50 protein-coding genes and 2 pseudogenes (1 of these 52 running past the window's edge) are annotated in these 56,315 nt (G+C 72.7%); 27 read left to right on the plus strand and 25 right to left on the minus strand.

Features of this window, described 5'->3' with window-relative positions; all coding sequences use genetic code 11:
- Positions 1-2 precede the first annotated feature (2 nt).
- Positions 3-296, plus strand: a pseudogene (locus ACTWJ9_RS00005) (hemerythrin domain-containing protein); the annotation flags it as partial.
- 42 nt (positions 297-338) lie between these two features.
- Here the strand turns inward: ACTWJ9_RS00005 and ACTWJ9_RS00010 are convergent.
- Both ACTWJ9_RS00010 and ACTWJ9_RS00015 read right to left on the minus strand, forming a co-directional pair.
- Positions 339-1,214, minus strand: coding sequence for a universal stress protein (locus tag ACTWJ9_RS00010; protein WP_443295000.1), 876 nt, complete (start codon positions 1,212-1,214; stop codon positions 339-341).
- A 97-nt stretch (positions 1,215-1,311) separates the two neighbouring features.
- Positions 1,312-2,223, minus strand: a complete 912-nt coding sequence (locus tag ACTWJ9_RS00015) for a universal stress protein (protein ID WP_443294999.1) — start codon at positions 2,221-2,223, stop codon at positions 1,312-1,314.
- Between the two features lie 498 nt (positions 2,224-2,721).
- On the opposite strand from ACTWJ9_RS00015, the gene acsA reads away from it, so the two are divergent.
- The 5 genes from acsA to ACTWJ9_RS00040 are packed head-to-tail and all read left to right on the plus strand — an operon-like array spanning position 2,722 to position 8,231.
- Positions 2,722-4,512 (plus strand): acetate--CoA ligase, encoded by a 1,791-nt coding sequence (gene acsA, locus ACTWJ9_RS00020; protein ID WP_443294998.1) that lies wholly within the window; start codon positions 2,722-2,724, stop codon positions 4,510-4,512.
- Complete coding sequence (gene pdhA, locus ACTWJ9_RS00025; RefSeq protein WP_279337523.1) at positions 4,509-5,606, plus strand: pyruvate dehydrogenase (acetyl-transferring) E1 component subunit alpha; 1,098 nt, start codon at positions 4,509-4,511, stop codon at positions 5,604-5,606. The genes acsA and pdhA overlap by 4 nt, the downstream gene beginning before the upstream one ends.
- The gene (locus ACTWJ9_RS00030; protein WP_443294997.1) at positions 5,603-6,598 is read left to right on the plus strand and encodes an alpha-ketoacid dehydrogenase subunit beta; all 996 of its coding nucleotides are present in this window, start codon (positions 5,603-5,605) and stop codon (positions 6,596-6,598) included. The genes pdhA and ACTWJ9_RS00030 overlap by 4 nt, the downstream gene beginning before the upstream one ends.
- Positions 6,599-6,600: 2 nt before the next feature.
- Complete coding sequence (locus ACTWJ9_RS00035) at positions 6,601-7,989, plus strand: 2-oxo acid dehydrogenase subunit E2 (RefSeq protein ID WP_388708983.1); 1,389 nt, start codon at positions 6,601-6,603, stop codon at positions 7,987-7,989.
- Positions 7,986-8,231, plus strand: a complete 246-nt coding sequence (locus ACTWJ9_RS00040) for an acyl carrier protein (protein ID WP_279337519.1) — start codon at positions 7,986-7,988, stop codon at positions 8,229-8,231. Before ACTWJ9_RS00035 ends, ACTWJ9_RS00040 begins: the two co-directional genes overlap by 4 nt.
- Before the next feature lie 39 nt (positions 8,232-8,270).
- Here the strand turns inward: ACTWJ9_RS00040 and ACTWJ9_RS00045 are convergent, their stop codons facing one another.
- The 3 genes from ACTWJ9_RS00045 to ACTWJ9_RS00055 form a co-directional block, all read right to left on the minus strand.
- Positions 8,271-9,317, minus strand: coding sequence for an alcohol dehydrogenase catalytic domain-containing protein (locus ACTWJ9_RS00045; RefSeq protein WP_443294996.1), 1,047 nt, complete (start codon positions 9,315-9,317; stop codon positions 8,271-8,273).
- 94 nt (positions 9,318-9,411) lie between these two features.
- Positions 9,412-10,893, minus strand: a complete 1,482-nt coding sequence (locus ACTWJ9_RS00050) for a bifunctional aminoglycoside phosphotransferase/ATP-binding protein (RefSeq protein WP_388708894.1) — start codon at positions 10,891-10,893, stop codon at positions 9,412-9,414.
- Positions 10,894-10,996: 103 nt separating this feature from the next.
- The gene (locus ACTWJ9_RS00055; RefSeq protein WP_279337517.1) at positions 10,997-11,872 is read right to left on the minus strand and encodes a universal stress protein; all 876 of its coding nucleotides are present in this window, start codon (positions 11,870-11,872) and stop codon (positions 10,997-10,999) included.
- A gap of 186 nt (positions 11,873-12,058) precedes the next feature.
- Between ACTWJ9_RS00055 and ACTWJ9_RS00060 the strand changes: the two genes are divergently transcribed.
- The 8 genes and pseudogenes from ACTWJ9_RS00060 to ACTWJ9_RS00095 all read left to right on the plus strand — a co-directional run bounded on the left by ACTWJ9_RS00060 (position 12,059) and on the right by ACTWJ9_RS00095 (position 18,563).
- Positions 12,059-12,916 (plus strand): universal stress protein, encoded by an 858-nt coding sequence (locus ACTWJ9_RS00060; protein WP_443295933.1) that lies wholly within the window; start codon positions 12,059-12,061, stop codon positions 12,914-12,916.
- 97 nt (positions 12,917-13,013) lie between these two features.
- A pseudogene (locus ACTWJ9_RS00065) lies at positions 13,014-13,613 on the plus strand (Rv1733c family protein).
- Positions 13,614-13,652: 39 nt separating this feature from the next.
- Positions 13,653-15,050, plus strand: coding sequence for a nicotinate phosphoribosyltransferase (locus ACTWJ9_RS00070; protein WP_443294995.1), 1,398 nt, complete (start codon positions 13,653-13,655; stop codon positions 15,048-15,050).
- A gap of 5 nt (positions 15,051-15,055) precedes the next feature.
- The gene (locus tag ACTWJ9_RS00075; RefSeq protein ID WP_443295005.1) at positions 15,056-15,340 is read left to right on the plus strand and encodes a DUF1876 domain-containing protein; all 285 of its coding nucleotides are present in this window, start codon (positions 15,056-15,058) and stop codon (positions 15,338-15,340) included.
- Positions 15,341-15,467: 127 nt separating this feature from the next.
- Complete coding sequence (locus ACTWJ9_RS00080) at positions 15,468-15,935, plus strand: Hsp20/alpha crystallin family protein (protein ID WP_443294994.1); 468 nt, start codon at positions 15,468-15,470, stop codon at positions 15,933-15,935.
- 11 nt (positions 15,936-15,946) lie between these two features.
- Entirely contained in the window at positions 15,947-16,846 is a 900-nt protein-coding gene (locus tag ACTWJ9_RS00085; RefSeq protein ID WP_443294993.1) for a pyridoxamine 5'-phosphate oxidase family protein, read from the plus strand.
- Between the two features lie 52 nt (positions 16,847-16,898).
- The gene (locus tag ACTWJ9_RS00090; RefSeq protein ID WP_387041454.1) at positions 16,899-17,891 is read left to right on the plus strand and encodes an Acg family FMN-binding oxidoreductase; all 993 of its coding nucleotides are present in this window, start codon (positions 16,899-16,901) and stop codon (positions 17,889-17,891) included.
- Between the two features lie 474 nt (positions 17,892-18,365).
- Positions 18,366-18,563, plus strand: a complete 198-nt coding sequence (locus ACTWJ9_RS00095) for a hypothetical protein (RefSeq protein WP_423836062.1) — start codon at positions 18,366-18,368, stop codon at positions 18,561-18,563.
- A 78-nt stretch (positions 18,564-18,641) separates the two neighbouring features.
- Here ACTWJ9_RS00095 and ACTWJ9_RS00100 read toward each other — a convergent pair whose 3' ends face one another.
- The 4 genes from ACTWJ9_RS00100 to ACTWJ9_RS00115 all read right to left on the minus strand — a co-directional run bounded on the left by ACTWJ9_RS00100 (position 18,642) and on the right by ACTWJ9_RS00115 (position 21,999).
- Positions 18,642-19,262, minus strand: coding sequence for a DoxX family membrane protein (locus ACTWJ9_RS00100; RefSeq protein ID WP_279331920.1), 621 nt, complete (start codon positions 19,260-19,262; stop codon positions 18,642-18,644).
- Positions 19,263-19,416: 154 nt separating this feature from the next.
- Complete coding sequence (locus tag ACTWJ9_RS00105) at positions 19,417-19,866, minus strand: pyridoxamine 5'-phosphate oxidase family protein (protein ID WP_279331922.1); 450 nt, start codon at positions 19,864-19,866, stop codon at positions 19,417-19,419.
- 287 nt (positions 19,867-20,153) lie between these two features.
- On the minus strand, positions 20,154-21,224 hold the full coding sequence (locus tag ACTWJ9_RS00110; RefSeq protein WP_279331924.1) for a zinc-dependent alcohol dehydrogenase family protein: 1,071 nt from the start codon (positions 21,222-21,224) through the stop codon (positions 20,154-20,156).
- A gap of 184 nt (positions 21,225-21,408) precedes the next feature.
- Positions 21,409-21,999, minus strand: coding sequence for a rhodanese-like domain-containing protein (locus ACTWJ9_RS00115; protein WP_279331925.1), 591 nt, complete (start codon positions 21,997-21,999; stop codon positions 21,409-21,411).
- A gap of 84 nt (positions 22,000-22,083) precedes the next feature.
- On the opposite strand from ACTWJ9_RS00115, the gene ACTWJ9_RS00120 reads away from it, so the two are divergent.
- The gene (locus ACTWJ9_RS00120; protein ID WP_279331926.1) at positions 22,084-22,371 is read left to right on the plus strand and encodes a metal-sensitive transcriptional regulator; all 288 of its coding nucleotides are present in this window, start codon (positions 22,084-22,086) and stop codon (positions 22,369-22,371) included.
- Positions 22,372-22,421: 50 nt separating this feature from the next.
- On the opposite strand, the gene ACTWJ9_RS00125 is transcribed toward ACTWJ9_RS00120, so the two are convergent.
- The 3 genes from ACTWJ9_RS00125 to ACTWJ9_RS00135 all read right to left on the minus strand — a co-directional run bounded on the left by ACTWJ9_RS00125 (position 22,422) and on the right by ACTWJ9_RS00135 (position 24,824).
- Positions 22,422-23,171 (minus strand): sulfite exporter TauE/SafE family protein, encoded by a 750-nt coding sequence (locus tag ACTWJ9_RS00125; RefSeq protein WP_387041446.1) that lies wholly within the window; start codon positions 23,169-23,171, stop codon positions 22,422-22,424.
- Positions 23,168-23,365, minus strand: coding sequence for a hypothetical protein (locus tag ACTWJ9_RS00130; protein WP_387041443.1), 198 nt, complete (start codon positions 23,363-23,365; stop codon positions 23,168-23,170). Before ACTWJ9_RS00130 ends, ACTWJ9_RS00125 begins: the two co-directional genes overlap by 4 nt.
- A 91-nt stretch (positions 23,366-23,456) precedes the next feature.
- Positions 23,457-24,824, minus strand: a complete 1,368-nt coding sequence (locus ACTWJ9_RS00135) for a rhodanese-like domain-containing protein (RefSeq protein ID WP_387041440.1) — start codon at positions 24,822-24,824, stop codon at positions 23,457-23,459.
- Positions 24,825-25,115: 291 nt separating this feature from the next.
- On the opposite strand from ACTWJ9_RS00135, the gene ACTWJ9_RS00140 reads away from it, so the two are divergent.
- The 5 genes from ACTWJ9_RS00140 (at position 25,116) to ACTWJ9_RS00160 (ending at position 30,928) form a co-directional block, all read left to right on the plus strand.
- The gene (locus ACTWJ9_RS00140) at positions 25,116-25,559 is read left to right on the plus strand and encodes a hypothetical protein (RefSeq protein WP_279331931.1); all 444 of its coding nucleotides are present in this window, start codon (positions 25,116-25,118) and stop codon (positions 25,557-25,559) included.
- A 106-nt stretch (positions 25,560-25,665) separates the two neighbouring features.
- Complete coding sequence (locus tag ACTWJ9_RS00145) at positions 25,666-26,322, plus strand: DUF3105 domain-containing protein (RefSeq protein ID WP_279331932.1); 657 nt, start codon at positions 25,666-25,668, stop codon at positions 26,320-26,322.
- Positions 26,319-27,011: a DUF305 domain-containing protein gene (locus ACTWJ9_RS00150; RefSeq protein ID WP_387041437.1), complete on the plus strand. Its 693-nt coding sequence runs from the start codon at positions 26,319-26,321 to the stop codon at positions 27,009-27,011. Before ACTWJ9_RS00145 ends, ACTWJ9_RS00150 begins: the two co-directional genes overlap by 4 nt.
- A gap of 229 nt (positions 27,012-27,240) precedes the next feature.
- Positions 27,241-28,890 (plus strand): hypothetical protein, encoded by a 1,650-nt coding sequence (locus tag ACTWJ9_RS00155; protein WP_443295006.1) that lies wholly within the window; start codon positions 27,241-27,243, stop codon positions 28,888-28,890.
- Between the two features lie 292 nt (positions 28,891-29,182).
- Positions 29,183-30,928, plus strand: a complete 1,746-nt coding sequence (locus tag ACTWJ9_RS00160) for a VanW family protein (RefSeq protein WP_279331938.1) — start codon at positions 29,183-29,185, stop codon at positions 30,926-30,928.
- A 58-nt stretch (positions 30,929-30,986) separates the two neighbouring features.
- Here the strand turns inward: ACTWJ9_RS00160 and ACTWJ9_RS00165 are convergent, their stop codons facing one another.
- The 6 genes from ACTWJ9_RS00165 to ACTWJ9_RS00190 all read right to left on the minus strand — a co-directional run bounded on the left by ACTWJ9_RS00165 (position 30,987) and on the right by ACTWJ9_RS00190 (position 37,993).
- Entirely contained in the window at positions 30,987-31,235 is a 249-nt protein-coding gene (locus tag ACTWJ9_RS00165) for a hypothetical protein (protein WP_279331939.1), read from the minus strand.
- On the minus strand, positions 31,232-32,566 hold the full coding sequence (locus tag ACTWJ9_RS00170; RefSeq protein WP_279331940.1) for a S8 family peptidase: 1,335 nt from the start codon (positions 32,564-32,566) through the stop codon (positions 31,232-31,234). The genes ACTWJ9_RS00165 and ACTWJ9_RS00170 overlap by 4 nt, the downstream gene beginning before the upstream one ends.
- Before the next feature lie 702 nt (positions 32,567-33,268).
- On the minus strand, positions 33,269-33,553 hold the full coding sequence (locus tag ACTWJ9_RS00175; RefSeq protein WP_279331941.1) for a hypothetical protein: 285 nt from the start codon (positions 33,551-33,553) through the stop codon (positions 33,269-33,271).
- Between the two features lie 346 nt (positions 33,554-33,899).
- Positions 33,900-34,742, minus strand: a complete 843-nt coding sequence (locus tag ACTWJ9_RS00180) for a phosphotransferase (protein ID WP_279331942.1) — start codon at positions 34,740-34,742, stop codon at positions 33,900-33,902.
- A gap of 347 nt (positions 34,743-35,089) precedes the next feature.
- A complete protein-coding gene (gene exaC, locus ACTWJ9_RS00185) occupies positions 35,090-36,613 on the minus strand; it encodes an acetaldehyde dehydrogenase ExaC (protein ID WP_279331943.1) in 1,524 nt (507 codons plus the stop codon).
- A gap of 102 nt (positions 36,614-36,715) precedes the next feature.
- On the minus strand, positions 36,716-37,993 hold the full coding sequence (locus ACTWJ9_RS00190) for a GAF domain-containing protein (protein ID WP_443295008.1): 1,278 nt from the start codon (positions 37,991-37,993) through the stop codon (positions 36,716-36,718).
- Positions 37,994-38,817: 824 nt separating this feature from the next.
- Here ACTWJ9_RS00190 and ACTWJ9_RS00195 point away from each other — a divergent pair.
- The 5 genes from ACTWJ9_RS00195 (at position 38,818) to ACTWJ9_RS00215 (ending at position 47,146) form a co-directional block, all read left to right on the plus strand.
- Positions 38,818-40,494: an FAD-dependent oxidoreductase gene (locus tag ACTWJ9_RS00195; protein WP_279331945.1), complete on the plus strand. Its 1,677-nt coding sequence runs from the start codon at positions 38,818-38,820 to the stop codon at positions 40,492-40,494.
- On the plus strand, positions 40,491-42,008 hold the full coding sequence (locus tag ACTWJ9_RS00200; RefSeq protein ID WP_443295009.1) for an ATP-binding protein: 1,518 nt from the start codon (positions 40,491-40,493) through the stop codon (positions 42,006-42,008). Before ACTWJ9_RS00195 ends, ACTWJ9_RS00200 begins: the two co-directional genes overlap by 4 nt.
- Positions 42,005-42,355 (plus strand): UBP-type zinc finger domain-containing protein, encoded by a 351-nt coding sequence (locus ACTWJ9_RS00205; protein ID WP_384203324.1) that lies wholly within the window; start codon positions 42,005-42,007, stop codon positions 42,353-42,355. The genes ACTWJ9_RS00200 and ACTWJ9_RS00205 overlap by 4 nt, the downstream gene beginning before the upstream one ends.
- Positions 42,356-42,515: 160 nt before the next feature.
- Positions 42,516-44,255 carry an RNA ligase family protein gene (locus ACTWJ9_RS00210; protein WP_443295010.1) on the plus strand — a complete coding sequence of 580 codons (1,740 nt, stop codon included), beginning with the start codon at positions 42,516-42,518 and terminating at the stop codon, positions 44,253-44,255.
- On the plus strand, positions 44,255-47,146 hold the full coding sequence (locus ACTWJ9_RS00215) for a poly(A) polymerase (protein WP_279331949.1): 2,892 nt from the start codon (positions 44,255-44,257) through the stop codon (positions 47,144-47,146). Before ACTWJ9_RS00210 ends, ACTWJ9_RS00215 begins: the two co-directional genes overlap by 1 nt.
- Positions 47,147-47,348: 202 nt before the next feature.
- Here ACTWJ9_RS00215 and ACTWJ9_RS00220 read toward each other — a convergent pair whose 3' ends face one another.
- Positions 47,349-47,978: a hypothetical protein gene (locus ACTWJ9_RS00220; RefSeq protein ID WP_443295011.1), complete on the minus strand. Its 630-nt coding sequence runs from the start codon at positions 47,976-47,978 to the stop codon at positions 47,349-47,351.
- Positions 47,979-48,277: 299 nt separating this feature from the next.
- Between ACTWJ9_RS00220 and ACTWJ9_RS00225 the strand changes: the two genes are divergently transcribed.
- The gene (locus tag ACTWJ9_RS00225; RefSeq protein ID WP_279331952.1) at positions 48,278-49,303 is read left to right on the plus strand and encodes a glutathione S-transferase family protein; all 1,026 of its coding nucleotides are present in this window, start codon (positions 48,278-48,280) and stop codon (positions 49,301-49,303) included.
- Here the strand turns inward: ACTWJ9_RS00225 and ACTWJ9_RS00230 are convergent.
- The 4 genes from ACTWJ9_RS00230 to ACTWJ9_RS00245 form a co-directional block, all read right to left on the minus strand.
- On the minus strand, positions 49,207-50,076 hold the full coding sequence (locus tag ACTWJ9_RS00230; RefSeq protein ID WP_387039356.1) for a hypothetical protein: 870 nt from the start codon (positions 50,074-50,076) through the stop codon (positions 49,207-49,209). The two genes, ACTWJ9_RS00225 and ACTWJ9_RS00230, sit on opposite strands and share 97 nt — an antisense overlap.
- Before the next feature lie 195 nt (positions 50,077-50,271).
- Complete coding sequence (locus ACTWJ9_RS00235) at positions 50,272-50,649, minus strand: fic family toxin-antitoxin system, toxin component (RefSeq protein ID WP_279331954.1); 378 nt, start codon at positions 50,647-50,649, stop codon at positions 50,272-50,274.
- A complete protein-coding gene (locus ACTWJ9_RS00240) occupies positions 50,649-50,888 on the minus strand; it encodes a hypothetical protein (RefSeq protein WP_279331955.1) in 240 nt (79 codons plus the stop codon). The genes ACTWJ9_RS00235 and ACTWJ9_RS00240 overlap by 1 nt, the downstream gene beginning before the upstream one ends.
- A 124-nt stretch (positions 50,889-51,012) precedes the next feature.
- Complete coding sequence (locus ACTWJ9_RS00245; protein WP_443295012.1) at positions 51,013-53,175, minus strand: hypothetical protein; 2,163 nt, start codon at positions 53,173-53,175, stop codon at positions 51,013-51,015.
- A gap of 466 nt (positions 53,176-53,641) precedes the next feature.
- Between ACTWJ9_RS00245 and ACTWJ9_RS00250 the strand changes: the two genes are divergently transcribed.
- Positions 53,642-54,769 (plus strand): amidase family protein, encoded by a 1,128-nt coding sequence (locus ACTWJ9_RS00250; RefSeq protein ID WP_443295934.1) that lies wholly within the window; start codon positions 53,642-53,644, stop codon positions 54,767-54,769.
- Here the strand turns inward: ACTWJ9_RS00250 and ACTWJ9_RS00255 are convergent.
- Complete coding sequence (locus tag ACTWJ9_RS00255; protein WP_279331958.1) at positions 54,733-55,080, minus strand: hypothetical protein; 348 nt, start codon at positions 55,078-55,080, stop codon at positions 54,733-54,735. The genes ACTWJ9_RS00250 and ACTWJ9_RS00255 overlap by 37 nt on opposite strands.
- Positions 55,081-55,531: 451 nt before the next feature.
- Positions 55,532-56,315, minus strand: partial view of an LLM class flavin-dependent oxidoreductase gene (locus ACTWJ9_RS00260; protein WP_279331959.1) — the 3' portion only. The gene runs 209 nt beyond the window's last position; the window shows 784 of its 993 coding nt (coding positions 210-993); its start codon lies off the right edge, out of view; its stop codon occupies positions 55,532-55,534.

Here is a 56,315-nt window from a genome sequence, read left to right on the forward strand (position 1 = left end):
ACCGGCTGCTCATCGAGCGGCTGCTGCCGCACGAGTACGCCGAGGAGCACCAGCTCTATCCGGCTCTCGGACCCACACTCGGCGGCCCCGAGGCGACGGCGACCATGAGCCGCGCCCACGCCGAGATCGAACGGCTCTCCGGGCGGGTGGCCACCCACGTGGCACTCGCCGAAGCACAGGGCGCGCTGAAGTCCGAGCAGCTCGAGGACCTGCGCGCCTGCCTGTACGGTCTGCACACCGTGCTGCGGCTGCACTTCACGCAGGAGGAGGAGAACTACTTCTCCCTGGCTCCCTGACCGTGGGCATGCCCCCTCGGTCGACCCGTGGGCCGGCCCCCGTCAGTCGTGCGGCACGATCACCACCGGGCAGCCGACGTCGTGGATCACGGCGTGGGTGACCGGGCCGGTGCGCGAGACCTTCGGCCGGTCGGTGAGCCGGTGGCCGACGACCAGCAGTTCCGCTCCGGACGCCGCCTTCAGAAGGGCTCCGGACGGCTCGGCCTCCACCGTCGTCTCCACCACCTCGACCTCGGGGTACTTCTCGCGCCACACCTGGAGCACGGCGGACAGGAAGCCCAGCCACTCCTCGGCCCGCTGCGGACCGCCCACCAGGCCCACCTCGCCGGGGCCCAGGGTGAGCGGGCCGGGCACGCGCCAGGCGTGCAGGACCCTCAGCCGCGCGTGCCGCAGGCGGGCCGCCGCGAAGGCGAACGCGATCACCTCGTCGCACGGTTCCGTGACGTCGACGCCGAGGACCACGTCCCGCCGCCCGGTGCCGGCCGCCTGCTCTGCCCCGGCCGTACCGGCCCGTACCAGGACGACGGGCCGGGTGGCCTTCGCCACCACGCCGAGCGCGACCGACCCCAGGAGCAGACCGGTGACGCGCCCCAGCCCGCGCGAGCCCAGCACCAGCAGGTCGGCGCCGTCCGCCGCCTCCACCAGGGCGGCGGTCGCCGGTCCCGCGACCTGCTCGGCGTGCAACGGCACCTCGGGGCACACGGCGCGGACGCGGTCCTCCGCCTCCCGCAGGACCCGCCGCGCCAGGTGCCGCTCGCTCGCCTGCGCGCTCTCCGCCCGCTCCTGGTCCGGGTGCCAGCTGCGCGCGTGCAGCAGCCGCAGGGCCCGCCCGCGGCGCACGGCCTCGTGGGCCGCCCACTCGGCGGCTGCCAGGCTTTCGGCGGAACCGTCGACGCCGACGACAACGGGCGACAGCATGACATACACCTCCAGAACAAGGCCTTCCCCCTCGCCACCAGCGTCACGCGGGAAGCGACGTTCGGAACAGGGGCTACCGGGTGCGCCCGAGGGGCCATCAGACCCATGTCTCCTGCCCGCCCACGGGACGGCCACCCGGATCGTGCGGCACGACCGCCACCGGGCACTGCGCGTGGTGCAGCAGCGTGTGGCTCGCCCGGCCGAGCTGGAGGCCGAAGCGGCCCTGGTGGCGCCGCGCGCCGACGATCACCAGATCGGCGGCGGCCGACCGGAGCACGAGGACCTTCGAGGCCGGGCCTTCGACCGTCGCGCGGCGCACCCGGACGCCCGGGTGGGCGGCCATCGCGTCGCGCAGCAGCTCGTCGAGCAGGAGGGAAGCCTCCTCCTCGTGCTGACGCTCCGGTCCCCCGGCCGACGCCGGGTGGTCGGTGGTCTCGTACGCCGGGCAGCGCCAGGCGCGCACGACGTCCAGGACACACCCGCGGGCCTCCGCCTCGCGGAAGGCGAAATCCACCGCCTCACCGCTCGTGCCGGGGTCCCCCGCGCCGAGCAGAATCCGCTCGTGGGCGCCGGCCAGACCGGCCGTGTCGCCTCGCACGACGGCCACCGGGCAGTGCGCCCGCGCGGCCACGGCGAGCCCGACCGAGCCCAGGAGCAGTCCCTTCAACTCGCCGCGACCCCGCGATCCGGTCACCAGGAGCGAGGCGCTGTCGCCCTCGCGCAGTAGGACGTGGGCCGCCTCCTCAGGGAGGATCGCGGTGGAGACCTTGATCTGCGGATTGCGCCGGTGAGCACGTTCCGCGGCGGAGGCGACGATGTGCTCGGCCGACACACGCGCCGAGGGCCTTTCGCCCACCGGGGAAAAGGTGCCTTCGGAGCCCTCCCAGAGGGAGGCGTGCACCAGCCGCAGCGGCATTTTGTGCCGGGCCGCCTCGTCCACGGCCCAGTCGACCGCCAGGAGGCTGGGACCCGATCCGTCGACGCCCACGACCAAGGGCCATTGGGTCATGGTGTCCACCACCTTTCTTCACACTGCCGCAGGGCTGCCTCACGGGCGGCCCGATCGGCAGCGGTGAGGCTTTCGCACGAGCCGTCCGAACCGATGGTGACGGTGGGAAGCGTCATGGGCCTCCCGGTGAGGTGTGGCTCCCCTCTCGTGGCCCTCAACCCGTGACGGGAGGTGCCGTTGGTCCCTGAGCGGATCCGGCCGTTCCTGCTCTCCGCCGAGAGGGTCGGCCGGCCCTCTCGGCAGGGCCGTCCGGCCCTACAGCCGGCGGGCGGGCAGCGGTGTCATGGAAATGAGCCGAGGGCCACAAAAGACACGGAGGAGCGGAGCGAAACCGCGCACCGTGCAATGAGGGCCCGCAAGAAGCGGGCGGCCCTCGGCTCCATCGAGGCCGGCAGATGCCGCCCGTCCATTGGTCCGGGCGCTCCACGCGGGCCGACGTGCGACCGGCGCCATGCTCCGCGACCCTGGAGATCAAGGGCAGTGCCGCGAGGAGCACCCATGGACTGGGAAACGATCCACAAGGACACCGCACCGGTCGTTCCGCCTCGGCTCACCGACTACGAACGGGTCCGCTCGACGTTCACCTGGGCTCAGGCCCGCACTGCGCTGGCCGGGTTGCCCGGCGGCGGGCTGAACATCGCACACGAGGCAGTGGACCGGCATGCGGCCTCGGATCGGGCGGACAAGGTCGCGCTGCGGTGCATCGCCCGGGACAACGCCGTCGCCGATGTCACGTACGCCGAACTGGCCCGGCGTACGGCCCGCTTCGCGAACGTGCTGCGGACACTCGGCGTCGGCCACGGCGACCGGGTGTTCACGCTGCTCGGCCGCTGCCCCGAGCTCTACACCACGGTGCTGGGCGCGCTGAAGAACACCGGCGTGCTCTGCCCGCTGTTCTCCGCGTTCGGCCCCGACCCGGTGGAGCAGCGGCTGCGTCTCGGCGACGCCCGGGTGCTCGTGACCACGGCGGCCCTCTACCGGAAGAAGGTGGCCGACCGCCGGCACTCGCTGCCCGGCCTGGAACACGTCCTGATCGTCGGGCCGGGCGCCGAGGATCTGCCCGGCACCGTCTCCTTCGACGCGCTGCTGTCCGCCGCCGCGGACACCTTCACGATCCCGCCGACCTCGCCCGGAGACATGGCCCTGCTGCACTTCACCAGCGGCACCACGGGCACCCCCAAGGGCGCGGTCCATGTCCACGAGGCGGTGGTCGCCCACCATGCCACGGCCGCGTACGCGCTCGATCTGCACCCCGGGGACGTGTACTGGTGCACCGCCGACCCCGGCTGGGTCACGGGCATGTCGTACGGCATCGTCGCCCCGCTGGTGCACGGCGTGACGGTGGTCGTCGACGAGGGCGACTACGACGCCCGCCGCTGGTACCGGATCCTCGGCGAGCAGCGGGTCACCGTCTGGTACACGGCGCCCACCGCGCTGCGCATGCTCATGCGTGCGACACCACGTCAGGGCCCGTACGACCTGCCGCGCTCCTACGACCTGTCGGCCCTGCGCCTCATCGCCTCCGTCGGGGAACCCCTCAACCCCGAGGCCGTCGTGTGGGGCCGGGATGTGCTGGGCCTGCCGGTGCACGACAACTGGTGGCAGACGGAGACCGGCTGCATCATGATCGCGAACTACGCGGCCTGTGACATCCGGCCCGGCTCGATGGGCCGCCCGCTGCCCGGCGTCGAGGCGACCGTGCTGAGGACCGGCGAGGACGGCCGGACGCTGGTCAGCGACGGCCGGGTCACGGAAGTGCAGAGCCCCGACGAAAAGGGTGAGCTGGCGCTGCGCCCCGGCTGGCCGTCGATGTTCCGCGGCTATCTGCACGACAAGGAGCGCTACGACGCCGCCTTCACCGACGGCTGGTACCTGACCGGCGACCTGGTGCGACGGGACGCGGACGGCTGGTACTGGTTCGTGGGACGCGCCGACGACGTGATCAAGTCGGCGGGGCATCTGATCGGCCCGTTCGAGGTGGAGAGCGCTCTGATGGAGCACCCGGCGGTCGCGGAGGCCGGGGTGATCGGACGGCCGGACCCCGTGGCCGGGAACATCGTCAAGGCCTTCGTGTCGCTGCGCCCCGGCGTCGGCCCCTCCCCGGATCTGGAGCGCGAGTTGCTGGGCTTCGCCCGTCGGCGGCTGGGCCCGGCCGTCGCGCCCAGGGAGATCGCGTTCGACCAGAACCTGCCCAGGACCCGCAGCGGCAAGGTCATGCGCCGGCTGCTGCGTGCGCGTGAACTCGGTCTGCCTACCGGCGACTTGTCGACCTTGGAGGGATCCGCATGAGCGCGGCCCGACCCACCACCCGCACCGGCAAGGACTCGGCGCCCCCGAAGCCCGGCAGGAAGACCGCGACGGCCGAGCGGAAGGCGGACACCGGACCCCCACCGGTCGGCCGACCGGATGTCCGGCGCCGAACGGACCTGCTGACGGCCATGCTGCGCATCCGGCGCTTCGAGGAGCGATGCGTCGAGTTGTACAGCGCCGCGAAGATCCGCGGCTTCGTCCACCTCTACATCGGTGAGGAGGCCGTCGCCGTCGGCGTCAACGAGGCGCTGACCCCCGAGGACGCGGTCGTCTCCACCTACCGCGAACACGGCCACGCGCTGGCCCGTGGCCTCACGGCCGAGGCCGTCATGGCCGAGATGTACGGCAAGGCGACCGGCTGCAGCGGCGGCCGGGGCGGATCCATGCACCTGTTCGACGCGAGCCGCCGCTTCTACGGCGGCAGCGCGATCGTCGCCGGTGGTCTTCCCCTGGCCGCCGGTCTCGCCCTCGCCGACCGGATGCGCGGCATGCCCCGCGTCACCTGCTGTTTCTTCGGCGACGGCGCCTTCGCCGAGGGCGAGTTCCACGAGACGGCGAACCTCGCCGCCCTGTGGAACCTGCCCCTGCTACTGGTCTGCGAGAACAACCTGTACGCCATGGGAACGGCGCTCACGCGCGAACACGCCCAGACCGACCTGGCGATGCGCGCCGCCTCCTACGGCATGCCCGCCTGGGCCGTGGACGGCATGGACGTCGACGCCGTCGAACAGTCCGCCCGGCGGGCCGTCGAAGGCATCAGGGCAGGCACCGGACCACACTTCCTGGAGCTGCGCACCTACCGGTTCCGCGCCCATTCCATGTACGACCCGGACCGCTACCGCAAGAAGGCGGAGATCGAGGAGTGGAAGTCCCGGGACCCGATCGACCGGCTGACGCACCTCATGCGTGACAACGGCGAGCTCGACGACTCAGAACTCACCCGGATCGAGCAGCGGATCACCGACGAGATCGACCGCGCCGTGGATGCGGCCGAGCAAGCACCCGAGGAGCCGGTCGAGGACCTGCTCCGCCACGTCACCAGTACCTCGGCCGAGGAAGTGAGCCGACCGTGAACGCGGTCGCGACGGAGGGGACGAAGACGACGTACCGGGAGGCGATGCGCGAGGCCCTGCGGGAAGCCCTGCGCTCCGACGACCGGGTCTTCCTCATGGGCGAGGACGTCGGCAGGTACGGCGGCTGTTTCGGCGTCAGCCTCGGGCTGCTGGAGGAGTTCGGACCGGACCGCGTTCGCGACACCCCGCTCTCGGAGTCCGCGTTCGTGGGGGCCGGCATCGGCGCCGCTCTGGCCGGGATGCGGCCCGTCGTCGAGATCATGACCGTCAACTTCAGCCTGCTCGCCCTCGACCAGCTCCTCAACAACGCCGCCACCCTGCTGCACATGTCGGGTGGCCAGCTGCCCGTGCCGCTGGTCATCCGCATGACGACGGGCGCGGGGCGGCAGCTCGCGGCGCAGCACTCGCACAGCCTGGAAGGCTTCTACGCACACATTCCCGGCATCCGCGTGCTCGCCCCGGCCACGCTCGAGGACGCACGCCACATGCTCGCCCCCGCGCTCGCCGACCCCGACCCGGTGGTGGTCTTCGAGCACGGCAGCCTCTACAACGCCTCCGGCGAACTCCTCCCGCCGACGGCCCCCGTGGACCTGGACCATGCCGCGATCCGCAGACCCGGCACCGACATCTCCCTGATCACGTACGGCGGTTCGCTGCCCAAGGCACGCGCGGCGGCGGACGAGCTGGCCGCCGAGGGTATCGACGCCGAGGTGATCGACCTGCGCACGCTGCGGCCCCTCGACAGTGCGACCGTCACCGCGTCCGTGGCCCGTACCCACCGTGCGGTGATCGTCGACGAGGCATGGCGCACGGGGAGTCTCGCCGCCGAGGTGTCCGCCCGCATCGCCGAGGAGTCGTTCTACGACCTGGACGCCCCCGTCGAGCGGGTGTGCAGCGCCGAGGTGCCCATCCCGTACGCCCGGCAGTTGGAAGAGGCCGCCCTGCCACAGACCGCCGACATCGTCGCGGCCGCACACCGGGCGGTGGACTGATCATGGGCGAGTTCACCATGCCGTCACTCGGCGCCGACATGGACGAGGGCACGCTGGTGGAATGGCTGGTGGGACCCGGCGACCGCATCCGCAGAGGCGATCCGGTCGCGGTCATCGAAACCGCGAAGTCCACGATCGAGGTGGAGTGCTTCGAGAGCGGAGCGATGGGACGGCTGCTCGTCGAGCCGGGCACGACGGTACCGGTGGGCACGCCGCTCGCGCTGATCGAGTCGGCGGCAGAAGGGCGCGGGGAACCGGAGAGAGCCCGGAAGGCCCAGGGGAAACCACAGGCCCCGCCCGCCCCTGAGCACGCGAGGCCCGCCAGAACCTCCGAGCCCTCCCCTGCCCGCACGCCGGTGCCGTCCGGGGGCCGGGACCGCGGACACGTCGGGGCCGGCCCGTTGATCCGGCGCCTCGCGGAGCAGAGCGGCGTCGATCTCACGGCCCTCGACGGCTCCGGGCCGGCAGGGCGTGTCACCCGGGCCGACATCGAGCGGGCAGCGGCAGCCACGACCGCTGCCCGGCCCTCGCGCATACGGGCCACTCCCCTCGCCCGCCGACGCGCCGCCGAGCTGGGTGTCGACCTGTCCGCGGTGACCGGCACCGGCAAAGATTCCGCCATCCGCGCCGAAGACGTGAGCAAGGCGGCCTCCGGTCATGCTGCCGCGCCCCCACCGCCGCGCCGGACCACCGCTGCCGTGCGTGCTTCCCACCCTCCCGAGGACCAGGCGTCGGGCATGCGCCAGGTGATCGCACGCCTGATGACCCGCGCCAACCGGGACATCCCGCACTACTACCTGTCCACCACCGTCGACATGGCCACCGCGATGGACTGGCTGCACGACCACAACCGGCGCAGTCCGATGTCCGAACGACTGCTTCCGGCGGCCCTGTTGCTCAAGGCGGCCGCCCTCGCGGCACACGAGGTGCCCGAGCTCAACGGCTTCTGGACCGACGACCGCTTCGCCGCTGCTCAGGACATCCATCTCGGCGTGGCGGTGTCCCTTCGGGGCGGGGGACTCGTCGCACCCGCCCTGCACCGGGCAGACACCCTCGGACTGCCCGAGCTGATGACCGCCTTGAAAGACCTGGTGTCACGCGCCCGCACGGGCAGGCTGCGCGGTTCCGAAGTGTCCGACGCCACGATCACGGTCACCCACCTGGGCGACCAGGGCGTGGAAACCGTGTTCGGCGTGATTCATCCGCCGCAGGTGGCCCTGGTCGGCTTCGGGCGGGTGGTCGACCGGCCGTGCGCCGTCGACGGCCTGCTGGGCGTACGTCCCGTCGTCACGGCCACCCTCTCGGCGGACCACCGGGCGACGGACGGCGCCGTCGGGGCCCGCTATCTGACAACGCTCGACCGTCTCTTGCAGAATCCGGAGAAGCTGTGAACCGAACCGACGCGCTGAACGTGGTCAAGGAGTCGATCGCCCAGGTCATTCCTGACGCCGACCTGGCCACTCTGGGTCCCGACGAGGCGTTTCGGGACGCGCTCGAGATGGATTCGCTGGACTTCCTGACCTACATCGAGATCCTGGGCGAACGGACCGGCATGCGGATCGACGACGAGGACACACCGCAGCTCACCACGCTGTCCGGCAGCGCCGACTTCCTCGTCGCCCACGGGAGGTGAGAGCTGTCGTCGTCGGCCCAGTGCGGATCGGAGGACCGGTTACCGGGGTGGTTTTGGTGTCTCGCGGTGCAGCACGACCTTGAGGGCGCCGGTGTCCGGACCGTGCGCGAAGACCTCGTAGGCGTCCTCCATGCGCTCGAGGCGGAACCGGTGGGTGACCAGGGGGGCGGCCGCCAGCCGTTTGAAGAGCAGCAGGTCGCGCAGCCACGGGGTGGAGGAGGTGTCGACCTGGCCGGTGCTGATCGTCACGTTCTTGCGCCACAGGGCCTCCAGGTGCAGGGTGGCCGGCCTGCCGGGCATGCCGATGTTGGCGATGTGCCCTCCCGCGCGCACCACGCGGGTCGCCAGGACGAAGCCGTCCGGGGTGCCCGCGGCCTCGATGACCACGTCGGCGCCGGGCCCCTCGGACAGTTCGGCGACCATCCGGCCGGGCAGTTCGGCGGCGTCGGCCCCCAGCCGGGCGGCGGCCGCCAGCCGGGGGCGGGACAGGTCCACCGCGACGATCCGGCGCGGCGAGTAGAGCCGGGCGACCAGGACGGCGGCCAGCCCCACCGGTCCCGCGCCCACCACGACCACGGTGTCGCCCGGGCCCACGTGCCCGTTGCGCACCCCGACCTCGTAGGCGGTGGGCAGGAGCTCGGCGAGCAGGACCGCCTCGTCCAGGGGGAGGTCCAAGGGCCGCCGGTGTGTGGAGTGGTCGGCGAAGGGGACGCGGACGAACTCGGCCTGCGTGCCGTGGACGGTGTTGCCCAGGATCCACCCGCCGCCCCCGCGGCACTGCCCGTACAGGGTGTCGCGGCAGGACGGGCAGTGCCCGCAGGCCGAGACGGCCGACACGATCACCTGCTGTCCGGGGCGCCGGCTGTGCACCTTGCTGCCGGCCTCCACCACCTCGCCGACGGCCTCGTGGCCGAGGACCGTTCCCGGTTTCACCTCGGCGAGGTCGCCCTGCCGGATGTGCAGGTCGCTGCCGCAGACGGTGGTCGCGTCGACGCGCACGATCGCGTCGGTGTCGGCCTCGAGCACCGGGTCCGGCACCGTGTCCCAGGAGGTCCGGGCGGGACCGTGGTAGACGAGTCCTCGCATGCCCGCTGCCTCCCTCGTCCCCCTCGCCGGTTCCTCTCCACCGTCACCCCCCGAAGCCTCCCCGGCAACACGGGAACCACGTCGCCCATGTCCGTCAGTCCGGCCGCGGGTGGGGGCGGCGGAATACCGGGGCCTGGCCGGTGCCCCACGGGCGCAGGGCTGCCAGCGCCTGGACGACCGCCGCTTCCAGGGGGCCACGGGTGTCGACCGTGACGGCCTCGGGCCACGGTGGCTCCTTGTCGGCCATGGCGGTGGCCACGGCGATGCCCGCGTCGGATGCCGATGCTCCTGGGGCACGGGAGGTGAGGCGGGCCGCCGACACGTCGCCGGGGACCTGGCAGTGCAGGGCCACGAGGTCGGCGCCGGTGCGTTCGGCCGTGCGCAGGGCGGCTTCGCGTTGTCCCGCGTCGGACCATGTGGCGTCCAGGACGACGGATTCTCCCGAGGACAGCAGGGTGGAGGCACGGTCGAGCAGCGCGGCGTAGGTCCTGGCGGTCCACTCCGGTGTGTACAGGCCTTCGCCGTAGCCGGCCGCCGCGGGCTGCTCCGCGGGGAGGCCGGCCAGTTCCTTGCGGAGGCGGTCGCTGCTGAGCAGGCTCACCCCCAGGCGGTCGGCCAGTGCGCCGGCGAGCGTGGACTTCCCGCTGCCCGGAAGGCCGCCCACCAGCGTCAGACCGACGGCGGAGGTGCGCAGGTGGCGCAGCGTCGCCGTGACCAGTCGCCGGGACGCCGTCTCGGCACCGGGCGCGCCCTGGCCTGACTGGATCAGGGAGACCTTGGCGCGGACGAACGCGCGGTAGGCCACGTAGTGGTGCCACAGCGACGGGGGCGCGGGGTCTCCGGAGTACTCGCTGTACCGGGCGAGGAAGTGGGCCGCGGACTCCGGGGCGCCGAGCTGTTCCAGGTCCATGGCGAGGAAGGCGGCGTCGTCGAGGCCGTCGACGTGGCGAAGGCGGTCGTCGAACTCCAGGCAGTCCAGGATGCGGGGGCCGTCGTCGAGGCAGAAGACGTCCTCGGCCAGCAGGTCGCCGTGGCCGTCGACGATCCGTCCTTGCCGGATCCGCGTGTCGAACAGGTGCTCGCGGCCGGCCAGATAGCGGCGCGCCAGCCGCTCGACCTCGTCGATGCCGTCGGGCAAGGAGACGTCTTCGGCCAGGGCGTGGACCTGTGCGAAGCTCGCTTCCCACCTCGAGTACAGAGCGTCGCGGGTTCCCTGTACGTCCACTTCCGGGCTGCGGTGCGCGTCCGCGTGGCGTGCGGCGAGTTGCCGGGCCACGGCCCGCAGGACGTCGTCGACGGCGACTCCCTCTCGTACCAGCCGGGACAGTCGGCGGTCCGCCGGCATGCGGCGCATCACGACGAGCGGTTCGGCCACGTCCGTGTGCGGGGTGCGGATCTCGCCCAGGCCCAGGTAGACGTCCGCGGCGAAGCGGCGGTTGAGGGAGATCTCCTGTTCGCAGGCGGCCCGGCGGGCCGTCACCGTGGTGTAGTCCAGGAACTTCAGATCGACCGGTTTCTTGATCTTGTAGGCGTGATCGCCGAAGAGGAGCACGATCGCGGTGTGCGTCTCGTGCAGCTCCGCGCGCGGAAACGTCGCACCGTCGGGGCCGGAGCCCGACCGGAGTGCGGACGCGTCGATCCGGTGTGCGACCGGCCTCGCTCCCCTCGGGGCATCGGGCTCAGTCATGGGGGACGACGGCGACGGGGCAGCGTGCGTGATGGATGGCCGCCTGGGCGACGGGACCCAGGCGAGGTGCCAGAACGCGACGGTGCCGACGTCGGCCGACGACCAGCTGCCCGGCGCTCCCGGCGGACCGCAGGACCGCCCTGGCGGGGCTTTCCAGCCCGATGCTGTCGGCCACCTCCACCTGCGGGAACTTCTCACGCCAGGGGCGAAGGACCTGGTCCAGCTGCTTCCTCGCCTCCTGCGCGACGCCTTCGGCGACGTCGTGATCCACCCCCCAGGGAACATAGGCGTGCACGGGCAGGCTCCGGCCGTGCACGACCCGCAGCGGCACATTCCGCGCCGAGGCCGCGGCGAAGGCGAACCCGAGCAGGTCGTCGCAGGGGCCGTGCAGCTTCAACGCGACCACGACATCGCCTGTCCCGGCCGGTGCGGCCGGCGGGACTTCCGCGCGGGTTCCGGCACGGACCAGGACCACCGGCCGCTCGGCTTGTGCCGCGACGGACATGCCGGTGTCGCCGAGGAAGTAGCTCTCGACGAGTTCCAGCCCGCGCGAACCGAGCACGGTCATGGCGGACTCCGACGCCGCGTGCAACAGCGCGTCCTGGGCCTCGTCGGCAACCAGGTTGCCGACGATGGCGAGACCGGGATGGCGCCTTTGAAGTTCCGCCTGTGCGTTGTGCACCAGCCGCTTCGCCCAGTAGTTCTGGTCGATCTCGGAGGGCACCTTGGTGGGTTCCGGCGCGAGCATGGGCCACGCGTGCAACAGGCGCAGCGTCAGCTTGCGGTGCTCGGCCTCGTCCGCGGCCCAGCGGGCGGCGGAAAGACTCTCGGGTGAGCCGTCGAGACCAACGGTGATCACAGGCTCCATGGCGCCTGCCTCCGTCTCGTAGGAAGCTGGACATGACGATGACCGGGGTCGTCCTTCCGGGGCGTGGCGGGCCGCGCAGTGCCTGCCACTCATCCGAGAGTTACCGCAAACCCTTCTGCGGCGCACGCGGACCCGATGTGGGTCGGGGCTCGAAGGACGGAGTCCGGCGAGGGATGAGGTGTGGCTGTGGTGGTTCCCCTGGTGGTCGGGGTCGACGGGTCGGAGTCGAGCCTGGAGGCGGTGGACTGGGCGGTCGACGAGGCGGCCCGGCACGCGGTGCCGCTCCACCTGCTGCACGCGGCGGCGCCGGGCCAGGACTCGTCCGGTCTGATCACCGCCGCCTCAAAACGGGCCGGAGGGGGCGCCGCCGGCGTGCGGCTGTCGAGCGAGGTGCTGCGCGACGACGCGGCCTCCGCCCTGGTCGACGAGGGACACAAGGCCTTCGCGCTGGTGCTCGGGTCCAGAGGGCTCGGGGAACTCACCGGGCTGCTTTTGGGTTCGGTCAGCCTCGCCGTGGCGGCGCGGGCGGACTGCCCGGTCATCGTCGTGCGTGGCTCGCAGGAGCACCGGGCCGGCCGGTTCGGGAACGTCGTCGTGGGGGTCGAGGACGGTGAGGGAAGCGACACGGCCGTGGGGTTCGCCTTCCGCGAGGCTCATGTGCGGCGCTGCGAACTCGTAGCGGTCCACGCCTGGAGTGCGCCGCTTGGCGCACTCTCCGAACCTCTCCCCGGGCCGTGGTACGCCCTCGAGGCCCACCGTCGCCCACCGGCACAGGTGCTCGACGACGCTCTGCGCAACCCTGAGAAGCAGTACCCGGGGACCGACGTGACACGCCGGGTGGTCGAGGGATCAGCACGACAGGCGCTGTGGGAGGCCGCGACGGAAGCGGACCTGCTCGTTGTCGGTGCCGGTGAACGGCATGTCCGTCCCGGCCTGCAACTCGGCCTGATCAACCACGCCCTGCTCCATCACGCACCGTGTCCGGTCGCGATCGTGCCGATACGTCGGAGGAAACCGCTCCGGGGGCCGACCCCCAAGGCCTGAAAGGCCACCTGCCGGGGACCTTCGGCCCGGTGACCGAGGTCCGCCGCCGTCCGACGGTGGAAAGAGAAGCGACCGGCGATCCGCTGGAGGCTCGACGATGAGTACCCGACATTCACCGTACGCGTTCGGTCCGCTGCCACCGCGCGGGGATGAGGCCCTCCGAGGGCGGAACCCCCTGATCCGTACGTCGGACCGGATCGAGTTCTGGATGCGTCGCGTGCTGGTGATCGTCCTTGTCGTCGGACTGCCGTTGGCAGGATTCGTCGCGGGCAGGGCGACGTACAGGTCCTCGATGCTCACGGTGTAGGCCCGGTCAGCCGACCGGCAGCAGGTCGGTGCCCGGGTGATGTCGGTCTCCGGGAATGTCGGACAGATGGCGCAGGCACAGGTCCGCTGGACCGACGGCAGGGACACGGGGCGGACGGTAACCGTACTCGTGAAGCCGGATACGTCCGAAGGCTCCACCGTGCGGGTGTGGGCGGACCGGGGCGGAACCGCCGTCGGCCCGCCGCTGACCAGGACCCGGGCCGTGGCCGATGGCTGGTTCGTCGGAGGCATGGCGGTGACCAGTGTGGCGACGGGGGCCTTCGTGGCGCGGGCAGGAATGCGCCACGTGCTGGACCGGAGGAGGTTCGTGCAGTGGGACGCCGAGTGGGATCTGGTGGAGCCCCTGTGGACCGGTCGATTCCACCGGTGACGCTCGGGCGAACGCGACGGGATGGAGAAGGTGGCGCTGATGTCCGATGCCACGACCACCGACCTGTACGAAGTGACAATGGCCATGTCCTATCTACGGGAAGGGATGACCGGCCCGGCGACATTCAGCCTGTTCGTCCGCGATCTGCCCGCCGAGCGGGGCTTCCTGGTTGCCGCGGGGCTGGAGTCGGCCCTGGACCACCTGTCCAGCCTGCGGGTCGGCCCGGAGGACGTCCTCGCCTTCGCCGCCGCGCTGCACCGTCCGCCGCGGGATCTGGAACCCCTGCTCGGCCTGCGGTTCACCGGCAGCGTGCGGGGGGTGCCGGAGGGCAGGGTCGTGCTCGCCGGGGAGCCCCTGCTGGAGGTGACGGCTCCGCTGCCGCAGGCCCAGTTGGCCGAGACGTACGTGCTCAACCTGCTCAGCCATCAGACGATGATCGCCTCGAAGGCCGCGCGCTGTGTGATCGCGGCGGCCGGGCGCCCGGTCGTGGACTTCTCCCTGCGGCGGACCCACGGTCCGCAGGCCGGTTTCCAGGCCGCCCGGCTCGGCGCAATGGCCGGTTTCGCGGGGACCAGCAACGTGGCCGCGGCCACGGCCACGGGCATACCCGCCGTCGGCACGATGGCCCACTCCTTCGTGGAGGCTTTCTCGTCCGAGGAGGAGGCGTTCCGCGCCTTCGCCCGTGCCCACCCCGGCCCCGTGACCTTCCTGGTGGACACGTACGACACCGAGGCGGGCGTCCGCGTCGCGGCACGTGTGCTGAGGGATCTGGACCGCGGGCCGGGCTGCGCCATACGCCTGGACAGCGGTGATCTGGGAGCCCTGGCCGTGCGGGCCCGGTCCGTCCTCGACGAAGCGGGCCTGCCGGACGTGCAGATCACCGTCAGCGGCGGTCTCGACGAGTACGCGGTGGACGATCTGGTCCGCTCCGGGGCACCGATCGACGTGTACGCGGTCGGCACTCGCATCGGGGTCTCGGCCGACGCGCCGTATCTGGACTCGGCCTACAAAATGGTGGAGTACGAAGGGCGGCCGGTGATGAAGCTGTCGTCGGCGAAGGTGACGGCGCCCGGGCAGAAACAGGTGTTCCGTCGTCCCGGCTGTTCCGACGTGATCGCTCTCGCCGACGAGCGGCCACCGCACGACGGCACACCTCTGTTGGAGACGGTGATGCGACACGGACAGCGCACCGGTGGCAGGTCCGCGCTCGACGGGTGCCGGGAGAGGTTGGCTGCCGACCTGGCCGCGCTGCCGCCGTCCGCCCGCCGGATCCGGGCCCCCGTAGCGCCCCGGATGATGCCCTCCGAGCGGCTGCGCGCGCTCACCGACCGGGTCCGGCGCCGTATCGCGGAGCAGACGGGAGCCCCGCCACACGGCACGGGATGTCCGAACGAGCCGCGTCCGGGCCCTACAGGTCAGTCCCGAGCTGAGGAGTAGAGCGGATGTCGCACACCCTGGAATGGAAGGCTCGCCTCTACCTCTTCGAGGAGGGGGGAACCACAAAGGCCCGCGCGGTGGTCGACACCGGGATCACGGTGCTCACCGGGCACGGCACCGCACGCCGGAATCCGGCGGACCCGGACGTGCCGGAGATCGGTGACGAGCTGGCGGTCGGCCGGGCCCTGCAGGACCTGGGCCGGCAGTTGGTGGACATCGCCGAGCGCGACGTCGAGGGCACGGGCACGACGCGACCGGGCCCCCGCCCGGCAGTCGGGTGGTCCATGTGACCCGGTCCGCGCCCCGGCCGGGGACACCTTGTGGGTCGGACGCCCGTCCAGGTCCCCGGCTTCGTGAGGAGCGGATCCGTCTCTGCGGCCGGATGCGCTGTGGATCGAAAACCAAGGAGGATGACCGATGACGCTTCCAGCACACCGCGGCAGGGGCTCGCTCTCCGGATGGGACCCCCTCCAGGAACTCGAGGACCTGCGCATCCGCGTGGATCAGCTCATGCACGCCTCCTTCCCCGGCCGTGGTTTTCCCGAGGCCGAGGCCGGGGAAGGGGCGTGGGCGCCGTTGGCCGACGTCGAGGACACCGAGGACGCCTACCTGATGGAGCTGGAACTTCCCGGCGTGGAGAAGGACCAGATCAGCGTGGAGGTCGGCGACGGCGAGCTCAACGTCCACGGCGAGATCAAGGAGAGGGAACGCACGGGTGTGGTCCGCCGGCAGACCCGGCACGTCGGGCGGTTCGACTACCGCACGAGTCTGCCTCCGAACGTCGACACCGAGCACATCACCGCGGAACTGACCGGCGGGGTCCTCACGGTGCGCGTCCCCAAGGCCCGGAAGACCGAGCCGCACCGCATCGAGATCACCGGCTGAGGGCGGCGATCATGCGAGCTCACCTCGGCGATCAACTCGTCATCGAAGGCCCGGCGACCGGCGCCCCCCGGCGCGACGGCGAGATCGTCGGACTCCACCACGAGGACGGCACCCCTCCCTACGACGTGCGCTGGTCGGACACCCAGGCGGTGACACTCGTCTTCCCCGGCCCCGACGCCCACATCAAACACCTCGGACACCAACCCGAAACCGAAACCGAGACCGGGGCCGGGGCCGGGGCCGGGGCGCCCCCGCCCGCCGGCGCACCCGACCCCGGCGACCTCGGCCGGCGGGTGGCCACCGAACGCACCCGGCGGGGCCTGAGCCGGGAGGAGACGGCCCGCCGCGCCAGGATGGCACCGGACTACCTCGCCTACCTCGAGGAACACCCCGCCGATCCGAGCCCGGCGACCCTCCTCCGGCTGGCCGCGGCCCTGGGCACCAGCGTCCAGGCACTGCGCGGCAGCGGCGTCGGCCTGCCACCCGGCCGGGGCACCGCGCTGCTCCACCCCGAACTGCGCGACCTCGCACCACAGGAGTGCCGGGCCCTGCTGTCCACACACGGGGTGGGACGCATCGCGGTGACCACGCCCGAGGGGCCGGCGGTGGTCCCGGTGAACTACGAGGTCCTCGACGACACGATCGCCTTCCGGACCGCTCCCGACTCCGTGCCCGCGGCGGCCGTGGGATCGGAGATCGCGTTCGAGGTCGACCATGTGGACGACGCCATGAGCCGCGGCTGGAGCGTGCTCGCCGTCGGCCCCGCCCGGGTGGTCACCGAGCCCGACCAGGTGCGACGGCTCACCGAACGCGCCCACACCGCACCGTGGGCCGGGGACGGACGCGAGATGTGGGTGTCGATCCGGCCCACCCGCCTGACCGGACGCCGCATCACTCCGGCCGAACAGTGAGCGGCCACGGCACCTGCCCACCACGCTCCGCCACTTCACGAAAGGAGCCCCTGTGAACCAGCAGACCCTGCCGGACGAGCGGGTGGCGGCTCTTGCACACGACGCCGCCGCCGCTCCGTCCATGCACAACGCACAGCCGTGGCGCTTTCGCTACTTCCGGGGCAGCCGCACCTTCCAGGTGCGCGCGGACCTGGACCGCGTCCTGCCGCACGTCGACCCGGACAACCGCGCCCTGCACCTCGGCGCCGGCGCCGCTCTGCTGAATCTGCGGGTCGCGCTGGCCCACGAGGGGCGGCACCCTGCGGTCCGGCTGCTGCCCGACCCGGCCGACCCGGCGCTGCTCGCCGCCGTGCGGCTGCCCCCTCCCGGGAGCACCCGGAGCGCTCTTTCCGCGCTGTATCCGGCGATCCACCAGCGGCACAGCAGCCGTTTCCCGTTCGAGGAGACGGAGATCCCCCAGGAGCTGCGCACGGCCCTGGCCGACGCCGCCCGCGCTGAGGGAGCGACGCTGGCCTTCCCGTCCTCCTGGCACCTGCAGCAGGTGCTGGAACTGCTGGAGGAAGCCGAGGCACGCAATCTCACGGACCGCGGCAGCGGCCAGGACCTGGCGGAGTGGACCCGTATCGATGCTCCGTCGAAGGACACGGCCCCGGACGGAGTGCCCGGCTACGCCTTCGGGCCGCGCAAGCAGGGCGGCAAGGCGCCCATGCGCGACTTCGCCGGGAACAGGCCGGTGCCCGGCCGCGGCACCGCCGCGTTCGAGCGGACCCCCCAGCTGGCCCTCCTCAGCACCTCCCGCGACCGCCCGGAGGACTGGCTGCGCGCCGGCCAGGCCATGGAACGGGTCCTGCTGCTGGCCACCCTCGAGGGCCTGTCCAGTTCCTTCGCCACCCAGGCCCTGGAGTGGAGCGACCTGCGCTGGCCGCTGCGCGACCCCGTGTCCGGGGCCGGGCACATACAGATCGTGCTGCGCCTGGGATACGGCCCCAAGGGCCCCGACACCCCGCGACGTCCGGTGCCGGACGTACTCGACATCCAGCCCTGAGCCACCGCGGCCCCACCGGTACCGGTGGGGCGGTCCGCCTGCCGTGGCGGGCCCCGGGGAGCCGGACGGCCACTCCCAGCGAGCCACGACAAGGCGGAGAGCCATCAGCCGCACCCGGCCCTCCCGGGCCACCTGACAACTCACGGAACGCCATGAGGCCGCCCGTCCCTCCCTCGGGAACGACCGCCCCGCCGAAGAGATCACGGCGGAGCACATCACCGCGCCCGGCATCGCACGTGCCCGGCTTCGCGATGCCGAGGTGAAGGTGTCCGGGCGACGTGCGGCCCGACGATGCCGTGTCCCCGCTGCTGCGCGCGGGAAGCGAGGCGTACGCCGTGGTCACGGGCTCACTCGGCCGTGGCGGAACGGCCGGGCCGCTGCCGGGACCGGTCGGCCTCGCCGTGGCGGCCCGTGCCGTGTGTCCGGTGATCGTGGTCCGTGGTGCGGAACAGGACCGGCAGGACCGCTGCGGGCGTGGCGGTGGGGGTCGGCGACCCGGCCACGAGCACGGGCGTCGTGCGGTTCGCCTTCCGTGCGGCCGAGGTGCGCGGCTCTGCCCCCGACGCCGTACGCGCCTGGCGCAGCCCGGCTCACGAGCACGTGGACCATCCCCTCCTCGCCGACGACGCCGGTGCCGCCGCGGGGTGGGCGTTCCGGTCGCGCGGAGCCTGACCGTACGGCGTCGCGGCGGGGGCGGAAACGAGGGGCACCCCCGCCGACGGCGGGGGTGCCCCGGTTCGTTCCGCGTCGTCAGAGCAGCCAGCGGTTGCGGCTGACGAAGGGGAGTCGCGCCCAGACCTTGCCCAGTCCCCAGGTGGCGCCGGCGCCCGCGGCGGCGAGCGCGACGAGGACCACGGCGTAGATCAGGTGGTAGTCGACGAAGGGGTTCGTCGACATGCTCGGCGATCCGTCCGACAGGTGCTGGGCCGGCGGCCATTCCGCGACCCACATCAGCGCCATCATGACGGTGCCCGCGACCGCGGCGAGCCGCAGGCCGATGCCCGCGATCACCGCGAGGCCGACCCCGAGCAGACCGAGCATGAACAGCCAGTCGGCCCAGGCGGCCCCGGCCCAGGCGTGGAAGGTGGACTCCATCGGCCCGACGGCGACGCCGCTGAGGAACCCCCGGGTCGGCGACCCGCCGTCGACCCATCCCTTGCCGGAGGGAGTCGCGTAGCCGAGGCCGAACGTCTTGTCCAGGAACGCCCACAGGAAGACGAAACCCGTCAGCAGACGGAGCCCGGCGAGCACGTACGCGCGGGTCGCGGTCGCCGCCGCGACCGTCGGCTCGGCGGCGGGAGCCGTCCCGGCCCGGTGCGGGGACGGGAGGCGGAATCCCGGACGCCGGTGAGGGTGGTCGTGAACTGCCATGGTGCTCATCCCTTCCAGAGGGTGGCGCAGGATGCAGGATGCGGACGACTCTCGTTGCTCTTTCAATGTCCCGCGCCGCCGGCCTCCGCCGGAGGGGCTGAAGGACCCGGCCGTCGGGCCGAACGTCCCCCTGTGCGAGCCCGGTTGGCGGCGGTCAGCCGTCCTTTGCCGCCAGGTTCACCCCGTACAGGGTGCGTCCGCCGACGAGTTCGCGCCCGGTCACCAGCTCGGGCTCGATACGGACGAAGACCTCCCGCGGCGCGGGCACCCAGGCGACCGGGCCGGTGCGGGACAGACGCGCGTGCTCGGCCGGGTCGGTCACCACCGCGGCCGGGCCCGTGACGACCACGCTCCAGCCGGCCTGCCGGGCCGCGTCGACGTCGTCGGCCTCAAAGGCGACCACCGCGCCGTCGACCGCGCGGACCAGTTCCGAAGCCGCAGCGGTGCGCAGCAGGACCGCGCCGTCGGCGTCCAGACGGAAGTTGACCGGCAGCACGGCGGGCAGAGCCAGGCGCGTGAAGACGATGCGGCCGACGGGCACCTTGGCCATCAGCCGCAGGCACTCCTGCCGACCGAGTTCACGGAAACCGTCGTTGGGGTACATCGTCAGTCCGTCCTCCTCCTGGTACAGCCCGGCACAGCGGGCCTACGTCTTTCCACCCTGATCGGGACGAAGACGGAAAATGAGGGCCGATGGTCCCGTTCACACCGGAAAACGGCCTGCCGGCGGTACGGCGGCAGGTCCCCGGCCCAGAGAGCACGGCGACCCCGGTGCCGGGCACCGGGGTCCGGATCGGGCACGGTTCCTCCGGCCCGCTCTCACGGGTGCGTCAGATCGTCGGCGACCGGCCCGGTCCGGGCACGAGCGGACGGGTGTCGGCCCGCCGGCGGTCAGGTCGTCCGCGTGGCGACGACGTCATGCCGTGGCTCGCCCAGCACGACCTTGAGGGCGCCGGTCTCGGCGGCGTTGCCGAAGACCTCGTAGGCCTCCTCCATCTGGTCCAGGGAGAAGGTGTGGGTGACCAGTTGCGAGGTCGGGAGCCTGCCGGCGGACGCCATCCGCAGCAGCGTCGGTGTGGAACGGGTGTCGACCAGGCCCGTGGTGATGGTCACGTTCTTGATCCACAGGTCTTCCAGATGCAGGGTCACGGGCTTGCCGTGCACGCCGACGTTGGCCACGTGCCCGCCGGGCCGGACCATGCGCGTGCACATGTCGAAGGTCTCCGGCACACCGACCGCCTCGATGACGACGTCCGCGCCGAGTCCGTCCGTGAGGTCGGCGATCAGCTGCTCGGGGGCTTCCCCCGCGTCGGCCACGGCGTCGGCGCCGAGGCCCTTGGCGGCCTCGAGCCGGGAAGCGGCCAGGTCGATCGCGACGATCCGCTCGGGGGCGAAAAGCCGGGCGGTGGCGATGGCCGCCAGCCCGATGGGGCCGGCTCCGACGACCACGACGGTGTCCCCGGGCCGCACCCTTCCGTTGAGCACGCCCACCTCGTAGGCGGTGGGGAAGATGTCGGCCAGCAGCACGGCGTCCTGCCCGGCCAGGGCTCCGGGCAGCGGGTGCACGGACAGGTCGGCGTACGGCACCCGGACGTACTCCGCCTGGGTTCCGTCGATCAGGTGCCCGAGGATCCAGCCCCCGCCGCCCCGGCACTGGCTGTACATGCTCTCGCGGCAGTACCGGCACCGTCCGCAGGCGCTGATGCAGGAGACCAGCACCCGGTCCCCGGGGCGCACCGTGCGTACGTCGCTTCCCACCTCGACGATCTCACCGACCGCCTCGTGCCCCAGCACGGTGCCGGGCCGCACCTCGGGCACGTCGCCCTTGAGGATGTGCAGGTCCGTTCCGCAGACGGTCACGGCGTCGACCCGGACGATCGCGTCGGTGGGTTCCTTGACACCGGGGTCCGGGACCTCCTCCCAGGAAGCCTGCCCGGGACCGTGGAAGACGTAGCCCTTCATGACGACCCTCGCTCTCTTGCTCGCCGGTGGGGTGAGGAACCCGGCGGCGCGCCGTCAGCGAGGTGCGCGCCGCGCACCGGCGCGATGCCGGGGTCCCGCACCTCCAGTCTGTTCGACGACCGGGACATCCGCTTGGGCCGGTCGGCCCTCGGGGGGACGGCCGGCCCGGTGGACCCCTCAGGGATCAGCGGCCGCGCAGGGCGGCGAGCGCGGCGTCGAGGTCGGCCGCGCGGGGGCGGTTGTGGGGCAGCTTGGCCAGTACGACCGCCATACCGCAGGTGTCGGTGAGCGCGGAGAAGACCAGGCCGCCCGCGACACCGGCCGAGAGGAGCTGGAACGCCGGATGCACGAGCAGGCCGAGCACGAGGCCGAGGAGCACCAGGGTGCCGGCCGCCAAACGGACCTGGCGCTCCATGCTCCAGCCGGCCGGGGTGGTGGCGCAGACGGTGGGATGGTGCAGGTCGTGGCCCTCGGCGGCCCAGGCGTTGGTGCCTCCGGCGAGTGTGGCGACGGGGACGCCCTGTTCGGCCAGCAGGGTGCAGGCGCTGCCGGAGCGGGCCCCGGAGGCGCACACGAGAAGCACGTCTCCCCGCTCGGCGGCGTGCCGGATCTCGGGCAGGGCGCGCCGGACGTGGTCCAGGGGGATGTTCAGGGCGCCGGGCAGATGGCCGGAGGCGTACTCGGCGGGCGTGCGTACGTCGATGACGGTGAGTTCGTCGAGGCGGGTCCGGGCCTGGTCGGTGCCGAGAGTGACCGGGGTGAGGGGGCTGTTCATGTCAGGTGTGATCCTTGGTGGTCGACGTGGTCCCGAATCGGGACGTACAGTACCCCTAGGGGTATTTTTTTTCGAGGAGTGGTCGTGGAACTGGAGCTTGAGGGTGCGGATCTGAAGGCCGTGCTGAACCGGCTGCGCCGGGCGCAGGGCCAGATCTCCGGGGTGATCCGGATGATCGAGGAGGGGCGCGACTGCGAGGAGGTCGTCATGCAGCTCGCCGCGGCCTCCCGCGCGCTCGACCGGGCCGGCTTCGCGATCATCGCGACGGGCCTGCAGCAGTGCGTGGTGGACATGGAGTCCGGTCGTAAGAACGGGGAGGACACCGCGCAGATGCGCGCCCGGCTGGAGAAGCTGTTCCTGTCCCTGGCGTAGGGGCCCGCCTCTTCGGCGCGGGGCTCGCCGCGTGTGCGGGCCGCGGTGCGTCACGTCATCACCGCGTCGAGCAGCATGAGGGCGGCCACGGCCGACAGCATCACGGCGAAGATCCGCTGGAGTGTGCCTCCGGAGACCTTCGCGGCCAGCCGCTTCCCGTCCCACGCGCCGAGGACCGCCGCTCCGGCGAAGGGTCCGACGACCGCCCAGTCCAGCGTGTCGAGCGTACCGGCGCGCATCGCCAGCGCGGCCAGGGAGTTGACGGTGAGGACCAGCAGGCTGGTGCCCACCGCCTCACGCATGCGCAGGCCGAGCACGCCCACCAGCGCCGGTACGGCCAGGAAGCCGCCCCCGACACCGAGCACGCCGGTGACGGCGCCGAGTCCGGCGCCGGCCGCCGCCGCGCGGCCCGGCCGGACCGGCCGGACGGTGTCCGCGGGCGGCCGGGCCCGCAGCATGCGCAGCGCGGCCGCTGCCACCACCACGGCGAACGCCGCCGTCAGCGCCGCCTCCGGAAGGCGTCCGGCGAGCGCACCGCCCAGCATCGCCGGGCCGATCCCGGCCGCTGCGAACAGCAGCCCCGTCCGCCACCGCACCCGGCCGTCACGGGCGTGCGCGGGCAATGCGGCGACCGAGGTGAACGCGACGATGACCAGACTCGCGGTGGTGGCCTCGACCGGGGTGAAGCCGAGCAGGTAGATCAGGGCCGGGACGGCCAGCACGCTGCCGCCGCCGCCGAGCGCACCGAGTGCCAGGCCGATCACGGCCCCGGCCGCCAGGGCGAGGACGAGACCGCTCATGTGAGGGCACCGTTCGCGCCGTGCGGATCCGTCACCGGCGGCCCCGCCGCGGCCCGGGCGGCCGGGGTGGCCAGCGCGGACGGCGCGGACGGCGGCGGGTGGACGGCTCGGGGAGCGTGGGCCCGGGGGGCGCGCTCCGCCTGCCGCACGGTCACGCGGTCCGGGCCGCTGCTGCCGCGCCGGAAGATGCTCATGTCGATTTCCTGCTCCTGTGTCTTCCGAGCCGGTGTGAAGGGCCGGCTCGGCCCGCTGCGGCGTCCGTGCCGTCGCGGTCGTCGGCTGCCGTCAGCCCTCGCGGACGGTGAGTCCGGCCCGCCCGGCCTCGTCGAAGGGGTCGTCCACGGCGACGACGTCACGCCCCGCGGCATCCAGCAGGGAGGCGGCGACGGCGGCCCGCATACCGCCCGCGCAGTGCACCCACACCTCACCCTCGGGGACCTCGTCGAGGCGCCTGTGCAGGGTGTGGATCGGAATGTGCACCGAGCCCCGGACGTGTCCGCCCGCCCGCTCCGCATCACGCCGGACGTCCAGGACGACGAGGCCCTCCGCGGGGTGCCGGCCGGCGAGGTCGGCGAAGGTCGCCCGCGGGAAGGAGGCCGGCTCCTCGCCCTCGCGCACCCAGTCGGCCGGTCCCCCGGTGGCCGCGGCGGCCGGGCGGTCGATGCCCACGCGGGCCAGCTCGCGCTGGGCGGCGGCGAGCTGCTCGGACGACTCGGCGAGCAGGGTGACGGGCTTGCCCCAGGGGATCAGCCAGGCCAGATAGGTGGCAAGCTGCCCTTCGGCCTCGAAGTTGAACGAGCCGGAGACGTGCCCGTCGGCGAAGGCGACGCGGTTGCGCAGGTCCACCACCCACTCCCCCGCCGCCAGCCGGGCGGCGATCTCCTCGGCGCCGGCGAGGGCGGGCCGGGTCAGGTCGACGGGCGCGGGGCCCGTGGCGTTGACCGGCCCCATGTGCGCGTAGTAGGCGGGGATGTCGTCCAGACCGGCCAGCAGGTCGGCGACGAAGGTGTCCACGTCCCGGGTGAGGGCCGCGTTGGACGCCTTCTCCTTGCCGATCGTCGTGCTGTCGCCCTCGGCCTGGGTGGACGAGCAGAAGCTGCCGAAGCCGTGCGTGGGGAGCACCGCCGTCTCCTCGGGCAGCTCGGCGGCGAGCCGGCGCGCGGAGGCGTGCTGCGCCCGGGCCAGGTGCTCGGTCAGTCGCGGCTCCACCAGGTCCGGGCGCCCGACGGTACCGATCAGCAGCGAACCGCCGGTGAAAACCGCGCGTGCCGTGCCGTTCTCCTCCAGCACGTAGGAGGTGTGGTGCGGGGTGTGGCCGGGCGTGGCCAGGGCGCGCAGGGTCAGACCGGCGGCGGCGTCGATGTCCGCGCGGTCGCCGTCGTGCACCGGTACCCGCGCGAAGGCGACCCGGGCCCCGGCGGGCACGAGATAGGCGGCGCCCGTGATCCGGGCCAGCTCCTGGCCACCGGTGACGTAGTCGTTGTGCAGGTGCGTCTCGACGACGTGCGAGATCCGCACTCCGCGCCGCACGGCCGCCGCGATCACCCGGTCGATGTCGCGCGGCGGGTCGACCACCACCGCCGTCCGCTCGCCTCCCGCCAGATGACCGCGGTTGCCGAGCCCTTTCACCTCGATCGTGTCGATGAAGAACACGAGGCACTCCCTTTCAGTGAAAGACTACCCCCGGGGGTATGTCATCGACAGTAACACAGGTACCCTGGGGGGTATTTTCGAGGCGGGTGGGAACTCTGCGCACACGCCTCGCGAGTACCTCGCACACGGCCCGCACACCTCGGGAGCGGCCGCGACGCCGACCGTGCGCACCACGAGGCGTCCCGCGCCCCCGTCCGCTCCGGTCCGGCCGGTCCGCACGGGCGGGCATGATCACCGGCGGTCCAGGACCGGCCTCCAGGCCCCCGCGGGGACCGCTTAACATCACTCGTGATGAGGAGCTGTGCGCGGCCGGCGCAAGTCAGAGGACACAGCCCGCGGCGGACTGTCCGCACCGCGGTCCTCTGCCCTGCCCTCGCCGTCCTGCTCGCCGCCCTGGTGATGTGCCTGGGGTACGCGGGGCACAGTGGCGCCGAGGGCGGCGCCACCACCCCGACCGCCCTGTCCGCGAGCAGGGCGGTGGCGGCGGGGTCCCCGGCCGAGCACCCCGTCATGCCCCTCGTCCGGCAGGGCGACTGCTCCCCCGGCGATCCCTGCTGTTCCCCTGTCGCCCACGACGTACCGGCCGTGCGCGGCGCGCCCGCGCAGACTCCGCCCCTGGCCCTGACCCGCGTGCCGGGCTTCCCGTGTCCCGAGCGGTACCCCGCGGTCCTCGCGCAGCCTCCGCCGGAGCACGGTGCTCCCGACCTCCACGTCCTCCAGGTGCAACGGACCTGACGGTGCCCTGCCGCGCCCCGCGCTCACGTTCGCGCAGGTGCCGAGCGGCATCCGTCCATCACCCCCGCACCCACCGCCGAACGGCGGGAGAAGGACTCATTCAGCCATGAGCAAGACCAGCAAGAAGGAAGCCGCGGCTGCCCGCAAGGCCCGCGTCGAAGAGTTGCGTCGCGTCGAGAAGGCGCGGGAGCGTCGTCGCCGCGTCATCACCATCACGCTCAGCACGGTCATCGTCGCGGGGCTGGTCGGGTGGGGCGGGTACGCCCTCGACAGCGCCAACGAGAAGAGCGAGCAGCAGGCGGCCGAGGCGAAGAAGCCCGTACGGGGCGAGAAGACCTGGGAGGCGAAGGAGCTCACCCGCAACCACGTCCAGGGCACCGTGAAGTACGCGATGAGCCCACCGGTCGGCGGTGACCACAGCCAGGCGTGGATGACCTGCGAGGGCACCGTCTACACCGAGGCGATACCGAACGAGAACGCCGTCCACTCCCTCGAGCACGGCGCGGTCTGGGTCACCTACAACGACAAGGCCGCCGACGCCGACATCGAGACCCTCGGGGACAAGGTCTCCAGGACCCCGTACAGCCTGATGAGCCCGGTCACGGACCAGTCCGGGGCGATCACGCTGTCGGCCTGGGGGCGCCAGCTCACCGTGGACAAGGCATCGGACCCGCGGATCGACCAGTTCTTCACCAAGTACGTCCAAGGGCCCCAGACCCCTGAGCCGGGTGCCGCCTGCTCGGGCGGCCTGATGGCGTCATGACCGGGACGGTCGTGACGGAACGAGCCACGGCTCCGGAAGAGGGACACGGCCCGCGGCCCGGTCTCGCCCGCTGGCTGACCGTGGGCGCGGCGGCCCTCGTCGCCGTAGTCGTGGCCCTGTCGGTCCTGGTCGTGGTGAGCGGGGAGAACGAGCAGACGGTCGGTGTTCCGGCCGCGGACTCCGCCGATGCGGGGTTCGCTCGCGACATGGCCGTCCACCACCAGCAGGCGGTGGAGATGTCGTACATCGTCCGTGACCGTACGGCCGACGAGGACATCCGGCGTCTCGCGTACGACATCGCGCAGACTCAGGCCAACCAGCGCGGCATGATGCTCGGCTGGCTCGATCTGTGGGAGCTCCCGAAGATCTCGCCCGACGGGTACATGACGTGGATGCACGGTGGCCACGAGGACCACGGGTCGAAGGGCGGGTCCCTGATGCCGGGCATGGCCACGGCCGCGGAACTCGGCCGGCTCGGTGAGCTCGAGGACGATCAGGCGGAGATCCTCTACCTCCAGCTCATGATCGACCATCACATCAGCGGCGTCGACATGGCCCGCGCCTGTGTCTCGCAGTGCGAGGTGGACACCGAGCAGAAGCTGGCGCAGAGCATGGTCGAGGGCCAGCAGTCGGAGGTGGAGCTGATGACCGCCTTGCTGAAGGAGCGCGGAGCCACGCCCCGGAAGTGATTCCGCTCCGGTCGTCCGGTCGGGTGCCGCCCAGCGGCACCCGACCGGACACGCAGCGACGGCTCCCGCACCAAAGTCCGGCGCGGCGACGCGGTGTGCCCCAGCGTCACCCACGCCGTCACCAGGGCACTCCCGGGTGAAATTTCCGTTTCGCAGCGACCCGTCGGCCCGTTTCCCCGATGATGGGGACCGCCCGGGCAACGGATCAGGCGACACGGGGAGTACGCACATGACGGTGGAAGCCGGTACGCAGCAGGAGCACGTCACGGGGAGGGTGTGGGCGGTGCGCCTGGACCCCCACGGCCGCCCCTCCGCCGGCACGGTCCGGCTCTCCTGCTCCCGACCCGCCTGTGCCGACCAGCACTTTTCCAGCACTCCCGCGGGGCGCAAGGCCGCGGTCGAACACGTCAACATGCATCTGGCCCGCATCCGGGCGGACGGCGGGCCGCGCGGCGGGGCATGGTGCGGTTGTCGCGCCGCCGACTGCGCGTGGCACACCTCCGACGTCCTCACCGGCAGGCGTGACGGGGCGCGACCACCGGAGGGGACGGCGCGGTGCGGGGGCCCGGTGGTCCTGATGGTGCACGCGAACCGCGCCGGACGGCTGTGGCGCATCGCGGAAACGTGCGCGCGCTGCGCGGCCGCCATTCCCGACTGCCGGGTCCTGGACACCGCCCCGTCGCCTCGCCCCGCCCTGGCCCCGGCCGAAGCAGGACGGGACGAGGCGGGAAAGCCGGAGACGGGCCGGGAACCGGCCGGCGGAAATGTGGCAGCGGTCTTCTCCGACCACGCCCCCTCCCCCCTGCCCCCTCCTGCTCCTGCTCCCGTTCCCGCTCCCGCCGACGCTTCTCCCCCGGCCGCCGGATCCGCCGCGGCGCCCGGTGCCCGCACCGCCTCACCGAGGGAAGTGCCCCGGCCGGTGAAGCGGTGGGGGAAGATCGCGCAGCGGACCGTGCCGCACGACCTTCAGCCCGACGTACTGCGTGTGGAACTCATCGAGCTCGGGGACGCGTTCCGCGCCTATCAGCAGTGCCCCGAGCCCGACCTCGTCGTCCTTGCCGAACTCCACGAGCGCAAGGCCCGTGCGTTCGCCCTGTGGGCCGATGTCACCGGCGACGGAACCCTGCGCCATGAGGCGCACCGGGCCCGCAAGGCGGCGCAGACCACCCTCGAGATGCACGGGAACCGGGGCGGCGGGCCCACCGACGGCCCGGTGGTGGAACGGCTGCTGACCCGGCAACAGGCGGTGCACGCCCGTACCGTGCTGGGCCATGTCCAAGACCACGCCCCGCACCCCGAGGCCGAGGTGCACCTCGCGGTGCTTCTGCTCACCCTGCGGGCCGCGCGCGCCGGCACCGGGAACATCACCGGACAGGACCTCACCGCCTGGTTGCAGGGCGATGCCGAGCGAGTGCTGGAACAGTTGGTCGCCGCCGACTGGCTGCGCCTGCCCGGTACCGTCGCCGAGGTCCTGGCCTCCCGGCCCGAGAACCCCACCGCGGTCACCGTCCCCACACTGCTGCCCGAACAGCCCCGCCCGTTCGTCTTCGGCAAGACCACCCGCTCGAAGATCTCCGGTTGGGCCCAGAAAGCCGTGGGCGACCGGAAGGTCCGCAAGAAGAAACTGGGCGCCGCCACCCGGCTCCTCGCCCTGTACAGCGCCGCCCACACCCGCCCCGACGGCCGCCTCGGGCATGCCGAGGACGGCGGACTGCATCTGGACAGGGCCGCCGCGTTCTGCGCCCTGCCGCCCGAGGAGATCACCGGGCACGTCGAACTGCTGATCGCCGCCGACTGGCTCGCCGAAGCCGACACCACCGGAGGACGGCTGCGCGGACAGCTCACCGAGCGGGTCCTGCCGCTGGGCGGACTGCTGTGACGCCCCAGGCGCGCCACGGCCCGATCGCGCGGGCTCGGGCTCCGCGGTTCCTGACGGACCTTCCCTTGCGCGGTCCTTCCCTTGTGTGAACCTTCCCTTATCGGGTGCCCCCGCGCCGTCGCCCTGCGCACATCCGAGGTCGCCGACGCCGAAACCCGGGCAACCGGCCGGGGACACCCGACGCGACCCGGGATATACCCTTTGGTGTCCGGTTGTTCGTAGCTTGACCGACTGTTTGCACGCACAACGCCGCAACATTGGATGTACGCCACATCGATCGCCCAGGAGACCCATGCACCCCCGAATACCCCCTTCCCCCCGCAAAGCCCCGCTCCCGCCCGTCGCCCTGGCGGGCGGCGCGCTGGCCGTCGGCATCGGCGGCCTGTATCTCGCCGGGCTGCTGCTCACCGGCGGTGAGATCGAGGCGGGTACCACGGTGCGCGGCCTGGACATCGGGGGTCTGACCCGCGAGGAAGCCACCCGGAAGCTGGAGCGGCACCTGGCGGCGGACGGCTCGCGGCACCTGGCGGTGCAGGTCGGCGACCGCAAGGGCACGGTCGATCCGCGGCAGGCGGGGATCGCCTTCGGCATCCGGGAGACCGTCGACCGGGCGGCGTCCACCGGCGCCGATCCGGTCAGCGTGATCGGCGGGCTGTTCCGCTCGGGCGGTGGTGACATCGAGCCGGTCGTGCGGATCGACGAGGACAAAGCCCGTGCCACCCTCGGGAAGCTGGCGAAAACGCTCGACCAGCAGGCCCGCGACGGTGCCGTCTCCTTCGACGAGGGCCGTGTCGAGCAGATCACCCCGCGCACCGGGTACGCGCTGGACGTGGACGCCGCGACCGGTGCCCTGCGTGCCCCCTTCCTGCGCGGCGCGGCGGACTCGGTCACGGTGCTGCCCGCACGCGAGACCAGGCCGAAGGTCACCGCGGAGGAGGTACGGCGGGCGGTGCGCGCGTTCGCGCAGCCGGCGATGTCGGCACCGGTCACGCTCACCGCGGGCGACAAGCGGTTCACGATCACCCCGGCCGTGCTGGGCGAGCACCTGACGATGCGGCCGGACGACACCGGCAGGCTCACACCGGAGCTCGACAGCGAGGGCCTGCGCGCCGCCCCCGCGGTGGCCGGCGCCCTGAACGGCCTTCCCACCACACCCCAGAACGCCCGGCTGGGGCTCCAGGGCGAGAAGGTCGTGGTGACCTCCGAGGCCCGACCCGCCGTGCAGGTAACCGACAAGGCCCTGGGCAAGGCCGTCCTGCCCCTGCTCACCGAGTCGGGCGACGGCCGCACCGGCGAGGTGGCCACAGAGCAGATCCAGCCGGAGATCACCCGCGAGAGCGCGGCACGCCTGGGACTGACGGAGAAGATGTCCTCCTTCACCGTCACCTTCGAGCCGGCCGCCTACCGCACGACGAACATCGGCCGGGCCGCGGAACTCATCGACGGCTCCGTCGTCATGCCGGACGAGACCTGGAGCTTCAACCGGACCGTCGGCGAGCGCACCCGGGCCAACGGCTTCGTCGACGGCATCATGATCCTCGACGGCCAGTACGTCGAAGCGGCCGGCGGCGGGGTCTCCGCCGTGGCCACGACCGTCTTCAACGCGATGTTCTTCGCCGGGGTCAAGCCCGTCGAGTACGGCGCCCACTCCTTCTACATCGAGCGCTATCCCGAGGGCCGGGAGGCGACGGTCGCCTGGGGCAGCCTCGATCTGAGGTTCGCCAACGACTCCGGCAAGGCCGTCTACATCCAGGCCGAGTCCACCGACACCTCGGTGACCGTCAGCTTCCTCGGCACGAAGAAGTACGACGAGATCACGTCGGTCAAGGGGCCGCGCACCAACGTGCGGCAGCCGGCGAAGAAGGTGAGCACCGTCGAGAAGTGCGTGCCGCAGACCCCGCTCGAGGGCTTCGACGTCACCGTGCAGCGGATCTTCCGCGACAACGGCCGGGAAGTGCGGCGGGAGCCGTTCCACACGCACTACACCCCGCGTGACGAGGTCACCTGCGCGGAGGCGCCGGGCGAGCGCCGGCCCTGAGGAGACACCTCCGTCGACCCGTCCGGCGTGACCCCGCTCGGTGGACGCTCCGAGAACGTCACTGGAGCGGGGAATCGGGCGGGGGAAGCCGGACGGTGCGCTCCCGGTCGACGGACTCGACGCCGTCCACCGCCTCCAGGGCCGGGATCCGGTCCGCCGCGACGGTGCCGGAGAGCGTGCCGAGGACCGGCTGCTCGCCCGTGACCGTCAGCCCGGCCCGCCGCAGGGCCTCGACGACTTCCGCGAACCGGTCGGGGTCGACCGCGAGGACGACCCCGACCGGCGCGGATCGGGACGACTCGCTCACGGGGCCTGGAGCAGACCCGCGCCGACGTCCCTGAGGGGCTGTGTCAGCGGGAACGCGCCGGACTTCAGGCCGGCCATGAGTTCGGCCGCGGAAGCGTTGGGGGTCGCCTGGGCGAGCAGGGCGATGGCACCCGCCACGTGCGGCGTGGCCATGCTGGTGCCGCTCATCTGCTGGTACCCGCCGCCGGGGGCGGCCGAGTGCACGTCCCTGCCGGGCGCGGCGATGTTGATCTCGCCGCCCTGGCCGTTGATGCCGGCGTTGGAGAAGAACGACGGCTCGATCGCCTTGTCGAGCGCGGCCACCGCGAGGATGGAGGGGCAGTTGGCGGGCCGGCCGACGGGCTGGATGTCCTGGGGCCGGCGGCTGTCGTTGCCCGCGGCGGCGACGATCACCGTCCCGCGCTCCAGCGCGCGCTGGGCCAGGATCTCGTAGGTCTGCGGGAAGAGCTCACCCGGTCGGACCCGTGCGCCGAGCGACATGGAGATCACCCGCGCGCCGCGGGAGACGGCCCAGGCCATGCCCGCCAGGATCTGGCCGTCACTGCCGCTGCCCGCGTTGCTGAGCACCTTTCCCGCGAGGATCTGGGCCTCGGGGGCCACGCCGTAGCGGGGGCCCTGCCGGGGGTTGGCCGGACCGGCGGCGGTGCCGATGCAGTGCGTGCCGTGGCCGTGGCCGTCCTCGACGGTCTCGCCGGGCACGAAGGATTCCGTCGCCTCGATGCGGCCGGCGAAGTCCGGGTGGTCGGTGTCCACTCCGGTGTCCAGGACGGCGATCTTCACACCGCGTCCGGTCAGGTTGGTCAGGTTGGCCCGGATCGCCTGCAGGCCCCAGGTGAAGCTCTGCTCGTCCGAGGCCGGGCCCTGGGCGGCGGCGATCTCGGTCCTGGTGTGGCGGGCGACCACGTCCTCGTCGCTGCGGAAGGCCGGGAAGAACTCGGTGGGCGCCTGCTGCGGGGCGGTGATCGGCAACGCGTAGACCATGCGCTCCGGTTCCGCCGCGATGATCGAGGGCTCCGCCTCGGCCGTGGTCACCAGCGCGTGGCGCTGCTCGGGCCGCACCTCGACGACGGCTGCGGCGAGATCCTCGAAGAGCACCGAGACGTCGGGGCGCTCGAGGAGTTCGGCCACGTTCCCGGCCTCGGCGCCTCGAACGCGCTCGACGGACGCTATGTCGGCGGAGGCACGCAGTGCGTTGATTCCGCTCTCCTGGTCGCTCGGGTCGAGCAGAACCACGTACCGGCCGGTGTACTCCGAGCCCTGGCCCATGACGGAGCCGTTGGGCCGGTTGGGCTGCTCGCCGAAGGCGTGCCTGTCCATGGGGCCGTTCGCCATTGGGTTTCCTGCTTTCTGTGTGTTTCCCCCCGGTTCGTGGACGCGCGCCGATGCACGGAGTGCCGGGTGCCGAGGTCGGCGGGGCACGGTTCAGCCGTGTATCGACGCGTGATGCCGTCACCTGCAGGGCTGTCCCTTGTCAGGCTCTCGGCATTCCCCTTCGAGCACCGTCGCACCGGGCACGGAGGACCGCAACACAGCACCGTCGGCCGTGAGCCCTTTCCAACCTGCGGCAGTGGCTTGCCTGTTGACCTGGCAGCAGGGTGAAGCCGCCGCTGGAAGCGAGGTCATCAGGTGGTGGGGGCACCACGGCGGCCAGTGGTCCACACGGCCGTGAGAACACCCGAAGGCGGTGATTCGGTTTTCGTGCCCCATACGCCCATTGGAGGGATGGCCCTGTACGACGAGCCCGGCCGAGTGCGGCGGGCGACCGCGGGCGGCAGCCGGCCGTCGGTGGCACGCTCGAGGGTGGCCGCCGGTCCGCCGGGAAGCGCGTCCCGGAAGCGGCTGAGGCGGAGCACGACGTGGTCGACGAGGGCTGTCGCGCCGATCCCTCCGCGCCGGGGCCAAACAGCCGTACCGCAGGGTCGGCGGCGGGGGTGGGGCTTCGTGAGTGGGCTCGGGCCATGGCTTCCCGGTGTTAGGTCGCGTCCGCTCCTCACTCGCAGCCACGGGGAGCCCGGGAGACCGGTCCGCACGCTGCTACGCGGAAGCCAGCACCTCTCCGGCCGTGACCTGGGGAGGGTTCGGGAGCAGGGAGGCGAGGTTGTCCCGCACGAAGTCCGCCGCCCTCGAGATCGATTCCTCGGCACCGGCCCGGTCCAGGAAGACACTGGTCGAGACCATCACTCCGTCCCCGGCGTCGACCCAGTAGTAGGCCACGAAGCCGGAGACCTGGCGCATGAGCGGCACGAAGCCCTCGTTCACGAGGCGTCCCGCCTCTGCCGGGTCGGTCACCCCTTCGTACCGCCGGACCGCTGCGTACATCACCAAGCTCCTCGCGGGGTTCTGGTTCGTCCTCTTCCGAGACGTCGTACCCCTGCGGCGGCTGCCTGGCCCATGAGGTGTCCGGCCGTCACCTGAAGGGACTCCTCGGGCGATCCGAACGGCGGCTTCCGGCCCGGACACACCGCCCTGCACCCGGGTTCCCCCGCAGTGGTGCACTCGCCGTGTCCGCACGGCATCCGCCCGCCTCGCCCAGTCCCGGGCCGAGGCCGAACAGGCCGCCATGATCTGAGCCGGGCGGGACCGGTCTTGCCCTCGTGGGCCCGCCGGCCATCCGGCCCCACTCGTCCGTGGACCCGGCAGTCCCGGCAGTCCCGCTGCCTCGGGTTCAGCCCGGTCCGCAGCGATCGAGTGCAGCACGAACCTGGTCGAGCCCCTCCGCTCTCCAGCGGTCCCGGTCGGGCATCCGGTCGTCCCGGCGCCAGCGCCAGGCCGAGAACATCGCCCAGCCCAGGGCGCGGCACCGGTGCATCAGGCCCTGGTCGGCTCCGGCATAGTGCTTTCCCACTTCTTCGGGCGCATGGGCGAGGTCGAACTCGACCGGCCCGCGACAGCACGTGGCGAGGTCCACGAAAAGCGGCCCTCTCCTCGTGTCGAGGAGGTTTCCCGGATGCGGCTCGCCGTGCAGCAGCTGGTCGCCGTCCCTCTCGACGCTGATCGCGGTGCCGAGTCCACCGAGTGTGGCGCTGAGGAGTTCCCGGTCGGGACCGGGCAGCTCGGGGGACTGCTCCCGGTCGCTCACCTCTCTCAGCGCGCCGGCGACTCGTTCGGTGAAATGCGGTGCGGCCAGGTCGATCCGGCGCAGGGCGGCATGGTGCCGCATGAGCGCGTCTGCGTAGTCGGCCGGCGCGATCTCTGTTCCCACAGGTTCGTAGGAGGTCCAGAGCGAGATGGCGAAGGCATCACGCACGAAGACTCGGGGATCGACCCGGGGCTCGAGCTCAGCCACCGGAGCGTCGACGTCGGCGAGACGGCGGGCGACCTCCACTTCGAACTCGGAAGCAGCCAGATGCCCCAGAGGCGCGACCCGAGCCAGAACACCGCATGGGACCAGACGCAGCACGACGCGGTCCGAGTTGCTGATGACGACCACGTCGTCGGCCTGGAGACCTGCCTCCGAAGCGGTCGCCCGTCCTGCCTCGACCGCACGACGGAGTTCCCATGGCTCCATCGGACCTCTTTCGAGGAAACCACCGGCTTCAGCTGGTGGGGGAATCGAATCCCTGATGTACGTTTCTGGTGTCCCGCAAGGGACCGGTTCGGGCTGGACCGCAACCTTTGGGTTGGAAGCCCCCTGTCCTTCAGGAGGGGGAGCGGAGTCACACCGTCCTCCCCCGCTTCGGGGCCCGTGGAGGGCTCAGGTCGAGAGTAGTGGAGCACGCCATCGGCCATCACCAGGCTTTGCGGGGGCCAGGGCCGGCACCGAGACCGGGCTCAGCCCCTGCCGGTGATTCCCCGCCCCGTCGAGAAGGGCGCCTGCCGGGCTTCCGACCGAGTTCAGGCGCCCTTCCGCCGCGGCTAGAAGAAGCCGAGCTTCTTCGGCGAGTACGACACGAGGAGGTTCTTCGTCTGCTGGTAGTGGTCCAGCATCATCTTGTGCGTCTCCCGGCCGATCCCGGACTGCTTGTAGCCGCCGAACGCCGCGTGCGCGGGGTAGGCGTGGTAGCAGTTCGTCCAGACGCGGCCCGCCTGGATGGCGCGGCCGGCGCGGTAGGCCGTGTTGATGTCGCGGGTCCACACGCCCGCGCCGAGACCGTACGAGGTGTCGTTGGCGATCTTGATCGCGTCGTCGAAGTCGTCGAACGAGGCCACCGAGACGACGGGGCCGAAGATCTCCTCCTGGAAGACACGCATCCGGTTGTCGCCCTCGAAGATGGTCGGCTGCACGTAGTAGCCGCCCTTCAAGTCACCGTCGTACTCGGCGCGTTCACCGCCCGTGAGGACCTTGGCGCCCTCCTGTCGGCCGATGTCGATGTAGGAGAGGATCTTGGCCAGCTGCTCGCCGGACGCCTGTGCGCCGATCATCGTGTCGGTGTCGAGCGGGTGTCCGGGCCTGATCAGTTCGGTGCGGGCGACGGCCGCGGCCAGGAAGTCGGGGTAGTTGCCGCGCTGGATCAGCCCGCGGGAGGGGCAGGTGCACACCTCTCCCTGGTTCAGCGCGAACATCGTGAACCCTTCGAGGGCCTTGTCGCGCAGCTCGTCGTCCTTCTCCCACACGTCGTCGAAGAAGATGTTCGGTGACTTGCCGCCCAGTTCCAGCGTGACCGGCTTCAGGTTCTCGGCCGCGTACTGCATGATCAGCCGTCCGGTGGACGTCTCGCCGGTGAAGGCGATCTTCGCCACCCGCGGACTGGAGGCGAGCGGCTTTCCGGCTTCCGGGCCGAAGCCGTTGACGATGTTCAGTACCCCCGGCGGCAGCAGGTCGGAGACAAGGCTCAGCCAGTAGTGGATGGAGACCGGAGTCTGTTCGGCGGGCTTGAGGACGACCGCGTTGCCCGCGGCGAGGGCGGGTGCGAGCTTCCATGTCGCCATCAGGATGGGGAAGTTCCACGGGATGATCTGGGCGACGACGCCCAGCGGCTCGTGGAAGTGATAGGCGACCGTGTCGTCGTCGACCTCGCTGAGCGAGCCCTCCTGGGCGCGCACGGCGCCGGCGAAGTAGCGGAAGTGGTCGATGGCCAGCGGGATGTCGGCCGCCAGGGTCTCCCGTACGGGCTTGCCGTTCTCCCAGCTCTCCGCGACCGCGAGTGACTCCAGGCCGGCCTCCATGCGGTCGGCGATCTTCAGCAGGATGTCGGACCGTTCGGCCGCCGGCCTGCGCCCCCAGCCGGGCGCGGCCGCGTGGGCCGCGTCGAGTGCCGCCTCGACGTCCTCCGCCGTACCGCGCGCCACCTCGGTGAACGGCTGCCCGTTCACCGGACTCGGGTTCTCGAAGTACTGCCCCCTGACCGGGGGTACGTACTCCCCTCCGATGAAGTGGTCGTAGCGGGGCTGGTAGGAGACGATCGCGCCCTCGCTTCCGGGCGCCGCGTAACGAGTCATGCGGAACTGGCCTCCTTCAGCAGGGCCGCCCGCCGTCGGGCAGCTCTGCGCCGGAGCGTAAGGACGCGGACGTTGCATCCACGTTGCGGACGGGCAGCGGCGCTACCGGTCCTCGCAGCGGACCCAGCCGTCCAGGGCCGCCAACTCCGATTCGAGTGAGGCCAGACGGGCCAGGTTCGATGCCGTCGGCCGGGCCGTGACCAGTGCCCGCCACACGTCCAGGTCCTCTTCGCCCCACGGCGCGTGGGCCCAGTCGGCCAGCAGGTCGGCGTCCGAGCGGGCGATCAGTGCCGCGCGCAGTCCGTCGGCGAGGCGGCGCCTGAGCCGTACGACCGCCGGTGCCTGGGAGGCGGGCAGCAGGGGGCCCGCATAGGTGGCCAGGGCGGTGGTGACCGCGCCGGCCGCCAGCCGACGTTCGACGGCGGCGATGTCCGACTCCAGGGGTGCCGTGAGCCGGTAGGGGCGCGAGCCGAGCAGTCCCGGGCCGAGCACCTGACGCAGCCGGGCGAGCTCCGCGCGCAGCGTCACCGGTGTCACCGACTCGTCCTCGTACAGGGCGCACAGCAGTTCGTCGCCGGTCAGGCCGTCGGGGCGCCGGGCCAGCAGGACGAGGATCTCGCTGTGCCGGCGGCTGAGCCGGATACTGCGGCCACCTGCCGTCAGCACGGCCTGGTCGCGGCCCAGTGTCACCAGTGCGGGCCCGCCTTCGTCCGGGCGCCTCGGGGCGAGCAGCGCCAGCTGGGATTCCGCCGCGCGTGCCACGGCCTGTACGAAGCCCAGGCTGTGCGGGTGCGCGAGACCGTCCCCGCCGGTGATGTCCACGGCACCGAGCAGCCGCCCCGTGTGCGGGTCGTGCACGGGGGCCGCCGCGCACGTCCACGGCTGCACGCGCCGCACGAAGTGCTCGGCCGCGAACACCTGGACCGGACGGTCCACGGCGACCGCCGTGCCCGGCGCGTTCGTCCCGACCGCGCTTTCCGCCCACCGCGCGCCGGGCACGAAGTTCATCCGCCCCGCCTGGCGCAGCGTCGACGTGTGCCCCTCGACCCACAGCAGTCTGCCGTGCGCGTCGCACACCGCCAGCAGATGCCGGCCGTCGGAGGCGAACGTGCCCATCAACTCCCGGAACAGCGGCATCACATGAGCCAGCGGGTGCTCGGCGCGGCAGGTCCCGAGGTCACCGTCCGTCAGTTCGACGTCGGCGGTGCCGTCCGGGTGGACGCCGGCGCGTGCCGAGCGCCGCCACGAGTCGGCGACCACACCGCGCACCGGGGGCGGCACCGCGCCGGCCTCGGTGAAGGTCTCGTGCGCCCGGTGCAGCACACGTACGCGCTCGGCAGGGTCGGCCCCCGGTTCCAGGGCTACCCAGGGATCGGTCAACGTGGCCTCCCGCAGGGCGATGCGCTGGGGACATCGTCGCCCGGGGTGTGCGCGGCGACAACCGTTTCGACGGGGGCGGCGGCCTCCTGCCGCCGTCGACCGGTTTTCCCGTACACGCGTTCGTTGGACGGACGGCCGCAACCGGTGACACCCCTTGACGGGCCGACGGCATCCGAGCCGCCCGGGGGCGCGGTTGCGGCGAGCCATGCTCAAGTTCCGTGGATCGGGCTCGAGTCGGCGCGTGAAGGGCGCGCCTTCCCGCTGTGGGCCATGGTCCGCTCGAGCCTTCGGTCGGGGACCGGCCACATCAGCGCGAGGCCGGCATGGACTGCCACCGCGCGCCGGTCGCTCAGGAAGCCGGCACGACGCCGTCCTCCACCACGTCGGTGGTCACCGTCAGACCGGGGTGGCGTCCGGTGGCGGTCCGGGCGGCCGTCGCGAGGCCGTCGCGCGCCCACTGCCGCCGGGTGTCCCGGTCGCCCGCGTCGAAGGCGTCGTGCGCCTCGAAGCGCCGGGCGTGCGCCAGGCACAGCGGCGGCCCGCGGCGCGGCCTCCCGTCCCGCCCGCGTCGGCGCGGCGAGGCTCTCCTCCGGTCCGTCCACCCCTGCCGTGATCGGCCGCGTCATGCCGTCTGCCGCCCTGCGGGGCGAGCCGTTCTCGGTCCGGCCTTCCCCACCGGGTGACCACGGAAGCGGGCGGCCGGAACGACAGCCCTCCGCACGCCCGGACAAACCGGGACGATCGAACATACGATGGGCGGGAGCCGGCGCGGTGCCGCAAGGGCGCACCGGGCCGCCTGTCCGACCAGGCGGGGTGACAGACCCATGGCACAGGCCGCGGAGCCGACACGAACCGTCCTCATGACCGTGGACGACGACCCGGGGGTCTCCCGCGCCGTCGCCCGGGACCTACGGCGGCGCTACGGCGCCTCGTACCGGATCGTGCGCGCGGAGTCCGGCGAGTCCGCGCTGGACGCGCTGCGCGAGCTGAAACTGCGCGGCGACCTCGTCGCCGTCATCCTGGCCGACTACCGCATGCCGCGGATGAACGGCATCGAGTTCCTCGAACAGGCCCTGGACGTGTACCCGGGCGCGCGGCGGGTCCTGCTGACCGCGTACGCGGACACCGGCGCGGCGATCGACGCGATCAACGTCGTCGACCTGGACCACTACCTCCTCAAGCCCTGGGACCCGCCCGAGGAGAAGCTCTATCCGGTCCTGGACGACCTGCTGCAGGCCTGGCGACGCAGTGACTACCGGCCGGTGCCCAGCACCAAGGTGGTCGGGCACCGCTGGTCGGCGCGGTCGTCCCGGGTGCGGGAGTTCCTGGCCCGCAACCAGGTGCCCTACCGCTGGTACTCCTCCGACGAGCCCGAGGGCAGGCGGCTGCTGGCCGCCGCCGGGCAGGACGGGCAGCGGCTGCCGCTGGTGGTCACCCCGGACGGCACGCCCCTGCTGGAGCCGGAGGCACCGCAGCTCGCGGCCCACGTGGGGCTGGCGACGACACCGGCGGCCGACTTCTACGACCTCGTCGTGGTGGGCGGCGGCCCGGCCGGGCTCGGCGCCGCCGTGTACGGGGCCTCGGAGGGGCTGCGGACGGTGCTCGTGGAGCGCTCGGCGACCGGCGGACAGGCCGGGCAGAGTTCCCGGATCGAGAACTACCTGGGCTTCCCGGACGGCGTCTCCGGCGCCCAGCTGACCGACCGGGCCCGCCGGCAGGCGGCGAGGTTCGGCGCCGAGATCCTCACCGCGCGCGAGGTGACGGGCCTGGAGGTGGGCGGCGCGGCCCGGACCGTACGGTTCTCGGACGGCTCGGCGGTCGCCGCGCACAGCGTGATCCTGGCGACCGGGGTGTCCTACCGGCAGCTGCCCGCGGCCGGCGCGCGGGACCTGACCGGCTGCGGGGTGTTCTACGGTTCGGCTCTGACCGAGGCACCGTCCTGCCGGGGCCAGGACGTCTACATCGTGGGCGGCGCCAACTCGGCGGGGCAGACGGCGATGTACCTGGCACGGGACGCCAAGTCGGTGACCCTGCTGGTGCGGGGCCCCTCCCTGTCGGCGTCGATGTCGTACTACCTGGTCCAGCAGATCGAGGAGACCCCCAACGTCTCGGTGCGCACGGGCACCGTGGTGGAGGCCGCGCACGGCTCCGGCCACCTGGAGAAGCTGACCCTGCGCGACACGGCGAGCGGGCGGAGCGAGCTGGTCGACACCCAGTGGATGTTCGTGTTCATCGGCGCGGCCCCGCTCACCGACTGGCTGGACGGCACGGTGCTGAGGGACGGGCGCGGGTTCATCCTGGCCGGGCCCGACCTCACGCCCGACGGGCGTCCGCCCTCCGGCTGGGAGCTGGACCGGCCGCCGTACCACCTGGAGACCAATGTGCCCGGCGTGTTCGTCGCGGGTGACGCGCGCGCGGAGTCCGCCAAGCGGGTCGCGTCCGCCGTAGGAGAGGGAGCCATGGCCGTGATGCTCGTCCACCGGTATCTGGAGCAGTCGTGAGCGGCCGGCCGACGCCGTGCAGCCCGAAGGAGATCGGCTCGCTGTTCCTGTTCGAGAAGCTGTCGGACGAGCAGCTGGGCCGGCTGTGCCGCGAGGGGCGGACGGAGCGGTTCGACCCCGGTCCGGTCTACACCGAGGGCGAGCCGGCCGCCTGCTTCTACGTGCTGCTGGAGGGCACGGTGGTGCTCTCCCGCCGGGTCGGCGGCGACGACGTGGAGGTCGTCCGGTCCTCGCAGCGCGGGGTCTATTCGGGCGCCATGCAGGCGTACCTCGGGGACCGGGTGCGGCAGGTCTACAACAACTCGATGCGTGTCACGGAGCCGACGCGGTTCTTCGTGCTGCCCGCCGGGACGTTCGCGGACATCATGCGCGAGTGGTTCCCGATGGCGGTGCATCTGCTGGAGGGGCTGTTCTTCGGGACGAAGAGCACCCAGGCGGCCGTGGGGCAGCGGGAGCGGCTGCTGGCGCTCGGGTCGTTGTCCGCCGGGCTCACCCATGAACTCAACAACCCGGCGGCGGCGGCCGTCCGGGCCACCGCGACGCTGCGGGAGCGGGTGGCCAGGATGCGGCACAAGCTCGCCCTCATCGCCGAAAGCCCTTTCCCCAAAGACCAGTTGGTGAATCTCATCGACATCCAGCAACGTACCGCCGAGCGGGTCGCCAAGGCACCGGCGCTCGCCCCGCTGGAGGCGTCCGACCGCGAGGACACCCTCACCGACTGGCTGGAGGACCACGGCGTCGAGCAGGGCCCGCAGATCGCGCCGACCTTCGTACAGGCCGGGCTCGACGTGGACTGGCTGGAGCAGGTCGCGGCGGCCGTCGGGCAGGAGATCCTGCCGGGCGCCGTGGGCTGGCTCAACTACACGGTGGAGACCGAGCTGCTCATGGACGAGATCGCGGACTCCACCACCCGGGTCTCCGCTCTGGTGGACGCCGCCAAGCAGTACTCCCAGCTGGACCGCGCCCCCTACCAGGTCGCCGACGTGCACGAACTCCTCGACAGCACGCTGCTGATGCTGTCCGGCAAGATCGGGCCGCGGATCAGGATCGTCAAGGAGTACGACCGTACGCTGCCGCGGATCCCCGCCTACCCGGCGGAACTGAACCAGGTGTGGACCAACCTGATCGACAACGCGCTCTGCGCGATGGACGGCGCGGGCGGCGACGGCACGCTGACCGTGCGCACCGCGCTCCACGACGGCCGGCTTCTCGTCGAGTTCCGGGACACCGGGCCCGGCGTGCCGCCGGAGATCCTCGACCGCGTCTTCGACCCGTTCTTCACCACCAAGCCGGTCGGCCGGGGCACCGGTCTGGGGCTGGACATCTCCCGGCGGATCGTCGTCGACAAGCACCACGGCGGCATCGGCGTGGAGTCGGTGCCCGGCGACACCCGTTTCCGGGTACTGCTGCCCCTGACCGCCGTCGAACCCGACGGAACGGCACTCTCCTCCGCCTCGTCCGACGGGCCGCCGCTCACGTCCGAGGGCCGTACGACATCCCAGGAGCAGGCATGACCAGCGACACCGGAATCGACCCCCGCGTCCCACCCAGCGGCACCGGCTGCGTCGAGTGCGACGCGGCGGGCGGCTGGTGGTTCCATCTGCGGCGCTGCGCGCAGTGCGGCCACATCGGCTGCTGCGACGACTCCGCCGGCAAGCACGCCACCGCCCACCACCGGGCCACCGGGCACCCGGTGATCCGCAGCTACGAGCCGGGCGAGGGCTGGTTCTGGAACTACGACACGAACGAGCTGTACGAGACCGGCCCCGAACTCGCACCGCCGGTGAGCCACCCGGCGGACCAGCCGGCGCCCGGCCCGGTGGGCCGCGTCCCCGCGAACTGGGCGGATGTGCTGCGCTGAGCCGTCCCGAGTCGCCCACCGTCGCGCATGCGCAATGCATTGGCATGTACACGTCACCTGTTCGCACGGGGGTGCCCCACCGGCCGGCGGTTATTCGGTGGATCTGCTCTTCTCACGCTCCTACAGTGACCGGACCCGACATCGTCACGAAAAGCGGATCATGCGTGTGCACTACCCCCGTACGCCTCATCTCCCGTGGTCTCCGGGGGCGACGTCGGACGACGTACGAGCCGGTGATCTGTCCGGGCTGCGCGGCCGCGAGGTCGTGGTCACCGAGAAACTCGACGGGGAGAACACCACCCTCTACGCCGACGGGCTGCACGCCCGGTCGCTGGATTCCGCGCACCATCCCTCGCGGGCCTGGGTGAAGAGCCTGCAGGGACGGATCGGCGCGAAGATCCCGAGCGGCTGGCGGGTGTGCGGCGAGAACCTCTTCGCGCGGCACTCGATCGCCTACGGGGGCCTGGAGAGTTGGTTCTACGGGTTCTCGGTCTGGGACGGCGGCGACCGCTGCCTGGACTGGGACCGGACGGTCCGGTTCCTGCGGCGGCTGGGGGTTCCGGTGCCGCGGGTGCTGTGGCGGGGTGTCTTCGACGAGCGTGCGCTGCGCGCGCTGCGGCTGGACACCGTGCGCCAGGAGGGCTACGTCGTACGCACCGCCGAGGGGTTCGGCCGGCAGGAGTTCGGGCAGCGGGTGGCCAAGTGGGTGCGCGCGAGACACGTCCGCACCGGTACGCACTGGATGCACGCCGCTGTCGTGGAGAACGTTCTGGGCCCGGACGCCGCGCTGTGGGCGGTGCGTTCGGGGGCGGCCGCCGACGTGCCGTCCCTGTCGGCCGCGCTGGGCGTCGCCCCTGAGGATCCGGCCGCCGCCGAGGCCGCCGCCGCCGAGGTGTCCGCGGGACTGGACGCGCTGGGCCGGTCCGGGGACGCACGGCTGGAGGGTGTCCTGGCCGCGATGCTCCACGGCACGCGCCGGGCGTGGCTCGGGCCCCGCCTCGCGGGGCCGCTGGGCATGCCGGGCGCCCGCCGCGTCGCAGACCTGGTCGGGCTGTCCCCGAGGCTTCGGCGCCCGTACCCGGACGGCGACCGCCGGACCGGTCTGGCGCGCTTCGCTCTCGCCGCCGACCTGGGGGTGCTGCACGCGGTCGCGGGGGCGGTCGCGCACACCGCCGAGGCCCGCGAACAGGTCGAATGGTCCGCGTTGTACGCCGAGGAGGCCGGGCTGCTCGGCGAATCGCCGCTGGAGCCGCTGCGGGCCGGGCTGCGGGACGCACTCGCCGGCCTCGGCTCCACCGCCGCCGACCGGTGCTGGGCACAGGCGCGGGACGCGTTCGCCCAGGGGCGGATCTCCACCGTCGACGAGGCGGTGGCGGCGAGCTGGCGGTGGCGTTCCGGGGCGTTTCCCCGGCTGATCCATCTCGTCGGGCCGTCGGGCAGCGGGAAGAGCACCTTCGCCGAAGGTCTCCCCCGGACCCGCTCGTACGTCTCCCTCGACGATCTGCGCCGGGCCCGGGGCTCCCGGGGCGACCAGCGGGCCAACGGGGAGGTGCTGCGGGAGGGACTGGACCGGCTCGACTCGGCGCTGGCCGGCGGCGGGACCGTGGTGTGGGACGCCACGTCCCTCAACCGGCACCAGCGTTCCCTGGTGCACAAGGTGGCACGGCGCCGCGACGCCCTGGTCACCCACGTGGTCGCGCTGGTCGACGAGGAAGAATTGGTACGGCGCAACAAGGGGCGCGCCCACCCGGTGCCGCCCGCGGTGCTCGCCTCGCAGCTGCACCGGTTCACCCCGCCCTACCCTGCTGAGGCCCACCGCACCTGGTACCTCGGAGCGGGCGGAACCGTCGACGACACCGCAGGCACGTTGGACGGCACCGTGGACGGAGGAGAGACGTGATGCGTACGAGCGACGAGATCTACCACCGGGTTCGCTGGGACCCGCGGTTCGATCCGGCCCGGTTCGTGCTGGGGATCATCCAGCGCGGTGCCGCCCCCGCGCGGGTCCCGCTGCCCTCGTTCGTACCCGGCGGCGACATCCCCTGGCACCGGGTGCTGTTCGTCGAGGCGGACGGCGAGCTGGTCTGGGACCGCACCACCGGTGTGGACCGCATCGACACCTCGGACGCCGGCCGGGTGCGCAGCCCGCGCCTGCTGCGAGCGCCCTTCTTCACCGCCGGGACGCCCCACGCGTGGGAACCGGCGGAGGGATGGCGACCCGTGGACGGCGCACCCCGGACACCCGTACCGGGCGCGGGGAGTCTGCGCGTCCTCACCTGGAACACGCTGTGGGACCGGTACGACAGCGACCGCATCGACACCGCCCGGCGCCGCCCCCTGCTGCTCTCGGCCCTGGAGGAGGCCGACGCGGACGTCATCGCGCTCCAGGAGGTCGAAGCCGCTCTGTTCGCCCTGTTGCTGCGGGCGCCCTGGGTCCGCGCCGGTTACACCCTGGGCACCGCCCCGGGAGGGAAGGACGTCGAGGACAGCGGGCTGCTGCTGCTCAGCCGGCTGCCCGTACGGGAGGCGGGGCGGCACGCACTCGGACCGCACAAGGCCGTCACCGCCCTCACCGTGGAGACCGGCTCCGGTCCGCTGGTGGTGGCCACGACCCATCTGAGCAGTGACCACTCCCCCGGCGGCCCGGCCCGGCGGCAGGCCGAACTGGGCCGGCTCGCCGAGGGACTCGGCGGCGTGGACGGCGATCTGGTCCTGGTCGGTGACTTCAACGACGGCGGCGACGGACCGGCCGCCGCGCTCGGGCTGCGGGACGCCTGGACGGAGGTCCACGGGCCCGGCGACCGGACGCCCACGTTCGACCCGGGCGTCAATCCGCTGGCCGCGGTGTCCTCGCTGTCCGGCCGGGCCTCCCGGCTGGACCGGATCTTCCTGCGCACGGAACGGCTGCGGACGACCGGGGTGTCCCTGCGGGGCGACGCGCCCACCACGGACGGGCTCTACGTCTCGGACCACTACGGCGTGGAGGCGGACCTCCAGCTGAACGGTACGGAGCCCACGGGCGTCCTCGACGCCCGGCCGACGGCCCGCACCGCGCTGGCGTGGATGCCTCCCCAGGAGCTGTGGCCGGTCCTCCAGGACATCCGCCGGGAGCACGATCCGCAGTTCCACCGCTGGCCGCCGCACGTCAATCTGCTCTTCGGTTTCGTGCCGGAGTCCGACTTCGAGCAAGCCGCCTTGCTGCTGTCCGAAGCGGCGGCCGGCACGGCGGCCTTCACCGCCCGGCTGGACGGGGTGCACACCTTCGGGCACCGGGACGACGCCACCGTCTGGCTCGACCCGGCGGCGGCCGGCGAAGCACCGTGGGCAGGACTGCGCCGCACTCTGGAGGAGCGCTTTCCGCGCTGCCGCGGGCGCGCCGAGGGCTTCACCCCCCATCTCACCCTGGGCCGGACGAAGGATCCGCAGCGCCTCGCCGCCGCATCCGCCGCCCGGCTCGACGGCATGCCGGCGGCACGGGTCGAGGAGCTGGTCCTGCTCTCCCGCCGGGGCGACGAACCGATGCGTCCACGCGCCACGATCGCCCTCGGAACGGGCGACGTACGGTGGCTGCCCGAAACCCCCGGACCCGCTGCCACGGGCTTCACCGCCACCGGCCCCGCTGCCCCCGCACCCGCCACCACCGAGCCGACCGCGGAGAGCGAGGCCCGGGCCGCCCTGGCGCGCAGGACGGCGCAGCGCATCTCCGCGGCGCTGGGTGACGGGGTCGTCCACCTCGTCGGCTCACGGCGCATGGGCTGCGCCCTGGCCGGAGCGGACCTGGACCTGGTCGCGGCACTGCCGGGCAGCCCCGATCCGGCCGGCGTCCGGGCACGGGTGACCGCCGCGCTGCCGGACACCGGCCGGGTGCGGCAGGTGACCGGCGCCCGGGTGCCGGGTCTGCGGCTGCGCACCGGTGATCTGGACGTCGACCTGGTCGTCGTCGCCACCGGAGCGCTCGACCCCGGCGAAGCGGTGGGCCGCCGCGCCGAGTTGGGCGAGGGGGCGGCGATCGCCCTGAGTGCGGTGAGCGACGCGGACGCCGTACGGGCCGCGGTGGGCGACCGCCACGCCGCTTTCGCCCGGCTCGCCAGGCAGGTGAAGGCGTGGGCCTGGGCCCGTGGCCTCGACTCGGCTCCCTTCGGTGGACTGCCGGGCCTGGCCTGGTCGGTGCTGGCGGCCCGTACGACGTGCGAGGCCACGGACCCGGCCGCTTCGGACCTGCTCCGCCACTTCTTCGGCACCTGGGCCGCCTGGGACTGGCGGGACCCGGTCGGCCTCACCTCCACCGGAACGGGACCGCACACGCCCGTGGCCCTCATGACGCCCACCGCTCCCGTCCGCAACTGCACCGCACAGGTCGGCGCCTGCTTCCGGGACCTGCTGACCGATGAGCTCTACCGCGCCTGGACCATCCTGGAAACGGCAGCGGATGCGGGCACGGACCCCTGGCCCGAGCTGGTGTCGCCGCCCTCCCTGCACCGGCGGCACGCGGCCTGGGCGATCCTGACCGTACGCCCGGGCCCCGCGGAGGAGTTCGAGGAGACTCTGGGGCGCGTCCGGGGGCGCCTGCGAGCGCTGCTCGCCGCTCTGGAGGACGCCGGAGCGGGGGATGCGTACGCCTGGCCCCGCCCGTTCGAGGCCGGGCCGGCGGTCGCACGGTACGCGATCGGCCTCGGCCGCACCCCGCCCGACGCCGCCCGGCTCGCGGAGATCTCCGAGGAGTGGGGCGGAGATCTCCGCGGGGTCGACGTCGCATGGGCGGAGTGCGGCACCGTACCGACCCTGCGCTGACCGGAGGGGTGACGCGGCAAGGAACGTCACCCCGAGCCGGACCCCGAGGGTGCCGGCTTCGGCCGGGGCGTCGAGGAGGCCGTGGAGCCCCGATGCGGTCACACGGTCCCGGGAACTCCGGGAACTCCTGCGGTTCCCGGGACCGGGTGTCCGGCCCGCCGGCCGGACCTACGCTACGGCCTTGTTCCCGCTCGTCGGTCGGTCAGCGCTCCAGGTCCCCGCGCATCTCGACGAAGAGCTTTCCCGCGTCGGCGAGCGTGCTGTCCTCGAAGAGCGCGACGGCCGCCGTGCCCTCGTCGGCCCACCCGCAGATGACATTGCCCTGCTCGCTCAGCGAGGCGATCAGGCACTCCACCGAGCCGCCGAGGGGCCCGGGCTCCACCGGCTGCGCCTCGGGCTGCCCCAGCTCCGGGTCCCACTGGATGTACTCGATCATGCCCCGGAACAGGTGCTCCCGGCGCTTGCCGGGGTCCTCGGGTACGTGGTCGACGCCCTCGAACAGCACCGGCGCGCCCTGCCCGCCCGGGTCCCCGTAGTTGCCGATGACCAGCGTCATGCCGTCCCGCATCTCGCCCGGGTCGACCGGGGTGTCCGTCAGGGCCCGGTCTCCCCCCAGCTTGTCCAGGCCGCCCGCCCGGGGGGCGTCCACCAGGGTCCGCGGACCGCCTTGCTCCGCCGAAGGCGTCGGCGACGCGGGCTGGGACACCTGACCGCTCGGGGGAGCGTCGGGATCGGGGAGGCCCGTGTACTCCTCCCGGCAGCCGCTGACCGTCAGCATCGCCACCACCGCCACGGCCGTCAGGCCCGCTCTCGCCACAGATCCGCGCTTCATGAAATCCCCCGTCGTCGCTTCGTTCACGGTGTCCCCGCCGCCATGGGCGGCGGTCGTGGTCAGTGACGAGCCGTTCGGCCGAATGGTTCCCGCCACCGGGCACGAGGACCTACGGCGAGCGGCGGAAGGGTGAGCTGTCCCGAGTTCCGTACGGGGACGGCGGCGCCTGCCGGCCCACGGTCCGACCGTGAGCTCCGCTCGGCCGGTCGTCCCGGTCGGCCCCGGTCACATCGTGCCGACCGTCGAAAACGGGGAACGAGTCAGTCACCGAGGTTCGAAGCGACCAGGAGGAGGACATCATGAGCCGCGACGAGGGGGACGGCGACAACAGCGCCTACGGCCGAAAGGCGTTCAAGCGGTCGAGGGCCCACTTCGCGGACCGGATCACCGCGGACGGCAGGGACGGGTGGCCGGTGGAGGCCGGGCGCTACCGGCTCGTCGTCAGCCGGGCCTGCCCGTGGGCGAGCCGGGCGCTGGTGTCCCGGCGGCTGCTCGGTCTGGAGGACGCTCTCTCCCTGGCCGTCGCCGACCCGATCCAGGACCACCGCAGCTGGCGCTTCACCCTGGACCCGGACGGCCGTGATCCGGTCCTCGGCATCCGGTACCTGAGCGAGGCGTACGACCGGCGGGAGACGGACTACCCGGGCGGGGTGAGTGTCCCCGCGATCGTGGAGGTGGCCGGCGGACAGCTGGTCACCAACGACTACCAGCAGATCACTCTCGACCTCGCCACCGAGTGGACGGCGCTGCACCGCGCGGGCGCGCCCGACCTGTATCCCGAGAAGCGGCGCGACGAGATCGACACGGTGATGGCGGAGGTGTTCGACGATGTGAACAACGGGGTGTACCGGGCGGGCTTCGCCACCGGTCAGCAGGAGTACGAGGGGGCGTGCGCGGACGTGTTCCGGCGGCTCGAACTCCTGGCACGGCGGCTGGCGGGGCAGCGGTACCTCGTCGGCGACACGATCACGGAGGCGGACATCCGGCTGTTCACCACGCTGGTGCGGTTCGACGCCGTCTATCACGGCCACTTCAAGTGCAACCGCTGGAAGCTGACGGAGAACCGGGTGCTGTGGGCGTACGTCCGCGATCTCTACCAGACGCCAGGCTTCGGCGACACCGTCGACTTCGACCACATCAAACGGCACTACTACCAGGTGCACACCGGCATCAACCCGACCGGCATCGTGCCCCTCGGCCCCGATCTGTCCGGCTGGTCGACCCCGCATCACCGCGAGGAGCTGGGCGGCCGGCCGTTCGGCGACGGGACGCCGCCCGGGCCGGCCCGCGCGGACGAGGAGACGGCCCCGCGGGGCCGCCCCTGACGCGCGTTCGGCCGGGGAACCACCGCTGCGGTCGCCGGCTGCGGGAGCAGGCCCCCTTCTGCGAGCCGGGCCGTCATGTGCGTGCGGGCCGGTTTGCCGCTCGCCGTGCGGACGACGGCGCTGTGCGGGACCTCGACGACGGTCTCGGGGGCGACGGCGAAGTCCGCGGCGATCCGGGCGGCGAGGCGTGCGGTGCCGACGCTCAGGCCCCGTTCCGCCACGACCACGACGGCGAACGAGGCGCCGTACGGCAGGACCACGCACTCGGCGACCCCCGCCTCGGCCCCCGCGGCCTGTTCCACGTCGGCGGCGAAGACGTTCGTGCCGTTGGCGGAGACCCGGTCAAAGCGCCGGCCGCCGAGGGGGAGCAGACCCGCGTCCAGCCGGCCCAGGTTGCCGGTGTCGAACCGGGTGGTGCGGTGGTCGGTGGCACGTCGTAGCCGTCGAACAGGGTGCTGCCGCGCCGCTGTACACGGCCCGTCTCCGCGTCGGCGCAGACGCGGCCCGACCGTCCACGACGCGCAGGCCGAGGCCGGACACGGGAGTGCCCGGGCAGGCGGCCGCAGCCGGGGCTGGCCGACGGGGCCGCGGTCGATCTCGATCTCGATCTCGATCTCCAAGAAGGTACACCGCGGTGCCCCTCCCATCGAGCTGAGGGCCTTGACGAAGGCATCCGTGGCCGACAGCAGCCCCGACAGGGACGCGTCCGGGTCGGCGCGGGAGCGGCAGTGCGCGCGCTCCCCCGCGGTGAACACCGCCCCGCCATCGCGCACGTACCTCCTCCGCGCGAACTCCGCGACCGAGTGAAGGCGGATCTCGCGGTCACGCCGGGCCTCGGACATCCGGGAGCCTCACCGCATGCGACTTCCCGCACATCGCCGGTGCGACCGCGCACCCGACCGGTCACACGAACGAGTACAGGCACGCCGCCTGATCAGCGGCGACGGGTTTCCGAACGGCACAGGACATCAGGTGGTGGTGGGCCAGGTCCGCAGCAGAGCAGCGATCTTCCCGGCGGTGCAGGCCGGGTCCAGGAGCAGGTCCTTGAGGGCGACGGCGTCCGCGCGGGCGGGCTTGACGGTGATCCCGGCGGCCTCGAGGTACATGACGCCGGTGGCGGCGGCGACGGCCAGGTTGGAGCGCTCCAGCCAGCGGCACCGGCCCAGCGTGTGCACCAGAGCGGCGGCCTTGGCGTAAGGGCCGTCGTAGACGGCCTGCTCGAACAGCTCGGCCCGGTGGCGGGCGACCGCCGAGACCGGGACGCCGTAGTCGTCGGGGGCCGGATCGTTGACCCCGGCGGCCTCGGCGACCTGCAGGACCCAGGGAACGTCGATGTACGGATCCATCAGGCCGCGCGCGCTCCCTGAGACGTGTGCCGGGCGTCTTCGGCTTCGTCGAAGAGTGCCTGGTGTTCGGTCAGGAAGCGGGCGGCGGCGTCCACCGCGCGGGCGCGCAGGCCGCTGGTGTCGTCCTGTACCAGCCGGGCGAGGTAGTCGCCGATGCTCAGTCCCAGGTCGGCGGCGCGTTTCTTGGCGAGTTCCGCGACGTCCTCGTCCACACGGGCACCCAGTTGTGTCTTTGCCATACCCGCATGGTAACAGCTGTTACCGCACCGTTCGGGCAATCGTGCCGGAGCGGCGGCCCCGCCTGAGGTCCCCCCCCCCGTTGCCCGGGGGGTGATCAGCTGGTCAGAACAGGTTGGCGGGGTTTCAGGTTCGCTCGTTCGACCGCCGGCTGCTCGATGCCCGCTGCGCTGTCTTCTTCGCGTGGGCCGCCGCGTCTGCCACCGTGCGGTCCGGGTGGTGGGCGTGCAGGGTGTCCAGGATGCGCAGCGACGTGCCCGGGTCCGCCTCGGCCAGGGCGTCGACGAGGGCTGCGGCGCCGCCGGGCCAGGCGGCGGCGGCCGTGTCGAAGGCGGGGAGCAGGGTCGTCGGCGGGGTGTCGGCCGCGGCCGGGGTGACCGTCTCGTCCGTGGCGTGCCGGCGCTTCATATGGCCGAGCATGTCGTCGGTCCAGCGCTGGTCCAGCTCTTCGACGAGCACCGTGGCGCGGGCGGTGAGGGGGACCGTGTCCTCGGGGACGGACTCCCCCCGGGCCAGCAGCAGCCCGCGGGCGGCGGCCCCGGTCACCGGGTCGGTGAGCGCGGCGCGCAGCACCGTGTCGGGGATCGCCGCGACATCGAGGCGGGCGAAGTACTCGGACGTGCGGGCGGCGTCGGCCTCGTCGGCCTTGGCCGCGGAGACGGCGTCGAGCAGTTCGCCCCATGCCTCGTCCGTTCCACCGCGGTGCGCGGCCCACGCGGCAAGCGTGGCGGCGGCGATCCGGGTGGGCCACTGGCGGGTGGCGGCCACGGTCTCGGCCGCGTTCCACTCCGCCACGGTTTCCTGGTCGGGGGCGGCCACATGGCCGGCGGTGAGTACGTGGCGCATGACGGCGGCGCCGAGCGGGGTGAGCCCGTAGGTGTCGCCGGTACGGAAGACGCAGCCGGTGGCGGCCAGTTGGTCCACGAGCGATGCCAGTCCGCCTGCGGGGGCGTCGAGTTCGGCGCGGTCGGCGTCCGTGACGGCGGGCAGCCCGAGGAGTGCGGACAGCTCCTCGGGCGACGGGAGCGCGTAGGCGTCGGGGGCGTTGCGCGACACGGGCGTCGGAGCGTCCTCCAGTTCGGGCGGCAGACCGTCGGACTTCGCGTCGGCGATCTTGCGGGCGACCGAGTCGGGGGTGCTGCCGCGTTCGTACAGCGAGTAGAGGAGGTGCGCCGCGTCGAACGAGTACGCCTCCTGCGGGCCGGTGACCGGCGGCAGCCGTTCGGCCTGGGCGGCCAGGACGTCGGCGGCCAGCTCGAGCAGCTCCTGCGGGGTGCCCTCGGCCCACACGGCGGTGGCGGGGCCGGGCAGGCCGCAGCGTTCCGCGACGTCGCGCAGCTCGTCGTCGAAGGTCCCGGCCGCGAGCGCCGCGGGGAGCGGGGCGGCGTGCAGCAGGTCCCGGATCTCGTCGGGCGACGGGACGGCCAGCGGGGGCGGCAGCGGGACGGACGCGTCGCCGTAGTAGTCGAGGTGTTCGTCGAGCATGCGGTCGGCGAGCGTGACGTGCGGCATCGTCTCCGGGGCGGGGGCGAGTGCGGCGTGCCGGGCGGCGAACGCCTCGGCGAGTCCCGCAGCGGTCCACCGGTCGGTCAACGCATCGGCGATGCGCTCCAGTTCACTGCTGAGCGCGTCGTCGGGGCGTCGGTCGTCCAGCGGCGGTGTGGGCAGCAGCGGGCCCGCCGGTGATGCCTCGCGGGTGTCGCGGGCGAACGCGGCGAGCAGCGCCTCGCCGAGACGGATCCGCACGGCGAACGTCCGTTCCGCGAGGTCGGAACGGTGCAGCGGCTCGGGCGGGACCGGCCGGTCGGCGTGCGGTGTGTTCTCGTGGGCGTCGAGCCAGGCCCCCACGGCGGCGGGGTCGTCCGGGTCGACCCCGTCGGCGGTCAGCAGCGACGCGTACCAGCGGTGCCAGGTCAGGTTCGCCGGGTCCGCCATGGCGCGGCGGAAGCCGGGCACGGCGTCCTCGGCGGCGGCGAGCAGGCGCGCGTGACGCTTGGCGTTGAGCCGGCCCGCTGCCCGGACCCGGTCGGCGAGGGTGCCGAGGACGCCGGGCAGGGCGTCCAGCTCGTCGTCGCCGGCGCACAGCAGCTGCGGCAGGTCCTCGTGCAGCACCTGCCGCAGCAGGCCGGGGGTCGGCTCCGGCACACCCGCCCTGCGGTCCGCTCCGCGCAGCGCGAGCATCGTCAGCACAGCGTCCGTGAGGCGCACCGGCAGTGCGACGCCTCTCTCCCCCGTCGCCCAGCTGAGGAAGTCGTCGCGGCCGGTGTTCAAGGCGTTCGTACGAGTCACTCGTGGAGCGTATGAGTGCGGGCGGCCCCGGTGATCCTTCCGGGCCCGGGGTTAGCCCGATCGAGCGAGTGATACGTCTGTGCGGCCCGCTCCCCGGCACACCGGGCGGAGCGGCGACGGGGCCGGTCGGGGGACGGAACCGGCAGGGGCGGGCGAGGTGGGGCGGGTCGGGGCGGGATTCGCGTGGTGGCGCTGATGAGCCTGGACCCGACCGGCAAGAGCCGCAGGCGGGGGCCATCCTGTACAAACTGTTGTACGTACTTGCCTCCCGATCACGTAGAGGTCACTCATGCCTGCCCAGCAGCCGGGTCCTGCCGTTGCCGACGTGCCGCTCCTGGTCCCGCCACGCCACGACAGCGGTGGAACCACAAGCGCTCCCCGCGATGACGTCCCGGCTCCAGGGGAGATCGACCCGTCGGTCTGGCGTGTTGTCGGTGATCCGCTGGTCGCGGCGCCCACGGGGGGCGTGTTGTCCGGCTCCCGGGTAGCGGTGAAGGACCTCTTCGCCGTCGCCGGCCATGCGATCGGGGCGGGAAATCCGGCATGGCTGCGCGAGGCGCCGATCGAGTCCGCCCACGCCGCGGCCGTCCAGGCCCTGCTGCAGGCAGGGGCGGACGTCACCGGTATCGCACGGACCGACGAGCTGGCCTACGGCCTGTCCGGGCTCAACACGCACTACGGGATGCCACCGAATCCCGCGGCGCCCGGGCGGGTCCCCGGAGGGTCCTCGAGCGGCTCGGCCAGCGCCGTCGCCCTGGGGCTGGCCGACATCGGTCTGGGCACCGACACGGCGGGCTCGGTGCGGGTGCCGACCTCCTACTGCGGGCTGTACAGCCTGCGGCCGTCACACGGTCTGGTCCCGGACACCGGCCAGATCGGTCTCGCACCCTCGTTCGACACCGTGAGCTGGATCACCCGAACACCGCAACTGCTCAGCCGGGTGTCCGACGTGCTCCTTCCGCGGCGACCCGCTCAGCCGATCAAACGGCTGCTCCTGGCCACGGACCTGTTCGACCTGGTGGACCCGGCACTGCGTCTGCCGCTGCACGACGCGGCCCACGCGTGGGCGGACCGGCTGGCCGTCCCGCTGCAGCCGAGGAGCAGCACCTGCGCCGCACATCTCGAGGAGTGGGCGGAGGCGCTGGGTGTCCTCCAGGCCGTGGAGATGTGGCAGCTGCACGGCAGCTGGCTGCAGGCGCACCGCGAGGCCGTCTCGCCCCTCGTCGCAGACGCCATCGCTGCGGGCGAGGGCATGCCGGCCGAATACCTCGCGTGGGCCCGGGACACCGTGAGCCAGGCACGGAGCACACTCGCCGAACTGATCCCGCCCGGAACCGCGCTCGTACAGCCGGCGGCCCCGACGGCGGCTCCCCCGCCCGGCCCGGCCGTCACCGGCATGGCACTGCGTACCGCGACCGTGCAGCTGATCTGCGCTGCAAGCGTGGCGGGCCTGCCGGTCCTGACCCTGCCCGGAGTGCAGAGCCCGGCCGGCCCCGTCGGGCTCAGTCTCGTCGCGACCGCCGGAAGCGATCGCGCCCTGACCGCCGCACTCGCCGATCACACCGCCGACTCCGCGGCTCTGGCACCGTCCTGACCCCGTCCTGCCCCCTGCCCGCCTCCCTGCCGGAGGCGGGAAGTGCTGCCCCGACGACCACCTCGGCCAGCAACGTCGTCCTTGCCGAGAACGTCATCCGTCCGGCCCGGCAGCCGGTACGGCAGCGCCACCGGGAACGCCCGGTCGCTCGGGCTGAACCCCACCTTCTCCTCACCGAGTTGGCGCTCCGGCACCGACAGCCGGTGGCGCAGGGTGAGGAGCTCCACGTCCGTGTCCCGATCGCTCATCGGCAGCAGGCGCAGCAGGGCGAACGCGTTCGCCCTGCCCAGGTGGGCCGGTCGCAGCAGCACGGTTGGTCATCCTGTCGCGTCGGTCGACAGCCGCGCGACGGCGCAGACCCGACCGACCGCGCTCGACACCCCGTACACCCCCACACCCACTCCGACCAGCGCGGATGAGGTCACCGGCAAGCGCAGGTCCAGGTGTCAGGCTCGCGTCTGACTCGTTGCCCCTGCCGTGGGTCGGGGAAACTTCGGCGTCCTCAAGCCCCGCAGACCCGCAGACCCGCTGGGATGTTCCCCAACCGCCACTCGCGGCACTCCTGGGAACCTCCGGGGCGCCGATCGGGGCGCCGTCCGCGAGGCCACCCGAGTCCTTCAGCTCCTCGACCGCACCATTCCCGCCGGCGCCATCACCGTGACCACGGCCGACCGACTCGCCGCCATCGCCGACCACACGCTGGGCCGATGAACCCGTGCCCGGAACCGAGGAGTTGTTTTTCGACAGCCTCCCCCCGGCCCGTCAGGCGGATGCCTGTCCGCTGATTTCCGCCAGCAACTCCAGCGACCTCAGCCATGCCTTCCTGTCGATGGCCGAGGACACGATGATCAGCTCGTCCGCCTGGGCGAGCTCGGTGAAGCGGTCCAGGTAATCCCTGACCTCGGCGGGGTTGCCGACGGCGGTGTACTGGAACATGTGCAGAACCTGCTGTCCGGCGGGGGTCTCGAGGATCATGTCCGCCTCCTCCGGCGTGAACGTCCGGCCGCCTCGCCCGAGCATCTGGGTCACGCGGTGGCGCTTCGTGGCGTGGAGATGTTCCTGGGCGTCTTCCGTCGTGTCCGCCGCGATGACGTTGACGCCGGCGATGACGTACGGCTTGTCCAGTTGCGCCGACGGCTGGAATTCGCGCCGGTAGAGGGCGACGGCGTCCCGCAGTGCGTCCGGGGCGAAGTGGGAGGCGAAGGAGTACGGAAGCCCGAGTACGGCGGCGAGCTTCGCACCGAACAGGGACGAACCGAGAATGTACAACGGCACGTCGGTGCCCTTGCCCGGTGTGGCGTCGACACCTGGGATGCGGGACTCACCTGCCAGGTAGCCCTGCAGCTCCAGCACGTCCTGCGGGAAGGTGTCCGCCGACCCGGGGTCTCGGCGCAGCGCACGCATCGTCTGCTGGTCGCTGCCCGGCGCCCGGCCCAGGCCCAGGTCGATGCGGCCGGGATGCAGCGTCGCCAGGGTTCCGAACTGTTCGGCGATCGGCAGCGGTGCGTGATTGGGCAGCATGATGCCGCCGGCGCCGAGGCGGATG

Source organism: Streptomyces sp. GDS52 (genome assembly GCF_052246875.1).
In the GTDB taxonomy this organism is placed as follows: Bacteria; Actinomycetota; Actinomycetes; order Streptomycetales; family Streptomycetaceae; genus Streptomyces; species Streptomyces cathayae.

Coding starts and splice junctions, on each gene's coding strand:
- ACTWJ9_RS00010 (WP_443295000.1), bottom strand. CDS start 1,214: ATGCTGTCGCCCGTTGTCGTCGGCGTCGACGGTTCCGCCGAAAGCCTG.
- ACTWJ9_RS00015 (WP_443294999.1), bottom strand. CDS start 2,223: ATGACCCAATGGCCCTTGGTCGTGGGCGTCGACGGATCGGGTCCCAGC.
- acsA (WP_443294998.1), top strand. CDS start 2,722: ATGGACTGGGAAACGATCCACAAGGACACCGCACCGGTCGTTCCGCCT.
- pdhA (WP_279337523.1), top strand. CDS start 4,509: ATGAGCGCGGCCCGACCCACCACCCGCACCGGCAAGGACTCGGCGCCC.
- ACTWJ9_RS00035 (WP_388708983.1), top strand. CDS start 6,601: ATGGGCGAGTTCACCATGCCGTCACTCGGCGCCGACATGGACGAGGGC.
- ACTWJ9_RS00045 (WP_443294996.1), bottom strand. CDS start 9,317: ATGCGAGGACTCGTCTACCACGGTCCCGCCCGGACCTCCTGGGACACG.
- ACTWJ9_RS00055 (WP_279337517.1), bottom strand. CDS start 11,872: ATGGAGCCTGTGATCACCGTTGGTCTCGACGGCTCACCCGAGAGTCTT.
- ACTWJ9_RS00070 (WP_443294995.1), top strand. CDS start 13,653: ATGTCCGATGCCACGACCACCGACCTGTACGAAGTGACAATGGCCATG.
- ACTWJ9_RS00075 (WP_443295005.1), top strand. CDS start 15,056: ATGTCGCACACCCTGGAATGGAAGGCTCGCCTCTACCTCTTCGAGGAG.
- ACTWJ9_RS00080 (WP_443294994.1), top strand. CDS start 15,468: ATGACGCTTCCAGCACACCGCGGCAGGGGCTCGCTCTCCGGATGGGAC.
- ACTWJ9_RS00085 (WP_443294993.1), top strand. CDS start 15,947: ATGCGAGCTCACCTCGGCGATCAACTCGTCATCGAAGGCCCGGCGACC.
- ACTWJ9_RS00100 (WP_279331920.1), bottom strand. CDS start 19,262: ATGGCAGTTCACGACCACCCTCACCGGCGTCCGGGATTCCGCCTCCCG.
- ACTWJ9_RS00105 (WP_279331922.1), bottom strand. CDS start 19,866: ATGTACCCCAACGACGGTTTCCGTGAACTCGGTCGGCAGGAGTGCCTG.
- ACTWJ9_RS00110 (WP_279331924.1), bottom strand. CDS start 21,224: ATGAAGGGCTACGTCTTCCACGGTCCCGGGCAGGCTTCCTGGGAGGAG.
- ACTWJ9_RS00115 (WP_279331925.1), bottom strand. CDS start 21,999: ATGAACAGCCCCCTCACCCCGGTCACTCTCGGCACCGACCAGGCCCGG.
- ACTWJ9_RS00125 (WP_387041446.1), bottom strand. CDS start 23,171: ATGAGCGGTCTCGTCCTCGCCCTGGCGGCCGGGGCCGTGATCGGCCTG.
- ACTWJ9_RS00130 (WP_387041443.1), bottom strand. CDS start 23,365: ATGAGCATCTTCCGGCGCGGCAGCAGCGGCCCGGACCGCGTGACCGTG.
- ACTWJ9_RS00140 (WP_279331931.1), top strand. CDS start 25,116: ATGAGGAGCTGTGCGCGGCCGGCGCAAGTCAGAGGACACAGCCCGCGG.
- ACTWJ9_RS00145 (WP_279331932.1), top strand. CDS start 25,666: ATGAGCAAGACCAGCAAGAAGGAAGCCGCGGCTGCCCGCAAGGCCCGC.
- ACTWJ9_RS00150 (WP_387041437.1), top strand. CDS start 26,319: ATGACCGGGACGGTCGTGACGGAACGAGCCACGGCTCCGGAAGAGGGA.
- ACTWJ9_RS00155 (WP_443295006.1), top strand. CDS start 27,241: ATGACGGTGGAAGCCGGTACGCAGCAGGAGCACGTCACGGGGAGGGTG.
- ACTWJ9_RS00160 (WP_279331938.1), top strand. CDS start 29,183: ATGCACCCCCGAATACCCCCTTCCCCCCGCAAAGCCCCGCTCCCGCCC.
- ACTWJ9_RS00170 (WP_279331940.1), bottom strand. CDS start 32,566: ATGGCGAACGGCCCCATGGACAGGCACGCCTTCGGCGAGCAGCCCAAC.
- ACTWJ9_RS00175 (WP_279331941.1), bottom strand. CDS start 33,553: ATGTACGCAGCGGTCCGGCGGTACGAAGGGGTGACCGACCCGGCAGAG.
- ACTWJ9_RS00180 (WP_279331942.1), bottom strand. CDS start 34,742: ATGGAGCCATGGGAACTCCGTCGTGCGGTCGAGGCAGGACGGGCGACC.
- exaC (WP_279331943.1), bottom strand. CDS start 36,613: ATGACTCGTTACGCGGCGCCCGGAAGCGAGGGCGCGATCGTCTCCTAC.
- ACTWJ9_RS00195 (WP_279331945.1), top strand. CDS start 38,818: ATGGCACAGGCCGCGGAGCCGACACGAACCGTCCTCATGACCGTGGAC.
- ACTWJ9_RS00205 (WP_384203324.1), top strand. CDS start 42,005: ATGACCAGCGACACCGGAATCGACCCCCGCGTCCCACCCAGCGGCACC.
- ACTWJ9_RS00210 (WP_443295010.1), top strand. CDS start 42,516: ATGCGTGTGCACTACCCCCGTACGCCTCATCTCCCGTGGTCTCCGGGG.
- ACTWJ9_RS00215 (WP_279331949.1), top strand. CDS start 44,255: ATGCGTACGAGCGACGAGATCTACCACCGGGTTCGCTGGGACCCGCGG.
- ACTWJ9_RS00220 (WP_443295011.1), bottom strand. CDS start 47,978: ATGAAGCGCGGATCTGTGGCGAGAGCGGGCCTGACGGCCGTGGCGGTG.
- ACTWJ9_RS00225 (WP_279331952.1), top strand. CDS start 48,278: ATGAGCCGCGACGAGGGGGACGGCGACAACAGCGCCTACGGCCGAAAG.
- ACTWJ9_RS00235 (WP_279331954.1), bottom strand. CDS start 50,649: ATGGATCCGTACATCGACGTTCCCTGGGTCCTGCAGGTCGCCGAGGCC.
- ACTWJ9_RS00240 (WP_279331955.1), bottom strand. CDS start 50,888: ATGGCAAAGACACAACTGGGTGCCCGTGTGGACGAGGACGTCGCGGAA.